The sequence below is a fragment of the Myxococcus xanthus genome (assembly GCF_006402735.1).
In the GTDB taxonomy this organism is placed as follows: Bacteria; Myxococcota; Myxococcia; order Myxococcales; family Myxococcaceae; genus Myxococcus; species Myxococcus xanthus_A.
The window spans coordinates 5406772-5464442 of record NZ_CP017174.1; the positions used below are offsets into that span (position 1 = coordinate 5406772).

Here is a 57671-nt window from a genome sequence, read left to right on the forward strand (position 1 = left end):
TCCACGCTCTTCATGCTGCTGCTCTCCGTCTACACCACGTTCCTCCACCGCCTGACGGGCCAGGATGACGTGCTGGTGGGCATCCCCACCGCGGGCCGGGGAATGGAGGGCAGCGAGGGAATGGTGGGCTACTGCGCGCACCTGCTGCCCATCGCCAGCCACGTCCAGGGCGAGCAGACGTTCTCCGAATACGTCCAGGGCCTCAAGCAGGTGCTTTGGGAGGCGTATGAGCACCAGGACTATCCCTTCGCCCTGCTCATCAAGCGCCTGGGACTGCCGCGCAGCACGAGCCACACGCCGCTCGTCAGCGTCACGTTCAACCTGGAGCGCCCGCTGGGGAACCTCCAGATGGACGGCCTGCGGACGCACTTCGTCCCGCAGTCCGTTCGCTACGCGGCCTTCGACCTGAGCCTGAACGTCATCGACGCCGAGGACGGGCTCGTCCTGGACTTCGACTACAACACCGACCTGTTCGAAGCCGCGACGCTGGCCCGCTGGGCCCAGGGCTTCCGCACGCTGCTTTCGGGCGCGCTCAAGCAACCGGAAGCGCGCGTGACCGACCTGCCGATGCTCACCCCGGCCGAGCGCCGCAAGGTCCTGGTGGCTTGGAACCAGAACCAGGTGGGCTACCGGGAGGATCTGCTCACCCACCAGTTCATCGAACAGCAGGCCGCCGCGAGACCGGGCGTGCACGCGGTGGAGCTGGACGGACAGTGCATCACCTACGCCGACTTCAACCGGCGCGCGAACCAGCTCGCACACCACCTGCGAGGACTGGGCGTCGGACCGGGCGTGCTGGTGGGCGCCTTCATCGACCGCTCGCCGGAGATGCTGGTGACGTTGCTGGCCATCCTCAAGGCCGGTGGCGCCTACGTGCCGCTGGACCCCGCGCACCCCGTGGAGCGGCTGCGCTTCCTGCTGGATGACGCGCGCGCGGCCGTGCTGGTGACGAAGCAGGCCCTCGCGGAGCGTCTGCCCGGGCACACCGCGAAGGTCGTCCACCTGGATACGGACGCCGTCACGCTGGCGTCCCGCCCCACGGAGAACCCGCCCAACACCGCGACGGCCACGTCCCCCGCCTACGTCATCTACACGTCCGGCTCCACGGGGGAGCCCAAGGGCGTCGTCATCAGCCACGGACAGATGGCGGTGCACTTCCAAGACATGCAGCTCCACTTCGAGCTGACCGAGCGCGACCGCGTGTTGCAGTTCGCCTCGTTCAACTTCGACGCGTCCCTGGAGCAAATTCTCCCGACCTTCATGACGGGCGCAACGCTGGTCCTGCGCGGCAACCAGGTCTGGACGCCCGAGGAGCTGGCCCGGCGTGTCGTCGAGCAGCGGCTGTCGGTGATGAACTTCCCCACGGCGTACTGGCAGCAGCTCACGCAGAGCTGGGCCGAATCGCCGCCGGCCATCGGCGCCCATGACTTGCGGCTGGTCATCATCGGCGGCGACACCGTGCTGCCCAAGGTCCTGGAGCTGTGGCAGCACGGCCCGCTGGGCAACGTGCGCACGCTCAATGCCTACGGCCCCACCGAGGCGCTCATCACCGCGACCACCTTCGACATCCCCAAGGGCTGGAGCGCCACGCGCGTCCCGATTGGCCGGCCGCTGTCGAACCGCCCCTGCTACGTGCTGGACCGGCACGGCTCCCCCGTGCCCATCGGCGTGGCGGGCGAGCTGCACATCGGCGGACCGCTGGTCGCGGCGGGCTACCTCAACCGCCCGGAGCTCACCGCGCAGCGCTTCGTGCCGGACCCGTTCAGCGACGACCCGGCGGCGCGCCTCTACCGGACTGGAGACCTGGTCCGTTACCGGCCCGACGGCACGCTCGAGTTCCTGGGACGCACCGACCACCAGGTGAAGGTGCGCGGCTTCCGCATCGAGCTGGGAGAAATCGAGTCCGCGCTGAGCGCGCACGAGCACGTCCAGGAGGTCGTCGTCACCGTCCGCGAGGAGCCGGGCGCGCTGGCCGGACATGACAAGCGGCTGGTGGCCTACGTGGTGCCCTCCGCGCAGGGCAGCGTGACGCCCGCGGCGCTCCGCCAGTTCCTGCTGGAGAAGCTGCCGGACTACATGGTCCCCGCCTTCTTCGTCCTCCTGGAGGCCATGCCACTCACGGCCAGTGGGAAGCTGGACCGCAAGGCGCTGCCCGCGCCCGACCCGGAGGCCAGCGCGCCCACGCGTCCCTTCGTCGCGCCGCGCACACCCACCGAGCAGACACTGGCGGATGTGTGGATGAAGGCCCTGCGCCTGCCCCGCGTGGGCATCCACGACGACTTCTTCGAACTGGGCGGTGACTCGCTGCTGGCCACGCAGGTGGCATCGCGACTGCGGGACGCGCTCAAGGTGGAGCTGCCGCTGGAGCGGCTCTTCAAGCAGACGACCATCGCCGGGCTCGCGGAGCACGTGGACACCGTCCTGTGGGCGTCACGCGCTGCCGAGGACACCAGCGTCAACGGCGCGAGCCGTGAAGAGGGGGAGCTGTGAACACGATCGACGGACTGTTGACCCGGCTGCGCCAGCACGACGTGCGGCTGTGGATGGAAGGCGAGCGCCTGCGTTTCAACGCCCCGCCGGGCGTGATGACGCCCGACCTGCTTGGAGAGATGAAGTCCCGTAAGGAGGAGCTGGTCTCCTTCCTCCAGCAGGTGGGCCAATCACTCCAGAGCGCCGCGGACCTCATCACCGCCGGCCCTCGCGACGGGGAGTTGCCGCTGTCCTCCGGCCAGCAGCGCATGTGGTTTCTGGAGCAGTTCCAGGGGCCTGGTGGCGCGTACAACATGCCCGCCGCGCTGCGGCTCGAAGGCGCCCTGGACGTCGCCGCGCTTCAGCGGAGCCTGGACGAAATCGTCCGCCGTCACGAGGTGCTGCGCACGAGCTATGGGCAGCACCAGGGCCAGCCCTTCCAGCGCGTCTCGCCGCCCGCGTCCGTGACGATGCCTGAGGTGGACCTCCAGCACCTCCCCGCCGACGCACGTCAGGCCGAGGTCCGGCGGCGTGCGACAGAGGAGGCCGGCCGGCCCTTCGACCTGTCGCGAGACCTGCCCCTCCGGATGTCCCTGCTGCGGTTGGACCCACGCGAGCACGTGCTGCTGCTCACGCTCCACCACGTCGCCTGCGACGGCTGGTCCCTGGGCGTCCTCATCCGCGAACTGGCGGCGCTCTACCGCGCGTTCAGCACGGGCGAGCCCTCTCCGCTTCCCGAACCGGCCCTGCAATACGGCGACTTCGCGCGCTGGCAGCAGGAGCGAGCCACCCGTGGCGACCTCCAGCCGCATCTCTCCTGGTGGCGCGACCACCTGGCCGGCGCCCCTGCGATGCTGGAGTTGCCCACCGACCGGCCGCGCCCCGCGAACCAGCGCTTCCACGGCGCGACCCATCGCTTCACCGTGCCTTCGGAGCTGACCGTCCGGCTCAAGCAGCGGAGCCGCGAGGCGGAGGCCACGTTGTTCATGACGCTGTTGTCCGCGTTCGGCGTGCTCCTGTCCCGCGGCAGCCGGCAGGAGGACCTCGTCATCGGCACGCCCATCGCCAACCGGGTGCCCCAGACGGAGCCCCTCATCGGCCTCTTCGTCAACTCACTGCCGCTGCGGCTCCAGGTGGACGGCGCGCGTCCGTTCTCCGAGCTGCTGGCCCGCGTGCGCCAGGACACGCTGAGCGCCTACGCGCATCAGACGCTGCCCTTCGAGCAACTGGTCGAAGCGCTCCAGCCGCCGCGTGACCCGAGCTACTCCCCGCTGTTCCAGGTGCTGTTCACGCTCCAGAACACGCCGTCCGAGGTCCTCTCGCTGTCCGGCCTCACGTTGGAGCAGTTGGAGTTCGAGAGCGGCACCACGCAGTTCGACCTCTCCCTGTCGATGGCGGAGACGGCGCAGGGGCTGGTCAGCGAGCTGAACTACAACACCGACCTGTTCGATGCGGCCACCGTCGCGCGGATGTCCGGGCACCTCCTCACGCTGCTCGCGGCCATCGCGGAGAACCCCACCCGGTCCGTGAGCGACCTGCCCCTGCTGACCGAGCCCGAGCGACTGCGACTGCTGCGGGAGTGGAACGACACCGCGCTCGACCTGCCCCTGCCCGACAGCCTCCACGGCCTCTTCGAACAGCAGGCCGCGCGCCGCCCGGACGCCACCGCCGTGCGCTTCGAGTCGCGCGCCCTGACCTACCGGGAGCTGGATGAACAGGCGAACCGGCTGGCGAACCACCTGCGCCAGCTCGGCGTGGAGCCGGGGCACCGCGTGGGCATCTTCCTGGAGCGCTCGGTGGAGCTGCTCGTGGGTTTGCTCGGCATCCTGAAGGCGGGCGCGGCGTATGTGCCGCTGGACCCGCTGTATCCGCCGGACCGGCTGGCGCACATCTTGGACGACAGCGGCGTCTCACTGCTGCTGACCGAGCCGGAGCTGGCCGCACAGGTCCCCGCCTATCGTGGCAAGCGCCTGGTGCTGGCCGAGGCCTCCGGCGCCCCCACGACGCCGCCCCAGGTGACGCTCGCGGGCACGAACCTGGCCTACGTGCTCTACACGTCCGGTTCCACGGGCCGTCCCAAGGGCGTGGCCGTGCCGCACGCTGCGGTCGTCAACTTCATGGCGTCCATGCAGCGGGGGCCTGGGATGACCGACCAGGACACGCTGTTCGCCGTGACGACGGTCGCCTTCGACATCTCCGTGCTGGAGCTGTTCCTGCCCCTGAGCGTGGGCGGCAGCGTCGTCATCGCCAGCCGCGAGACGGCCGTGGATGGCACCCGGCTGATGCGGGCGCTGGTGGAGAGTGGCGCCACGGTGATGCAGGCAACGCCTTCCACGTGGCGGATGCTGCTGACGCTGGGGTGGAAAGGCAGCCCCGCGCTGAAGCTCCTCTGCGGTGGAGAGGCGCTCCCTTCCGAACTGGTCGAGCCGCTGTGCTCGAGCGGTGCGTCCCTGTGGAACATGTACGGCCCCACGGAGACGACCATCTGGTCCACCACCACGCGCCTGGAGCCGGGACGCCGCATCACCCTGGGCCGCCCGATTGGCAACACGCAGGTGTATGTGCTGGACGCGGCCATGCATCCGGTGCCCATGGGCGTGATGGGCGCGCTGTACATCGGCGGGCACGGCGTGGCGCAGGGCTACCTCCACCGTCCGGACCTGACGGCGGAGCGCTTCGTGCCAGACCCCTTCGGGCAGGTGCCGGGCGGCCGGCTCTACGCCACGGGCGACCTGGTGCGCGCGCTGCCGGACGGCACGCTGGAGTACCTGGGCCGCGGCGACGGGCAGGTGAAGCTGCGCGGCTTCCGCATCGAACTGGGGGAGATTGAAGCCCGGCTGGCGCAGGTGCCGGGCGTCCTGGAAGCCGCCGTAAAGCTGTGGGACGTGTCGGGCCACGCGGAGCTCGTCGCCTACGTGCGCCCCGGCGCCGAGCCCGCTCCCGAAGCCCTGACGATTCGCCAGCATCTGACGTCTCACCTGCCGGCGTACATGCTGCCGAGCCACTTCGTGACGCTGGAGTCCTTCCCCCGGACAGCCAACGGCAAGCTGGACCGCAAGTCGCTCCCCGCGCCGTCGGCGAACCAGCGCGCCTCGACGGCCTACGAGGCGCCACGCACGCCCACGGAAGTCCAACTCGCGGCCATCTGGCGCGACGTCCTCGCGGTGGAGCAGGTCGGCGCGCGTGACAACTTCTTCGACCTGGGAGGCCAGTCGATGAAGGCCGTCCAGGTGGTGGCGCGCATCCAGGAGTCCTGGAAGGTGGACGTGTCACTCCGCGTCCTCTTCGAGCACCCCACACTCGACGCGCTGGCGAAGCACCTGGAGACACTCCAGCAACCCAGTTCGCCCGCCGTCCCCCCGCCACTGGTGGCCCGGCCCCGGCAAGCCCGCCTCGTCCAGGCCGCGACGCGCGCCGAGCTGAACCTCCCTGACTCGACTTCTTCGAAGAAGGAGTAGCGCCTCGGGTCCACGCCACGACTGGCGTGGCCCGTTCCGCCGCTGCCCCGTTCCTCGCCCTCAAATCTCCGCCAGCCGGTTCTCACCCAGACATGACCGCTGAATCCTTCGTCTTCCCCGTCTCCTTCGCGCAGCAGCGGCTGTGGTTCCTCCACCTGATGCAGCCGGAGAACCCGAGCTACCACATCGCTGGCGCGGTCCGACTCGGAGGCACGCTCGATACGGCCGCGCTCCAGCGCGCCTTCGACGTCCTGGTGGAACGGCACGAATCGCTCCGCACCACCTTCGCGCAGGAAGAGGGCCAGCCCGTCCAGGTCGTCGCGCCCGAAGGCACCGCGTCCTTCACCGTCACCGACCTGTCTTCACGGCCGCAGGCCGAGCGGGAGGCGGAAGCGCGGCGGCTCGCCACCGAGGAGATTCGCCAGCCCTTTGACCTGATGAAGGGCCCGCTGCTGCGCACGCGGCTGCTGCGGCTGGCGGACACCGACCACGTCCTGGTGCTGACGATGCACCACATCATCTCGGACGGTGCGTCGCTGGGCATCCTCATTCACGAAATGACGCAGCTCTACGGCGCGTTCATCGCCCAGCAAGAGCCGGAGCTGCCCGAACTGCCCATCCAGTACGCGGACTTCGCCGAGTGGCAGCGCGAATGGATGGCGACGGAAGGCGCGCTCGACGCGCACGTGGCGTACTGGAAGCAGCAGCTCGCGGGCGCGCCCGTGTTGCAGCTCCCCACGGACCATCCGCGCCCGGCCGTCCAGACGCAGCGCGGAGACGCCCTGCCCCTGCACCTGCCGACGGCGCTGGTGAAGGCCCTCCAGCAGGTGGGCCAGCGTGAGAACGCCACCCTCTTCATGACGGTGCTGGCCGCGTTCCAGGCCTTGCTGTCGCGCTACACGCACCAGACGGACATCCTGGTCGGCGCGCCGCAGAACAGCCGCAACCGGGTCCAGACGGAGAGCCTCATCGGCTTCTTCGTCAACACGCTGGTGCTGCGCGCGGACCTGTCCGGCAACCCGTCCTTCCGCGAGCTGCTCCAGCGCGTGCGGGAGGCGACGCTGGGCGCGTATGCGCACCAGGACATTCCCTTCGAGAAGCTGGTGGAGGCAGTGCAACCCGCCCGCAACCTGGCCTACACGCCGCTGTTCCAGGCCGCGTTCAACTTCCAGGGAATGGCGGGCCAGGCGCTGGCCCTGCCCGGCGTCACCATCCAGCAACTGGACCTGCAACCGGGCACGTCGAAGTTCGACGTGACGCTGGACCTCCAGGAGACCGCGGACGGCCTGCGCGGCTTCGTCGAGTACAACAGTGACCTCTTCGACCGCGCGACCATGGAGCGCTTCGCGGGGCACTTCCAGACGCTGCTCGCGGGCGTCGCGGCCAACACGGAGCTGCGCCTGGACGCGCTGCCGTTGCTCACGTCGCCCGAGCGGCACCAACTCCTCGCTGTCTGGCCCGCGCTGAAGTCCTTCCCGGGCACGGACACCCTGCACGGCCGCTTCGAGGCCCAGGTGCGCCAGCGCCCTGACGCCATCGCCGTGGTCGCAGATGGAGAGCGCCTCACCTACGCGGAGCTGGACCGGCGGGCAAACCAGCTGGCCCATGCGCTGTTCGCGCGAGGCGTCCAGCCTGAGGCGTTGGTGGGCCTCTGCGTGGAGCGCTCCCTGGCCACGGTGGTGGGCATCCTCGGCATCCTGAAGGCGGGAGCCGCCTACGTGCCGCTCGACCCGACCTATCCCGCGGACCGTCTGGCCTTCATGGTGGCGGACAGCCGGATGTCGCTGGTGGTGACGCAGCGGCCCCTCATCGACCGCCTACCCGCCGAGGGCGCGGAGCTGCTCATCCTGGATGAAGCCGCCGAGGAACTGGCGCGGCAGCCCACCCACGCGCCCGGACTCGCGACGACGCGGGAGCAGCTTGCGTACGTCATCTACACCTCCGGCTCCACTGGGCTGCCGAAGGGCTCCCTGCTTCCGCACGGCAACGTGATGCGCCTGTTCGAGGCGACGGAGCACTGGTTCCACTTCAACGAGAACGACGCGTGGACGCTGTTCCACTCGTACGCGTTCGACTTCTCCGTCTGGGAGCTCTGGGGCGCCCTGCTCTACGGCGGCCGGGTGGTGGTGGTGCCCTACCTCGTCTCGCGCTCGCCGGATGCCTTCTTCCGCTTGCTGAGCGATGAGCGCGTCACGGTGCTGAACCAGACGCCCGCGGCCTTCCGTCAGCTCATCCAAGCCGAGGAGCGCCTGGGCGCGGAGGCGCCGCCCCTGTCACTGCGCTACGTCGTCTTCGGCGGCGAGGCCCTGGAGCCGGCCACCCTCGTTCCCTGGTTCCGCAAGCACGGGGACGCCCAGCCTCGGCTCATCAACATGTACGGCATCACCGAGACGACGGTGCACGTCACCTACCGTCCCATGGATGCCGCCGAGGCGGAGCGCACGCAGCAGAGCCCCATTGGCGTCGCGATTCCCGACCTCCAGCTCTACGTGCTGGACGCGCGGCTGGAGCCGGCGCCCATTGGCGTGGCGGGTGAAATCTTCGTCGGTGGCGCGGGCCTGGCGCGTGGCTACCTGGGCCGGCCACAGCTCACGGCGGAGCGCTTCGTCCCCCACCCGTTCAGCCGCGAGCCCGGTGCCCGACTCTACCGCACGGGCGACCTGGCACGCTTCACCGCGGACGGGCAGCTCGAGTACCTGGGCCGCATCGACCACCAGGTGAAGATTCGCGGCTTCCGCATCGAGCTGGGCGAAATCCAGACGGTGCTCAGTCTGCACCCGGCGGTGCGCGAGGCGCTGGTGCTCGTGCGTGAGAGTTCGCCCGGGAACAAGTCCCTGGTGGCCTACGTCGCGTCGTCCGAGCAGCCTCCGCCCAGCGTCAACGAGCTGCGCCAGCACCTGCTCGGCAAGCTGCCGGACTACATGGTCCCCAGTGCCTTCGTGATGATGGAGCGCTTCCCGCTCACGGCGAACGGCAAGGTGGACCGCAAGGCCCTGCCGGAGCCCGAGGGCGCGCGCGCGGACCTGGCCGACCAGTACGTCGCGCCTCGGACGAAGGTGGAGGAGGCCCTGTGCGCCATCTGGGCCCAGGTGTTGGAAGTCCCGCGCGTGGGCATCCACGACAACTTCTTCGCGCTGGGAGGCGACTCCATCCTAAGCATCCAGGTGCTCACGCTGGCGCAGAAGCAGGACATCCGCTTCTCGTTGCAGCAGCTCTTCCAGCACCAGACGGTGGCGGAGCTCGCGGAGGCCGCCGGGAAGGCCGAGCCGGCGCGTGAGGTCTTCCCGCGCACCGAGCCCTTCAGCCTCATCTCCGCCGAGGACCGGGCGAAGCTGCCCGAAAGCGTGGAGGACGCCTACCCGCTGGCCCGCATCCAGGCCGGCATGCTCTTCCACATGGAGCTGGCGCCCACCTCGAACATCTACCACAACACCGACAGCTTCCATCTGCGCCTGAAGGCACCGTTCGATGCCGCGCGCTTCGTGGAAGCCGTGCAGGTGGTGACGGCACGCCAGCCCGTGCTGCGCACGGCGTTCGACATGACGTCGTACAGCGAGCCGTTGCAGTTGGTGCACCGCGAGGCCCAGCTCTCCGTCGAGGTCACCGACGTCCGCCACCTGTCCACCGAGGCGCAGGACGCCGAGGTCCGCAAGCTGCTGGAGGACGAAAAGCAGCAACACTTCGACCTCGCGTGCCCGCCGCTGCTGCGCTTCTTCATCCACATCCGTGGTGAACGGGACTTCCAGTTCACGCTCACGGAGTGCCACGCCATCATCGACGGCTGGAGCCTCCACTCCACGCTGGTGGAGATGTTCAACCACTACTACGCGCTGGTGAACCACCAGGAGCCGCCGCGCTTCGAGCCGCTGAGCATCACCTACCGCGACTTCGTGGCCATGGAGCGGCAGGCCCTCGCGTCCGAGGACCACCAGCGCTACTGGCGCGAGCTGCTCCAGGACGGACAGGTCATGCGCGTGCCGCGCTGGCGCCGTCCGCTGGCGGAGGGCGAGCCGCGCATCGCCACCGTGAAGGTACCCATCTCTCCTGAAGTGGGAGAGGGCCTGAATGCCCTGACGCGCACCGCAGGCGTCCCCTTCAAGAGCATCCTGCTCGCGTCGCACCTCAAGGTGATGAGCGTGCTGAGCGGCCAGGAGGACGTCATCACCGGCACGGGCGTCAACAGCCGCCCCGAGGAAGGCGATGGCTCGAAGCTGCGCGGCATCTTCCTCAACACCGTGCCCTTCCGCCTGAAGCTGGCCCCGGGCAGCTGGTTGTCGCTGGTCCGCGCCGCCTTCGACGCGGAGCGCGCGCTCTACCCGTACCGCCGCTACCCCATGGCGGAGATCCAACGGCAGTGGGGCCGCGAGACGCTCTACGAAGTCATGTTCAACTACATGCACTTCCACGTGCTCCACGACATCGCGGGCACGCTCGCGGAGCTGGAGGCGCTGAGCACCATCCGCTCCGAGGGCACCAACGTCACCCTCGCCGTCCACTTCCAGACCGAGCCGCACACGCAAGAGCTCACGCTGGAGCTTGACTACAACGCCGTCGAGCTGGACCACGCCCAGGTGGAGCAGATTGGCGCGTGCTTCGCGCGCGTCCTCCACGCGCTGGCCTTCGAGGCCGATGCCCCGCACCACACCTCCAGCCCGCTGCCCGCCGACGTGCAGCGCCGGATGCTGGTGGAGTGGAACGACACCGCCGCCGCGCTGCCCGTGGAGCCCACGTTCCTGGCCCGATTCGAGGCGCGCGCCGCTGCCACGCCGAACGCGCTCGCCGTGGTCGATGGCGAACGGACGCTGACGTACCGGGAGCTGGACACGCGCGCCAACCAACTGGCGCATCATCTGCTGTCGCTGGGCGCGGGCCCGGAGCGCGTGGTGGCGCTGGGCCTGGACCGCTCCGTCGAGCTGGTCACCAGCCTTCTGGCCACGCTCAAGGCCGGCGCGGCCTACCTGCCGATGGACCCGAGCTACCCCGCTGAGCGACTGGCCTACATGCTGTCCGATTCGCGCGCCGTGGTGCTGCTCACCACACAGGTGCATGAGGCCACGTTCGCGGGCGCCAGCGTTCCTCGGCTCCTTGTGGATCAGGAAGCGGTCCGGCTGGCGACGTTGCCGCCGGAGGCACCGGCTTCGACCGCATCTGGGGACTCACTGGCGTACGTCATCTACACCTCTGGCTCCACCGGCCTGCCCAAGGGCACGCTGCTCACGCAGCGCGGCCTGCTCAACTACCTGACGTGGGCTCAGGACGCCTACGCGGTGAAGCCGGGCCAGGGCGCGCTGGTCCACACGTCCATCGCGTTCGACGCCACCATCACCAGCCTCCTCACCCCGCTGCTCGCCGGGGCGACGGTCCACCTGGTGCCGTCGGGGCGAGAAGTGGAAGCGCTTGCGCTCGCGCTTCAGCAGCCGCAGGGGCATGACCTGGTCAAGCTCACGCCGGCCCACCTGCAGGTGCTGTCCGGGCTGATGGCGCCGGATGCACTGTCGAGGCTGGCCGGCACCTTCGTCGTGGGTGGTGAGGCCCTGCCGCCCTCCACCGTGGCCTTCTGGCGGAAGCACGCGCCCCAGGTCCGACTCATCAACGAGTACGGCCCCACGGAGACGGTGGTCGGCTGCTCCATCCACGACGTCAGCGCGGGTGAACTGCCCGACGGCATCGTCCCCATCGGCAGGCCTATCGCCAACACGGCGCTCTACGTGCTGGACGCGCGCATGCAACTGGTGCCCGTGGGTGTCACGGGAGAGCTCTACATCGGCGGAACAGGCGTGGCGCGCGGCTACCTGGGCCGCCCTGCCCTCACCGCCGAGCGCTTTGTGCCGGATCCATTCGGCCAGAAGCCGGGACAGCGGCTCTACCGCACTGGCGACCAGGCCCGCTTCCTGCCGGACGGCACGTTGGAGTTCCTCGGCCGTCGCGACGGGCAGGTGAAGCTGCGCGGCTATCGCATCGAGCTGGGCGAAATCGAAGCCACCATCCGTCAGCACACATCCGTGCGGGACACGGTCGTCATCGTGCGCGAGGACGTCCCTGGGGACCAGCGACTGGCCGCCTACGTCGTCCCGCACGTGAACACGGCGGCGGATACGGCCGGCCTGCGCGCCTTCCTCCAGCAGCGGCTGCCCGAGCACATGGTGCCCGCCGCCCTGGTCGCGCTGGAGGCCCTGCCACTCACGGCCAATGGCAAGGTGGACCGCAAGGCCCTGCCCGTCCCCGACGGCCAGCTGTCCTCCGCGTCCCGCGCGGCGCCGCGAAACGGCACCGAGGAGTTGATGGCCAGCATCTGGGCGGACGTGCTGCGCACGAACCGGGCTGGCATCCACGACCACTTCTTCGACCTGGGAGGCCACTCGCTGCTGGCCACGCGCGTGGTGTCGCGGATTCGCGAGGCCTTCGGCGTGGAGCTGCCCATCGCCGCGCTCTTCGAGGCGCCCACCATCGCAACGCTATCGGAGCGCGTCCAGGTGCTCCAGGCCCAGCAGGCCGGTGAAGCACCGCCCCCGCCGCTCCAGCCCTACTCCCGCGATGGCGAGCTGCCACTGTCCTTCGCGCAGCAGCGGCTCTGGTTCCTGTACCAGATGGAGCCGGACAGCCCCTTCTACAACATGCCCGCCGTCATCCGGCTGACGGGCGCGTTGGACCCGGACACCGTGCAGCGCTGCCTGGAGGCGCTCATCCGCCGGCACGAGTCGCTGCGCACGACGTTCCGGATGAACGGCCAGACACCCGTCCAGGTCATCCACCCGCCCGCGACACCGAAGGTGGAGATTGCCGACCTGCGCGGCCTTCCGCCCGAGCGCCGTGAAGTCGAAGCGCGGCGCCTGTCCGACGAAGAGGCCCGCCGTCCCTTCGACCTGACGCGAGGCCCGCTCTGCCGGATGGGCCTCATCCAGTTGGACGACCAGGAACACCTTCTGCTGTTGACCCTGCACCACATCATCGCCGACGGCTGGTCGCTGTCCGTGCTGGTCCGCGAGGTCGCCGAGCTCTACGGCGCCCTCTCCGCGGGCCAGCCTCCGCCGCTGGCCGCGCTCCCCGTCCAATACGCGGACTACGCGCGATGGCAGCGGGAGTGGCTGTCTGGCCCGGTGTTGGAACGGCAGCTCGACTACTGGAAGCAGCGGCTCGCCGGGGCCCCGCCCCATCTGGACCTCCCCACGGACCGTCCACGGCCTCCGGTGCAGAGCTTCCGCGGCGCCACGCACCGGGGCGTGCTGCTGCCCGTGGATGCGGCCAAGGCGTTGCAGGCGCTCTGCCGGAAGGAGAGCGTCACCCCGTTCATGGCGGTGATGGCGGCCTTCCAGACGCTGATGCACCGCTACACCGGCGAGACGGACATCGTCGTCGGTACGGACATCGCCAACCGCAACCGCTCCGGCACCGAAGGGCTCATCGGCTTCTTCATCAACCAGCTCGTCATGCGTGGCGACCTGAGCGGGGACCCCAGCTTCCGGTCCCTGCTGGCGCAGACGCGGCGGGTGGCGCTCGATGCCTACGCTCACCAGGACCTCCCGTTCGAGGAGCTGGTGAAGGCGCTCAACCCGGAGCGCGACCTCAGCTACTCGCCGCTGTTCCAGGTGAAGCTCATCCTCCAGAACGCGCCATCCTCCGACCTCCACCTGGACGGGCTGACGCTGAGAGAGGAGACCAGCACCACCGGCGCCGCCAAGTTCGACATGACGTGGGTGGCCACGGAGACCGAGCAGGGCCTGGAGTGCCTGTGCGAGTACAGCACCGACCTGTTCGACGCGGCCACCATCGACCGGATGATGGGCAACCTGCGTGAGCTGCTCCTGGGCGCCATGGCCGTGCCAGACGAGCGCGTCTCCCGCCTCCCGCTGCTGTCCCAGCCGGAGCGTCAGCAGTCGCTGCTGGCGTGGAACGACACCGCCACGCCCCGAAGTCCGGGCCTCTGCGCGCATCGCCTCTTCGAGCAGCAGGCGGCGCGGACGCCAGACGCGGTGGCCGTGTCCTTCGAGGGACAGCAACTCACCTACCGCGAGCTGGACGCGCGGGCGAATCAGCTCGCCTGGCACCTGAAGACGTCCGGCGTGGGGCCCGAGGTCCGCGTGGGCCTGTGCGTGGACCGCTCGCTGGAGCTGGTGGTGGGAATCCTCGGCATCCTCAAGGCCGGGGGCGCGTGGCTGCCGCTGGACCCGTCCTATCCGGTGGACCGGCTGACGCTGATGATGCGTGACGCGGCCATCCCGGTGCTCGTCACGCAGGAGCACCTGGCGGATGAGCTCCCCGCGCTAGGGCTGCTGGTCTGCCTGGACACGGACTGGCCGCTCATCGCCAGTCAGCCGCAGACGCCGCCCACGGTGGAGATGTCCGAGGACAACCTCGCGTACATCATCTTCACGTCGGGCTCGACGGGCCGGCCCAAGGGCACGCTGCTGCCCCACCGGGGCCTGTGCAACACGGCGCTGGCCGCCATCCAGGCCCACCGCGTCCACGAGAAGAGCCGCGTGCTTCAGTTCGCCGCCTTCGGCTTCGATGCCTCGGTGTGCGAGGTGTTCTCCACGCTGCTCGCGGGCGCGCAGCTCTGCCTCGCCCCCCGGGACGCCATCATGCCTGGCGCGCCGCTCCAGGGCCTGCTCGCCGCGCAGGAAATCACGGGCGTCACGCTGACGCCGTCGGTGCTGGCGCAGCTGGAGCCGGAGACGTTGCCGAAGCTGGAGTCCGTCGTCTCCGCGGGCGAGGCCTGCTCGCCGGAGCTGGCGCGCCGGTGGCTGAAGTCCTGCCGCTTCATCAACGCGTACGGCCCCACCGAGGCGACCATCTGCGCGTCTGTGGACGAGGCGGTGGACCCCGACCGGCTGGGCATCGGCCGTGCGTGGGCCAACGTCCGGCTCTACGTGCTGGATGGCCAGATGCAGCCGGTGCCGGTGGGCGTGCCGGGTGAGCTGTTCATCGGTGGCGTGGGCGTCGCTCGCGGCTACCTGGGCCGGCCGGACCTGAGCGCCGAGCGCTTCGTGCCGGACCCGTTCGCTTTGGAGCCCGGAGGACGGCTGTACCGGACGGGAGACCGGGTGCGCTGGCTGCCCGAAGGGCGACTGGAGTTCCTGGGCCGCCTGGACCACCAGGTGAAGCTGCGCGGCTTCCGCATCGAGCTGGGCGAAATTGAAGCGGCGTTGGCCGAGCACCCAGAGGTGCAGGACGCCGCGGTGCTGGTGCGGGAGGAGGCACCGGGCCGCAAGCAACTGGTGGCCTACATCGTCGCCGACGATGTGGAGCAGCCGCCCGAACAGGACGCCCTGCGCCGGGCCCTGGAATCACGCCTGCCCGAGTACATGGTGCCGTCCGCCTTCATCATGCTGAAGGCCATGCCGCTGACGTCCAGCGGCAAGGTGGACCGCAAGGCCCTGCCCTCGCTCGCGCAGGAGCAGGTGAAGCGCGAGCACGTCCACGTCGCGCCCCGCAACCCGGTGGAGCAAGCGCTCGCGGACATCTGGGCGAAGGTGCTGTCCCGCGAACGCGTCAGCATCCACGACAACTTCTTCGAGCTGGGCGGCGACTCCATCATCAGCATCCAGGTCATCGCACGGGCACTGGAGGCCGGGCTGCACATCAGCCCTCGTCAGTTCTTCCAGTACCAGACCATCGCCGCCCTGGCCCCGCACGTGGGTCAGGCCCAGGTCGTGGAGAGCGAGCAGGGCCCGGTGACGGGCGCCGTCCCGCTCACGCCCATCCAGCACTGGTTCTTCGAGTGGCAGCTCCCGCACCTCCATCACTACAACCAATCGCTGCTGCTGGGACTGCGTCAGCCCGTCGCCGCGTCCGTGCTCCAGGACGCGCTGCGGGCCCTGGTCGCGCACCACGACGCGCTCCGCCTGCGCTTCGAGCGGACCACCGACGGTTGGCGTCAGGAGAGCCTGGGCCTCGACAGCACCGTGACGCTGCGCGAGGTGGACCTGTCCGGATTGGACGAGGCCGCGCAGCGCGCCGCATTGGAGGAAGAAGGCCAGCAGGCACAGGCGGGCTTCCGGCTGGAGGAGGCTCCGCTGGTGGCGGCAGTGCGCTTCCACCTGGGTCCGCAGCGTGGCGACCGGTTGCTGCTCGGCATCCACCACCTCGCGGTGGATGCCGTGTCCTGGCGCGTGCTGCTCATGGACCTGGAGACGGCGTGCCAGCAGCTCAGCCAGGGCCAGCCGGTGGCGCTGCCTCCGAAGACGACGTCCTTCCAGGCCTGGGCTCGCCGCCTGGAGTCCTTCGCGGCCAGCGTGGAGCTGGAACACGAAGCCGACTATTGGCTGAGCCAGGGTGAAGACACGGCGCCGCTCCCCGTGGACACAGCGGACGGTGACAACACCCTGGCGTCCGCGCGCACGCTGACGGTGGCGCTGGAGGCCGAGGAGACCCGGCTGCTGCTTCAGGAGGTGCCGACAGCCTGGCGCGCCCGCATCGACGAGGTGCTGCTGACGGCGCTCGCGCAGGCGCTCTCCACCTGGACGGGACAGCGTCGACTGCGCGTCCAGTTGGAAGGCCATGGCCGCGAGGACCTGTTCGACGGCGTGGACCTGAGCCGCACCGTGGGCTGGTTCACCAGCGCCTACCCGGTGACGCTGGAGCTGCCTCGGGATGGCAGCGCGGGTGACGAACTCCGCGCTGTGCGTGATTCGCTGCGGCACGTGCCGCGCAAGGGCCTGGGCTACGGCCTCGTGCGCTACCTGCGCCAGGACGAGCGAGGCACCCGGCTCCGTGCGCAGCCGGAAGCGCCGGTGGCCTTCAACTACCTGGGCCAGCTCGACTCGGCGCTGCCTACCTCGTCGCTGCTGGCGCCCGCGGACGAGCCCTTCGGCGCGCAGCAGGGGGCGCTCGGCCAGCGACGGCAGGTGCTGGAGGTGAATGCGCACGTCCTTGGCGGCAAGCTGGAGGTGTCCTTCACCTACAGCGAGGCGCTGCACCAGCGCACCACGGTGGGCGCACTGGCCCAGGGCTACCTCCACGCGCTCCGGGCGCTGGTGGACCAGCGGCGCGGCGCGGACGCGGCGCGGTTCTCCCCCGTGGACTTCCCGCTGGCGAAGGTGACGCAGGCCACGCTGAACGGCCTGATGCAGTCACACCCGGAGATGGAGGACCTCTACCCGCTGTCGCCCATGCAGCAGGGCATGCTCTTCCACGCCATGCTCGACCCGGACTCGGGGATGTACTTCGAGCGTGCGGCGTGGACGCTGGACGCGGACCTCAACCGCGAGGCCCTGCGCGAAGCCTGGCAGCAGGTGATGGCGCGCTACCCCATCCTCCGCACCTGCTTCGTGGGCGAGGAACTGGAAGCGCCGCTCCAACTCGTGAAGCGCAAGGCCGTGCTGCCTTGGGAAGAGCAGGACTGGAGCCACCTGCCTGATCCGGAGCAGCAGACCCGGCTGTCGGCCTGGATGGACGCGGACCGTGCGCGGGGTTTCAACCTGAAGCAGGCGCCGCTGATGCGCATGGGGGTCCTGCGCCTGGGTGTTCGGACATGGCGCGTGGTGTGGAGCTTCCACCACCTGTTGCTCGACGGGTGGAGCGTGGGCCGCGTCCTCAATGAGATGCTGGCCATCTACGACGCGCAGCTCCGTCAGCAGCCGGTGCGTCTGGAACAGCCGCCTGTGTTCCGCGACTACATCGCCTGGCTCCAGGGCCGGGAGATTTCGCAGGCGGAGTCCTGGTGGAAGCAGGCACTGCGGGGCTTCGGCGAACCCACGCCCCTTCCCGGTGAGACGGGAGGCCAGGCGCGCACCGCGGCGCAGGTCATGGGCGAGCGCAAGGTCCACCTTGCCGCCGAGGTGACGGAGCAGCTCCGCGCCTTCTCACGGCGTCACCAGGTGACACCCAGCACGCTGGTCCAGGCGGCCTGGGCCCTGGTGCTCGGACGTCACGCGGGGCAGGACGACGTCGTCTTCGGCGTCACCGTCGCGGGCCGTCCGCCGGAGCTCCCGGGCGTGGAGCAGATGGTGGGTCTGTTCATCAACACGCTGCCGGCCCGCGTGTCGCTGCCGGCCCAGAGCAAGGTGGTGGACTGGCTGAAGGCGCTCCAGGAGTGGCAGGTGGAGCGGGCTCCGTTCGAGTACGCGCCGCTGGTGAAGGTCCAGGGCTGGAGCCCCGTGCCGCGTGGCACCCCGCTCTTCGAGAGCCTCGTCGTCTTCGAGAACTACCCCGTGGAGGACTCGGTGCGGCAAGGCGCGGGCGCGCTGGAGGTGCGCGACGTCACCGCCCAGGAGCGCACCAACTACCCGCTGACGCTCTCCGCCCATGCGGACAAGGAGCTGATGCTGAACCTGGACTTCGAGTCCCCGCGACTCAGCGTGGAGGCCATGGAGCGGCTGCTGGAGCAGCTCCAGACGGTCCTGGTGGGCATCCTCGACGCGGAGGACAAGCACCTGTGGGAGCTGTCACTGCTCACGCAGGAGGCCCGTCGCGAGGTGCTGTTCGACTGGAACGACACGCACGTCCCTGGATTGGACGCGTGCCTCCACGAGCTCTTCGAGGCGCAGGCGCTGCGGTCGCCGGACGCTGTCGCCGTGGTCGCGCCGGAGGCGGGCTCGCTCACGTACGGGCAGCTCGACGCGAAGGCGAACCAGCTCGCGCACCACCTGCGCGCCCGGGGCATTGGCCCCGAGGTGCTGGTGGGCGTGTGCCTGGAGCGGACGCCGGAGCTGCTGGTGGCGCTGCTGGGCATCCTCAAGGCGGGCGGCGCCTACGTCCCGCTCGACCCCACCTACCCGGCCGAACGGCTGGCCCACATGGCCTCCGAGGCCCGGCTCTCCCTGCTGCTCACCCAGCAGTCCCTGGTGGAGACCTTCGTCAACCCCTCTGTGTCCCTCTACCTGCTGGACACGGAGGCACCGGCACGCGCCGCGCTGCCCACTCAAGCTCCGACGCGGCTCACCACGCTGGACAGCCTGGCGTACGTCGTCTTCACCTCCGGCTCCACAGGCACGCCCAAGGGCGTGATGATCTCCCACCGGAGCTGGACCAACGCGTACCTCGGCTGGGAGCGGAGCTACGGACTGCGGGAGCACTGCCGCAGCCACCTGCAGATGGCCAGCTTCTCCTTCGACGTGTTCGCGGGCGACCTGTCTCGAGCGCTGTGCTCGAGCGGCAAGCTGGTGCTCTGCCCGCGTGAGTGGCTGCTCGAACCGCCCCGCCTGCTCGCGCTGATGAAGGAACATGCCGTGGACTGCGCCGAGTTCGTCCCGGCCGTGCTGCGCGGACTGCTCCAGCACCTGGAGGAGACGGGCCAGTCGCTGGACTTCATGCGCGTGCTCGTGGCCGGTTCCGACGCCTGGTACGTGAACGAGTACCACCGGCTCCAGGCCGTCATTGGCGACGACACGCGACTCATCAACTCGTATGGCGTCAGCGAAGCGACCATCGACAGCACGTGGTTCGAAAGCGGCGACCTGGGCCCCGGCGACACGCAACTGGTCCCCATCGGCCGTCCTTTCGCCAACAACCGGCTCTACGTGCTGGACACGCACCAACAGCCGGTGCCGGCCGGCATCGCGGGTGAGCTCTTCATCGGCGGCGAGGGCGTGGCGCGCGGCTACTGCCACCGTCCCGACCTGACCGCGGAGCGCTTCGTCCCCGACCCGTTCGCGACCGAGCCCGGCGCGCGGCTCTACCGCACGGGAGACCGGGCGCGGTACCTGCCGGGAGGCGACCTGGAGTTCCTCGGCCGGGCGGACACGCAGGTGAAGCTGCGCGGCTTCCGCGTCGAGCTGGGCGAAATCGAGTCCGCGCTCGGCAAGCACCCGGCCGTCCAGAGCGCGGTGGTGCTGCTGCGCGAGGACCCGGGGACGCCCCGCCGGCTCGTCGCCTACGTGGTGGGCGCGGACATCCGCGACACGGCGGTGCTCCGCGACCACCTCAGAGAGAGACTGCCCGACTACATGGTGCCGGCCGTCTTCGTGCGCCTGGAAGCCATCCCCCTCAGCCCGAACGGCAAGGTGGACCGCAAGGCCCTGCCCGCGCCGGACGCGGCTCAGCGCACGGGCGAGCAGCGGCTGGTCGAGCCCCGCTCGGAGACGGAGGCGAGCCTGCTCACGCTCTGGAAGGACGTGCTGGGCCAGACGTCGCTGGGCGTCACGGACGACTTCTTCGACGTGGGCGGGCACTCGCTGCTGGCCACGCAGATCATCTCGCGCACCAACGCGATGTTCCAGGTGACGCTGCCGCTGCGCGCCCTCTTCGAGCACCCCACCATCGCAGGGATGGCCGAGCAGGTGGTGCTCGCGCAGTTGGAAGGCGTGGACGAAGCCGCGCTTGCCTCCGCCATGGAGGAAGTCGGCGACCTGTCGGACGCGGACCTGGAAAAGCTCCTGGAGGGGACGAATGAGTGACCTGCTCAAGAAGCTCGCGGGCCTCTCCCCGGAGAAGCGCGAGGCGGTGCTCAAGAAGCTGCGACAGCAGAACGTGGTCGCCGCGCCGAAGGAAGAGGCACGCACGCCCGGCATCCCGCGCGTCTCACGGGAGCAGCCGCTGCCGCTCTCCTTCCCGCAGCGCCGACTCTGGTTCCTGGACCAGTTCGAGCCCGGGACGCCCGCCTACAACATCCCGGAGTTCGTACGCCTCACCGGACCGCTCCACGTCCCATCCCTGGAGCGTGCGCTGAACGAGGTCATCCGGCGCCATGAGGTGCTGCGCACGACCTTCGTCGCGAAGGACGGCGAACCCCAGCAGCGCATCCTCCCGGAGCTGATGCTGTCGCTGGGCGTGCTGGACCTAAGCTACCTGCCAGGCCCCAAGCGCGAGCCCCTGTGCGAGGAACTGGCGCTCCAACTCGCGGGGACGTCCTTCGACCTCGCGGTGGGGCCGCTGCTCCACGCGAAGCTGGTGCGCATGGGCGACGAGGACCATGTCCTCCTGCTCGTCGTGCACCACATCGTGTCGGATGGCTGGTCCACCGGCATCTTCGTCCAGGAGCTGACGGCGCTTTATGCCGCCTTCTCTCAGGACAAGCCGTCACCGCTGCCGGAGCTCCCGCTCCAGTACGCGGACTTCGCGGCATGGCAGCAGCAATGGATGCAGGGCGACGTGCTGGCGTCGCAGCTCGACTACTGGCGCCAGCAGCTCGAAGGGAGCGAGAGCGCGCTCAAGCTGCCCACCGACAGGCCGCGCCCGCGCGTGCGCACCTACGCGGGCGGCAAGCGGAGCTTCCAGGTGGACCCGGCGGTGGCCCAGCAACTGAAGACGCTGGGGACACAGGAGAAGGCGTCGCTCTACATGGTGCTGCTGGCGGCGCTCCAGACGCTGCTCCACCGCTACACGCGCGAGCCGCGCATCAGCGTCGGCACGTACATCGCGAACCGGAACCGGACGGAGGTGGAGCCCCTCATCGGCTTCTTCCTCAACACGCTCGTCATGCGCACGGAGCTCGAAGGCAATCCCACCTTCCGGGAGCTGCTGCGGCGCGTGGTGGACGTGACGCTGGGCGCCTACGGGCACCAGGACATCCCCTTCGAGAAGCTGCTGGAGGAGCTGGCGCCGTCGCGCGACACCAGCCACTCCCCCTTCTTCCAGGTGATGCTGGTGCTCCAGAACACGCCCACGCCGCCAGCCGAGCTGGGCGCGCTCCGGATGGAGTCCTTCAGCGTCTCGGGTGAAGCCTTCGCGCAGTTCGACCTGACGCTGTGGTTCTCCGAGGAGGCCGGTGGCCTGCAAGGCATCTGGGAATACAACCGGGACCTCTTCTACGCCTCCACCGTCGAGCGGATGGTCGCCCACTTCCAGACGCTGCTCGCGGGCATCGCCGCGAACCCGGCCCAGCGGCTCATCGAACTGCCGGTGCTCCCGGCGATTGAGCGTCAGCGCATCTTGCGGGATTGGAACCAGGCCAGGCTCGACGTGCCGCCGGGCACCTGCCTCCATCACCTCATCGAGGCGCACGCCGCGCGCACGCCCGACGCCATCGCCGTCACCGACCCCGAGCGCCGGCTCACCTACGCGCAGCTGAACGCGAAGGCCAACCAACTGGCGCACCACCTGCGCTCCGTGGGTGTGGGCCCCGAGCGAATCACCGGCATCTTCCTGGACCGCTCCGTGGACATGGTGGTCGCGGTGCTCGCCGTGCTCAAGGCGGGCGGCGCCTACGTGCCGCTGGACCCGTCGTATCCGCCGGAGCGCACGGCGTTGATGCTCGCGGACAGCCGGCCCGCGGTGCTCATCACCCGACAGGGGCTGGCGTCCCTCCTGTCCGCGCCGCTGCCACCCGTGGTGGCCATCGACACGGACGCGGACGCCATCGCCGCGATGCCCACGACGACGCCTGAAGGCGGCGCGAGCCCCGAGCACCTCGCCTACGTCGTCTACACGTCAGGATCCACGGGCCGCCCCAAGGGCGTGATGATTTCGCACCGGAGCTTCGCCAACGCCTACCTCGCCTGGGAGCGCGATTACCGGCTGCCGGAGCTGCGCGCCCACCTGCAGATGGCGAGCTTCTCCTTCGACGTGTTCTCCGGCGACCTCGCCCGGGCGCTCGGTTCGGGGAAGACGTTGGTCCTCTGCCCGCGCGACTGGCTGCTCGAGCCCGAAAAGCTCTACGGCTTGATGCAGCGCGAGCAGGTAGACAGCGGCGAGTTCGTCCCCGCCGTGGTCCGGCTGCTGATGGGGTACCTCCAGGAGCACCAGCTCCGGCTGGACTTCATGCGCCTGCTCATCGTCGGCTCGGACACCTGGGACATGCGCGAGTACCACCAGCTCCGCGGCCTGTGCGGCCCGGACACGCGGCTGGTGAGTTCCTACGGCCTGAGCGAAGCCACCATCGACAGCACGTACTTCGAACAGCCGGAGCCCACGCCCAGCGAGCAGATCGTCCCCATTGGCCGGCCCTTTGCCAACTCGCAGATGTACCTGCTGGACAGCGCGATGCAGCCAGTGCCCATCGGCATTCCAGGGGAACTCTTCGTGGGCGGCGACGGGCTCGCTCGTGGCTACTGGGGCCAGGCGAACCTGACCGCCGAGCGCTTCGTGCCCAATCTGTTCAGCGCCACACCGGGCGCGCGCCTGTACCGCACAGGCGACCTGGCCCGCTACACGGAGGACGGCACCCTCGCCTTCATCGGCCGCAACGACACGCAGGTGAAGATTCGCGGCCACCGCATCGAGCTGGATGAAATCAAGGCGAAGCTGCTGGAGCACTCCGCGGTCCAGGGCGTGGAGCTGCTCGTCTACGAGGACGCGGGCAACAAGCAGCTCGTCGCCTACCTCACGCTCACGGCACCCGACGTGGCCACGGCCGATGACTTGCGGCAGCACCTCAAGAAGCACCTGCCGCCGTACATGGTGCCCGCCGCCTTCGTCATCCTGGCCGCCTTCCCGCTGACCCCCAACGGCAAGGTGGACCGCAAGGCCCTGCCCGCGCCGGAGAGCGTCCGCCGCGACGCGCAGGACGGCTTCGTCGCCCCGCGCGACGAGGTGGAGACCCGGCTCGCCGCCATCTGGGAGGAGTTGCTGGCAGTGCGCCCCATTGGCGTGCACGACAACTTCTTCGACCAGGGAGGCCATTCACTCCTGGCCGTCCGGCTGATGGTGCGCATCCGCGAGCAGTTCGGCCGCGCCCTTCCGCTGTCGGTCCTCTTCCAGAACCCCGCGTTGGAGCAGCTCGCGAAGGCGCTTCACGAAGAGGCCTCGCCCGCGCCGTGGTCGCCGCTGGTGACGCTCCAGCCGGGAGCCGAACGCCCCGCCCTGTTCTGCGTCCCGGGCGCCGGTGGCAACGCCGTCTACCTCCGCGAGCTGGCCCAGGCGCTGGGCCCCACCCTGCCGGTGCATGCCTTCCAGGCACGCGGGCTCAATGGACGCGCGGAGCCGCACCGCTCCGTCGAGGAGATGGCCGCGTGCTACGTCGAAGCACTCAAGCAGGTACAGCCCCAGGGGCCGTACCACCTGCTGGGCCACTCCTTCGGCAGCTGGGTCGCCTTCGAGATGGCGCAGCAGCTCCGGAAGCAGGGCGAATCGATTGCATTCCTGGGCATCCTCAACACCACCGTCCCCGTGCACGAAGCACCGCCGAGCGAGGCGCCCCCGTTCGACGACGCGGACTGGATGGCCTCCGTCGCGAGCACGGCGGGCCGTCTCTATGGCGTGGACCTGGGCATCTCCGCCGAGACACTCCGGCCGCTGTCCCCCGAAGCGCGCCATGAGCACCTGACGCGCAGGCTGGTCCAAGCGGGCCTCCTCCCCGACGGCGCGGACAGCCAGCAGGTCCAGGGCTTCATCGAGGTCTACAAGGCCGCGTACGAGATTGACTACGTCCCCCGGGACACGCTCCCCATTCCTGTCGCCCTCTTCCGGGCCCAGGAGCGGCACGAGGAAGACGGCATCGTCCCCGAGTCCTTCGCGGACGACCCGAGCTGGGGCTGGGGCCGCCACGCCTCCACGGCCGTCACGCCCGTGACGGTGCCGGGAGACCACATGACGATGCTGGCCGCGCCGCACGTCCAGGTGCTGGCGGAGCACGTGCGCCAGGGCCTCTTCCGAGCCGGAGCCATTCGATGACGGCGCCGCCGTCCATCCCCATGAAGTCCGCCGTCGTCATCTGGCTGGGACAGGTCCTGTCACTGCTGGGCTCGGGGCTGACGAGCTTCGCGCTCGGCGTCTGGACGTACAAGACGACGGGCGACGTGACGCAGTACGCGTTGGTCATGCTCTCCGCGACGCTGCCCGCCATCCTGCTCGGGCCAGTGGCCGGAGCGCTCGTGGACCGCTGGAACCGCCGCTGGGTGCTGGTGCTCAGCGACGCGGCCGCCGGCCTGTCGAGCCTCGTGCTGGCGCTGTTGCTGTTCAATGGCTTGCTCCAGCCCTGGCACGCATACGTCACGACCGCCGTGGTGTCGTCGGCCAGCGCGTTCCAGCAGCCGGCCTTCGCCGTGCTCGTCTCCACGGTGGTGCCACAGCAGCACCTGGGACGGGCCAACGGACTGGTGCAGGTCGGGCTCGCGTTCTCCCAGTTGGTGGCCCCCATGTTGAGCGCCACCCTGATGGAGCTGATTGAACTCAAGGGCATCCTGCTCATCGACGCGACGACGCTCGTGCTCGGCGCGCTGCCCATGCTCCTGGCGCGAATCCCCCGGGAGCACCTCGTGTCGTCTTCCGGCGAGGAGCGGGTGCCGCTGTTCGAGGCGATTCGGGCTGGCGGTGCCTACCTGCGCGCCACCCCAGGACTCCTCGCGCTCATTGGCTTCCTCGCGGCCAGCAACTTCCTGACCGGCACGGTCGAGGTCCTCGTCACGCCGCTGGTCTTGTCCTTCGCGGACGTGCGCACCCTGGGCGCGCTCACCACCGCGGGTGGCGTGGGCATGTTGGCGGGCAGCCTGGTCATCAGCGCCTGGGGCGGACCCAAGCGACTGGTGAATGGCTTGCTCGGGTTCCAGCTCACCTGTGGACTCGCGCTCATCTGCGTCGGGCTGGCCACCTCCGTTCCCGTGCTGGCCGGTGTCGCCTTCGCGTTCTTCTTCGGCCTCCCCATCATCAACGGCTCCAGCCAGACGCTCCTCCAGCGCATCGTGCCCCTGGCGCTGCGCGGCCGTGTCTTCGCTTTCACCAGTACCATCACCGGGGCCATGTTGCCGCTGGCGTACACCATCGCCGGCCCCCTGGCGGACCACGCCTTCGAACCCGCCATGGCCTCGGGAGGAAAGCTCGTCCCCCTGCTGGGTGCGTTCGTCGGCGAGGGCCCGGGCCGAGGCATCGCCTTGATGTTCCTCATCGCGGGCGCGCTGGCGGTCCTCATGACGCTGCTGTCCACGCTCTACCGCCCGCTGCGCGAGTTGGAGGCGCCCCCACTGGATGCGCCTGCCGCCAAACCCGCGGTGAGCCCCTGAATGCTTCCCTCTTCCCACGACTTCTCAAGGAGACCCGCCGTGCCGAGTCCCAGCCGTTCCGTGCAGACCCTCACCGACCTGCTGCGCTGGCGCGCCTCGAATCAGACCGAGGCCCGCGCATATACGTTCCTCCAGGATGGTGAAGGACGGGAGACCACCTGGACCTATGGCGAGTTGGATCGCCAGGCCCGCGCCATTGCCGCGGCGCTGCAGGAGCACAAGGGCGCTGGCGAGCGAGCGCTGCTGCTGTATCCACCGGGGCTCGACTACATCGCGGCGTTCTTCGGCAGCCTGTACGCGGGCGTGGCCGCGGTGCCAGCCTATCCTCCCGCGCAGCTTCAGGCCGTCACGCGCATCCTCTCCATCCTCCAGGATGCGAAGCCGCGCTTCGCGCTCACCACGCGCGAAATCCTGGAGAGCGTGAACGCGCTGGCCGACGCCTACCCCGTCCTGAAGGACATCCGCTGGATTGCCACGGACGCACTGGAGGAAGGGCTGGAGGACGGCTGGAAGCGTCCCGCCATCACCGGCGACACGCTGGCCTTCCTCCAGTACACGTCAGGCTCCACGTCGACGCCCAAGGGCGTGATGGTGCTGCACCGGAACCTGATGTCCAACGAGGACATGATTCGTCAGGGCTTCAGCCACGACGACCATTCATCGGTGTGCGGTTGGCTGCCGCTGTACCACGACATGGGGCTCATCGGCACGGTGCTCCAGCCGATGTACATGGGCGCGCACTCCGTCGTGATGTCTCCGTGGTCTTTCCTGCAGCGCCCCATCCGCTGGCTGAACACCATCACGAAGTACCGTGCGACGACGAGCGGCGGGCCCAACTTCGCCTACGCGCTCTGCACGCGAAAGGTGAAGCCGGAGCAGCTCGCTTCGCTGGACCTGAGTTCGTGGCGCGTCGCCTTCAATGGCGCGGAGCCCGTGCGGGCGGAGACGCTGGCGGAGTTCGCGGACACCTTCGCGCCCGCCGGCTTCCGCCGGGAGGCCTTCTACCCCTGCTACGGCCTCGCGGAGGCGACGCTCTTCGTGTCGGGAGGCATCACCTCCGAGCTGCCACGCCACCTCACCGTGGATTCGGCGGCGCTCGAGCAGAACCGCGCCGTGGCCGCCCCGCCGGGCCCGTCCGCGCGGACGCTCGTCAGCTCCGGGCGGAGCTGGGGTGACAGCCTCATCCGCATCGTGAATCCAGAGACGCTGGTGGCGTGCGCTCCGGGCGAGGTGGGCGAAATCTGGACGGCCGGGCCCCACGTCACCCACGGCTACTGGGGACGCGAGGAGACGAACGCGGAGACCTTCCAGGCGCGCATCCAGGGCAGCGAGGAAGGTCCCTTCCTGCGTACCGGTGACCTGGGCTTCATGATTGACGGCGAGCTGTATGTCACCGGCCGCATCAAGGACCTCATCATCGTCGACGGCCGGAACCACTACCCGCAGGACCTCGAGCTGACGGCCGAGAGCCAGCACCCGGCGCTCCGTCCTGGCTGCTCGGTGGCGTTCTCCGTCGACCATCCGGAGGGCGAGCGGCTGGTGGTGCTGGTGGAGGTCAGCGCCCGCTTCGCGCCGTCCGAACGGGGCGATGGCGCCCAGACCCTGGATGGGAGCGCGCTCCAGAAGACCATCCGTCAGGCAGTGGCCGCCGCGCACTCCGTGGACGTCCACGAGGTCGTCCTGCTCCAGCAGGGCGAGGTCCTCAAGACGTCCAGTGGCAAGGTCCAGCGGCGCGCCTGCCGGGCGAAGTACGTGGAGGGCAGCCTCCAGCGCTGGGCGGCGTAGTCCGTCCCGCGCGGCTTGATGAAGCAGGCCCTCGCTACCTGCGAGGTCCGAGCACGATGATGGCCATCCCCAGGATGGCGACGAGCGCGCCCACGAGGTCCCACGTCGTGGGCCGCTCCCCTTCCACGAGCCACAGCCAGACGAGCGCCACGGCGATGTACACCCCGCCGTAGGCAGCATAGGTGCGGGCCGCGCCCGTCGGGTGCAGCGTCAGCAGCCACGCGAAAACGGCGAGGCTGCCCGCCGCGGGCACGAGGAGCAGTGGCGACTTCCCCTGTCGGAGCCATAGGTAGGGCAGATAGCAGCCCACCACCTCGGCCACCGCGGTGACGACGAAGAGCCCGAAGGCGTACAGCAGATGCACGGCGTGACACCTTTCGTGAAGCGCGGTCGAGGTGCTGCCGCGTCGCCAAGCCCATGCTCCGAGCCTTCCATCAATCCCCTGCCCTTCCCAGTCCAGAAGATGGACCTCTGGCATCGGCTCACCCGCGGACACTCCGGCAGCGAATCGGACTCGATGGCATGCTGGCGCCTTGTATGCGCGCGGCGGCTGAGGCATCCGGAGGGAGGCGGGAGACAGCACCCGCGCCTTCCGGGAACGGTCCGCGCCGCTTCCCCTGGACATCCCACCGGGTACCCGCGACATGACGCTCATCCCGCCGCCAGAGGTCCAGGACGCAGCCCCTCGCAGGAAACGGTGGCCGCGCGCCGTCGCTTGGACCCTGGGCGCGCTCATGGTGTTGGAGGTCTCCATCAACGTGGCGCTCAACATGGGCGCCGTCCAGGCCATCATGCGCCGGTCCACCAGCCGGACCGAGCTTGCCTGGAAGCGCGCCTGGTGGCTCTGGCCCTTTGGACAACTCCACCTCCGCGACTTCACCCTGACCCAGCAGAATCAGAACCAATGGTGGCAGGTGAACATGGACACGTTGGAAGCCAACGTGTCGCTGACCGCCCTGCTGCGCCAACGCGTGGACGTGCAGCGCATCGACGGACATGGCGCGCGCTTCCGGCTTGAACCGTCGTTCGGCATCGAGAAGGAACCCCCACCGGGCCAAGACTACCGCCCGTGGGGCATCCAACTGGCCGACGTGACGGTCCACGAGGTTCGCGAGCTGGACTTCGGCCGGGTCCGCTTCGTGGGGAACCTGGACGTGCAAGGCTCGCTGGACATCAAGGGCCGGGAGCGCATCCACGTCGAGACGTCTTCGATTCGCGTGGTCTCCGGTGCCATGGAGTTCGACCGGACCCCTGTCACCCGGCTGGAGCGCCTGGAGGCAAAGGCACAGCTCGAGGTGCCCTTCACGGACGAAGAGGGCTGGGACCTCTCACGGGCGCTCAGCGCGCAGGTGACGAGCCAGATGGAGCTGCTCCCACTGGACTGGCTGAACGAGCACCTGGGGTCGAACAACGCCGTCTCCCTGAAAGGGGGCGAAGGCAAGGTGGACCTGGACCTCCACCTCAAAGACGGCGCGCTGGCCGATGACAGCCGCATTGACGTCCAGGGCCAGGAGTTGAACGTACGGGCGGGTCCCATCCGAGCGCGTGCGCCCTGGGCCCTCAAGGCCTCGCTGACATCGGAGCGCCCGGACACGCGGAAAGGGACAGCAACGCTCACCTTCGCACCTGTGCGGGTGTCCGGTCCCGAAGGCACGGGTGCAGAGGTCCCTGAAATCACCCTCACTGTCCTCGCGCGTCGCAGCGCGGAGCAATCGGATTGGGAGTTGGAGCCGGACCTCCGCGTGGCCAGGAGCCGGCCGTTGGACTTGAGGATGCTCAATCCCTGGCTGGCGCGGACGATTGAAATCGACTCCGGCTCCATGACGTTGCAGAGCCGGGAGCGTGCGCAGTCCGCGAAGGCGCGAGACTCCCTGCGGCTGAGCGTGGACTCCGACCTCGTCTCCGGGCGCATGGGAAGCGTCAAGGTGCTGCTGCGTGCCGAGGCGGACGTGGACGCCCGGAACCTGTCGTGGGACACGAAGTCCCTGACACTGACGGGGACCACGCTTCGACTGACGAACGTGTCCACGAATGGCCCCGTGCCCATCCGCGCTTGGAGCGGCGTCTTCACCCTCCCCCAGGCCCGACTGTCCCTGTCGCCGACAGTGCTTTCGGCACGCTTCGCCAGCAAGCTCACAGACACACAGCCTGTCGCCGCGCTGCTCACGTCCGCCAAGAATCTGCCGCGCTTCCTGACATCCCTGCTCAACATCCGGGACGTCTCGGTGACGGGCCGGGTGCAGATTGACGAGGGCGGGCTCCAACTGCGCGAGCTGAAGGCGGACGGCGAGGGCTTCTCGCTGCGAGGACACCTGGACCTCGCAGGGGGAGAGCTGCAGGGCGCGCTCCTGGCGACCCTGGGCGCCCTCACCGGCGGAATCGAATTCAAACCCGGCGGACAGAACCTGCACCTGCTGAACGCGAAGCAGTGGTTCGCGAAACATCCCGAGCCGCCGCTCCGGTAGGCGCTGCCTTCGCGCCACGAATCAGGCGGAAACGCCGGGCTGCTGCCGCAGGTACGTGCGGATGGCGTCGATGGCATGGCGCACCTTGGCCGGCTGTCCTGAGCGCCGTGGCGTGACGGCCCAGAGCTGCACGGGGGAGAGGCGCCACTCGGGCAGGAGCACTTCGAGCCGTCCCTGTCGCAGCTCGTCTTCCACGTCCGCCAGGATGCAGCGCGTGATGCCCAGTCCCGCCGCACACATCTGGTGGAGGGTGAGCTGGTTGTTGCTGGAGACCCGCGGCGTCACCCGGACAGTACGGCTCGTTCCGGAAGGGCCCTGGAGGTCGAATACCAGGGACCGGCCGTCCGCCACGACCGCGAGCCACGCGTGCTCAGGCAGGTCCTCGAGCGTGCGTGGCCTCCCCGCCTTCTTCAGGTAGCCCGGGGCTGCACAGAGTCCCAGGTGAACGTGGCAGAGCGGCTGCGCTACCCAGGAGGAGTCCTCCATTCGGCCAGCCCGGAGCGCCAGGTCGATGCGCTCATCAATGAGGTCGACCAGGCCATCATCCGCTTCGAGGCGAAGTTTCAGAGACGCGTGTCTGGCGAGCAGCGGCTCCAGCGCGGGCGCCACGTAGCGAGCCAATCCGAGCGGCAGGGAGATGCGCAGCTCGCCTGCGGGCGTGTCCCTGGCAAGCGAGAGTTGCTCGCGGGCTCGCTCCGCCACCTCCACCATTTCACGGCAGTGGGTGGCGAACCGAGCACCGGCATCCGTGAGCGACAATTTGCGGTTTGAGCGCCGCACCAGGATGACGCCGAAGGACTCCTCCAGGATTCGGAGCTGCTGACTCACCGCTGAGGTGCTGATGCGGAGGTGCCGTGCCGCCGCGCTCAGCGAACCCGCGCGTGCGATCTCCGCGAAGAGCGCCATGCGTTTCAGGTCGTCCATGTTGAAGCGCAGCTTAAAGTTGATTCACTGAGACAGCCACTGCCGGGGTGAGCATCACCGCCGTACCGTGACTGCCATGACACCACAACGAATCGCAGTCTTCGGAGCAACCGGTACCGTGGGTTCGCTCCTGGTTGATGTCCTCGTGAAGCAGGGGCACCAGGTCCGGGCACTGTCCCGCAAAGCCACCGCCCGTCCCGACGCTGAGGCCGTGCGCTTCGACTTCTCCCAGCCCAGCAAGCTTGGCGCCATTCTGGAGGGAGTGGACGCAGCCTATCTCCTCATGCCTGCGGACAGCCTGAACGTCATCGAATACATGGGCCCCGTCATCCGCGCGGCGGCCGAGCGTGGCGTGAAGGTGGTGTTCCAGTCCGTCATGGGCGTGGAGGCGAACGAGGCGGACCCGTATCGACAGGTCGAACTGCAACTGGAGCGTTCGGGCGTTCCCTACGTCATCCTTCGGCCCAACTGGTTCTCCGACAACTTCCACCTCATGTGGAGCCATGACATCCGCGCGGGACAGCTCCCGCTCCCGGCGGGTACTGGTGAGACGAGCTTCATCGACGCGCGCGACATCGCGGAAGCCGCCGCGGCGGCACTCACGACCCGGCAGTTCGACGGACAGGCCTTCACGCTCACCGGTCCCCAGGCGCTCAGCTTCGCCAACGCGGCCGCCGTCATCTCCCGCGTGACGGGCCGGCCGCTCGAATACGTCGCGCTCTCGGAAGGCGCCTTCATCCTGCGCATGCGCGATGCCGGCTTCGACACTCCGTATGCAGAGATGCTCGCCGAGCTCTTCGCCGCTGTGCGCGAGCAGTGGACCGCGACGACCACGGACGGGGTTCAGTTGCTGACCGGCCACGCGCCACGTTCATTCGAGCAATACGCCGAGGAGCGAATGAAGCCGTAGTACGCACACCGGCCCGGTGCGCGCCTCCCGCCATGCATGCGCCCCCAGGCTCTTCATCGCGGAGGAGCAGGCGCGGCGAACACCGTCTTCCAGTCGTCGCGCATACTGACGACGGTCCACCCACCCTCCCTCGCCGCCCGCAACGAGGCGCCGTCCTTCTCCTGATAGGCGAACTCACGCCGCGCGTCGTCGTGATTGATGAGCAACTGGAAGGAGGGCCCGTGCCGCAGCCGCGAGGCCTTCAGCATGGCGATGTCACCGCCGCTGCGGACGTTGCCCGCGACGAGCACCGGAGACCTGCCCACGTGGAGGTCATTGCCCACCGGCTTGCCGGCCTTGTCGTTGATGTGGTCCACGCGGGGTTCGCGCCACAACACGGCCTGGCCGTCGCGCGTCTCGAACTTCTCCTCCAGGCTGCTGCCGATGACCTGCTGGGGAGGAATGCCATACAGGGACTCGGAGAAGACACGCATGAAGTCGATGCCGCCACCCGAGCTGATCCACGTCTGGAAGCCGTGGTCGCGCAGGTACCGGAGCAATTCGAGCATGGGCTGGTAGGCGAGCTGCGTGTACGGCACGCCGAGCTTCGGATGGCGGGCGGTCTTCAGGAACTGGCGCACCTCTGCCTGGAACTCCTCCTGCGTCATGTCCGCGTGGGTGGCGGCGACCAGCTCCATCAGCGTCTTCTCGCCGCCGTCCATCAAGGTGTCGACGTCCCCTTCAAGCACGGCCTTGAAGGGCTGCCGCCGCCGGAGAGACGGGTCCTTCGCGGCCATCTCGCGGACACGCTTCACGAGGAAGGCGCCCTCCACCGCCGGCTTCTCTTGCCAGAGCGTGCCGTCGTTATCGAAGACGGCGATGCGCTCCCGCTCTGGAACGAAGTCCGGGCTCCCCTCCGTCGTGACCCGGGTGACGAAGCCGACGAGCGCCTGCTTCACCGGCCCTTCATTCCAGGAGGGAAGCGGGTCGGCCGTCGAGGCTTGTGCCAACGCCGCTAGCGGGAGGACCCACCCAAGCAGCAGCACGGCCACGACAGGAAGGGAGAGACGCGTTGGACCGCCGGGCCGCAAGGACATGGAATACCTCTCCCGCGACACGCTGGGAACGCTGGGGCCGCTTCGCAATGCGCGTGGCGAGAACTCGCCCAATGCCCCAGACGTGGGCTGGCGGGCCCTCCGCCGGACCACACACCTGAGTCCGGGGCGAAACGGAACCCCGGCATTCCAGGGTGACTGTTGGACCACGGGAGGATGTACACCTTGGGCCGCTGTCCCATGTGCCCCGCTCTCCCCTGGCGCCCGCTCGCGGCATTGCTAGGCCTGCTCTTCGCGGCGTGCGCCACCGCGCCGCCCCGCTCCCCCTTGCTCGAACACATCGGCCGGTCGGACCTGAGCGTCGCGGCGCTGCGAGTCCGGATGAGGGACCTGACCCGCCGGCTGCCCGGAATGCTGGAGGCGGCGGCAGACGACCTCGCCGCGCGATCGGACTCGCGGGAGGTGCACCGAGCCATGCTGGAGTTCAAGAGCAACGGAGTCCCCATGCTCCAGACCGCGCTGCTCCAGCCGGACCCGGTGGCGGGGCTGGTGGATGCCTGGGCCCTGCTGGCCCAGCTCCAGGACACCCTTCCCCGGCGGGCCGCGAGCGTGCCTGCCCTGGTGCCTCGGGCCCGGCGCGAGTTGGGGGAGATGGAAGCAGAGGTCGCGGCGGTTTGGGTGGACCTCTCCGGCCATGAGGATGTCTCGCGAGCGCGCGCGCTCATCCACCAATGGGCCGCCGAGCATCCCCTCACCGGCCCCCTCACCGCGCGCGAGTCCACCGCACCGCTCCTGGCATCCATCTCCACCCTCTCCCGCGTCAGCCCGATGGGCGCGGCGGCGGTGCTGCTGGAGGACACCCGAGACCTCACCACGCGGCTGGACCTCTATGCCTCCAGCCTCCCTCGACAAGTACGATGGCAGGCGGAGCTCGCCGCCAGCGACGTGGCGGACCTCCCTGTCCTCGGTACCGCCCTGGGGGAATTGGAGCGCACGGTGGACGTCCTCAACCAGTTCGAAGGACTGGCCGCCAGCGCTCCAGCCGTGTTGTCGCGTGAGCGAGTCGCTGTGCTTTCCGCGCTGACACAGGAACGCATGGCCCTCCAGGCGTTCGTCTCCGCTGAGCGCCAGGCCCTCATGGGGGATGTGGACCGGGAACGCACGGTGCTGATGGAAGCGTTGCGCGCGGAGCGAATCGCAGCGCTTCAACAGGTGGACGGACTGGCGCGAGGCTGGGTGGACCACACCTTCGATCGGGCGGCGGACCTGGTGGGCCGCGTCTGGCTGGGCCTGCTCGGGCTGGGCGTGTTGCTCGCGGGGGTGCTCCTGGCGCGCGGGCGGCGCGGGCGCACCGCAACCTGACGTCTATCCAGGGAGCGTCTCCCAGGCACGGGGATGGGGGGCGAACACCCCGGGGCAGTGGCAAGGCATGGGGTGCCCAGGTGACGACCCCGGTCCCTCTCCGCATCGACCCCATTGCCCGCCGCGAGCCATGTGGTATAGAGCCGCCCCGAAACGCGAAGTACCCGCCCCGTTGCCAAAGCTGTTGCACGGACACCGGGCGAGCAGGTAGGAAGGCAGTGGAAGTTCCGCAGTAAAAGCCGTAGGTTGCATCCCACTTACGGCCAGGTAGCTCACCTGGTTAGAGCGGCGGTCTCATAATCCGCAGGTAGTCAGTTCAAGTCTGACCCTGGCCACTACCCCGGCGTCACCTTCACGGTGACACCGGGGTTTTTCTTTTCAGCCCGCCTTCTCCAGCATCCACACGTGGCCGTCGGGGTCCTTGAACGTCCCGGAGTAGCCCCAGGGCTTCTTGCCCGGCTCGGCGGCAACTTCAGCGCCAGCCTCCCGCGCCTTGGCGATGAGCCCCTCGATCTGCGCCTCCGTCTCCAGGGACAGACTCAGGATGCACTCCGAAACGCCCTGCTCCGCGACCTTGTTGCCCCCCGCCACCCAGCCGAACCCTCCGGTGGGGATGAGCATCAGGCTGACGCCCGCGTTGAGCGTGAAGTGGACGGGCTCGGGCATCGCGTCGTCCGCCGTCTCGACGACGAGGCGAAAGCCGAGCCCCTCTCGGTAGAAGCGAAAGGCCCGCTCCAGGTCCCGCGTCGGCAGACTCACGACGACATGGGGACTGCGCGGTGCCAGGTCCTGCGGGGAAGATTGTGCTGCCACGATGACCTCCAGGGAATGGGCTCCTGCGAGTGAGACGCCCCTCCGCGCCCGGAATCATCGCCTCCCCTACGAAAAAGGCCGGGGCTCGACGGCTCCCCGGCCCGGGTACGGCCTACTGGCAGTCGCTCAGCGGGAAGACGTAGTCACGGCGCGGCGTCTGGCCGGGGTCCTGGTTGATGGCCGCGACGCTCAGCTCGCTGTAGCTCACCGTCGTGCTGCTGCCGATGACCATCTGCGTCTTCTGCACGCGCGTGGTGGACAGCACCACCTTGCCCACCGAGCCGCTCGGCTCGACGCGGAAGCAGTTCATGATGCGCGGATCCACCGTGGACCGGCGGCACTGGTTGTACTGCCCCAGAATCTCGCGCTTCGTGTACGTGCAGCGACAATCCCAGGGGTCGTACTCCTCGGAGACGTACGCGGCCTCGAAGCCGGTCGCCGTCTGGACGACCTCCAGGTGCGTGCCGCCCTGGAACTCGTCACAGCGCAGCACCACGTCGCCCACGGCGCCCTGCTTCACTTCCGCCGTCTCGGCAATCACCTCGGCCTCGGCCGCCGGGTCCTGCGGCTGGGCACCGTTGCAACCCGCGCCCATGAGGGCGCTCATCAAAATCATCGCGGAGAAACGAATGGGGGAACGCATTCCAGCTCCTGAAGAAAGGTCCGGGTCATCCCGGACCTCTCACATGGGAGCTTTTCCCGTGATGAAGCGCAATACACTTCTCCGTCACATCGACACATCCGTACTGCGCGTCCCAGCCGTCAGGACATCCGGAGCGCCGTCCACAGCGACAGGGCGCCGAAGATGAAGAAGAGGCTGGCGGCGGCCCACCGCACCCAACTCATCTGCACCCGCCCAGCGAGCCGGTCCCCCAGGAACACGGCCAGGCCGTCCGACAACATCATCCCGGCCGTGGTGCCCAAGGTCACCGTCAACGGCGCCTGATAGCGCGCCGCCACCGCCATGGTGGCCAGTTGCGTCTTGTCTCCCATCTCCGCGAGGAAGAAGAGCACCACCGTGGTGAGGAAGGCCCCGAAGCGCGGCGGCTTGCCTCCGTCTTCATCCAGCGTGTCCGGCTTGAGCGTCCACAAACCGAAGCCGATGAAGAGCACCGCCAGGAGCAGCGCCATCCACTTCGCCGGCACGTGCGTGGACACCCAACTGCCCACGCTGGACGCCAGCGCATGATTGGCCACGGTGGCGACGAAGATGCCCGCCAGCACATGCCACGGCTTGCGAAACCGCGTGGCCAGGGAGAACGCGAGCAACTGCGTCTTGTCCCCCATCTCACTGGCGGCCACCAACACGAACGAACCCACGAGCGCTTCCAACATGACGACTCCCTCGCAACCACAGGGCCGGGGTTCAGACTCGTGGGAGACGCCAGGGCAGCACGCGCGCACGACGGACCTCGGCCAGGAAGAAACGACAATCCCTGTCCGAAGGTCTCGTTCGTCTCGCGAACATCACGAGGTGGGGGCCCGGGCTGTTTCCAGCCAGTGTGTCGAGCTTCCCGCCGCCAGCACCGCTGGCGTGAACTACTCCCCTAAGGCAACCGGCGAAGTAGCAGCGCGATAGGACCCTGTCAACGCGAGGTGCGGCACAGCTCGGGCCCCTGGCCCCCGGCGCATTTTTTGACGGCGTGCCTGTCCGCCCGCCTAATGCCGCGGACAGGCAGGTAGCGGCCTGTAGCAGCCACGCCCGGAGGAAGTCCGATGCAGGATGGAAGCGCCAGTCCCCTGAGCCCCGAGGCTCCGTCGTCCCCGGCGGCCACGGAAGTGTCTGTCGACGTCCGAGGCCCGGACGCCGACATCGTCTCCACCCACGTCCTGGTCCCCGAGGAGCAGGTCCAGAAGCTGCGCGAGCTGGCGCGGCGGACCCGCATCCACCAGAGCGAGTACCTGCGCGAGGCCGTGGATGACCTGCTGGGCAAGTACGGCCGTGGCGCGCCCAAGGAGGAAGGCCAGTCATGAGGTCTGCCGCCGTCGCGTCCCGCGCGTCTCTTCCTCGCACGCGTGAGCTGATGCCCGCTTCGATGCTGCGCGACGCCGACGCGGCCCGGATGCTTCGTACCCGCCTGGACGCCGAGCGGCCGGCCTCGATTCGCGAGGCCATTGTCCGCTGGTTGGATCAGGAACTCTGACACACTGCGTCCGGCCCCCCCATTGGAGGCCGGACGTGACGTCGGCGTAGGCTCCGCGATTCCTTTTCGGAAGGAGCCCCACACCCCATGCGTCTCCCGATTGTCAGCGCCGCACTCGCGCTCGCCGCCGCCGGCTGTGCCACCTCCGGCTTCGACAAGCTCTACCCGGGCATGTCGTCCCATCAGGTCGTCGATGCCATGGGCTCAGGGCCCACGCGCGCACAGGAGTTCCCGGACAACTCCACCGCCTGGTACTACGGCGATGACCGCTGCGTGCTGATGCGCGACGACAAGCTCGTCGCCAAGGCCACGTCCGAGGACTCCACCACCATCAACACCCCCGTCGTCTCCGTGCGCGACACCTCGAAGGCCCTGTGCGCGCCAGAGGGCTACGCCTCCTCGGAGAAGCGGGAGCAGGTCATCGACACTCCGTTCGGCACCCTCAAGGGCAACATCGACCCGAAGGCCGCCATGGAGAAGGTGAAGGGCGTGGTGACGGGCAAGAGCGGCGACACCGCCCCCGCGAAGACGGAAGCCGCTCCCGCCGAGACGGAGCAGGCTGCGTCGCCCACCCCGTAGGAAGCCGCGTTCGACATCTGGGGCCGGAATGCGGCCCCGGCGTCAGGCGGAGGGTGCCGCCGCCTCGCCGTCCTTGTCGTCCAGCTTGCCGGCGATGTCCTTGAACGACAGGTGCCCCATGGACAGCAGGATGAGGCCCAGGCCCACCTGCTGCACCGTCTGGCACAGCCACATGACGTTGGCGTAGGCCAGCCCGCTGGCGTTCACCGCGGCGGCTGGAAGGAAGAGGCTCAGGCCCACCTTCGTGGCCGCCTGGAAGGTGCCCATCATCCCCGGCGCCGCGGGAATCATCAGGCCCACCACCAGCACGCCCAGCACGACGTAGGCCTGGAAGAGCGTCAGGTCCATGGGCTCGCAGACGGTGCCGGGCGCCGCGCCCGAGCAGTCGAAGGCGTTGGCCAGCATGGACATCCCCGCGCCATTCACGCCCCAGTACAGCGCCGTGTAGAGGAAGAAGAGCGCGACCTGCCGCCCCTTCGGCAGCTGCCGCATGGCGCCCACGAAGGTGTCGACGATGTCCGCCACCTTGTCCGCCACCTGCGGCGCCAGCCGGCCCACCGTGGCGCGCACGAGCTTCACCGTGCGCTGCTGCTGCCAGAGGCCGAAGAGGAGGAACGCCAGACCGCCGCCGAACACCGCGAACATCAGCCACGAGCCCAGCTTGACGTAGCGAATCTCCGGCGTCTCCGTGGGCACGAAGAAGAGCAGCGCTCGCAGCATCGCCGCCACGAAGAGGCCGTCCACGATGCGCTCCAGCACCACGGACGTCATGGCCGCGCTGCGGCGGATGCCACTGCGCTGCGCGATGAGGAAGGGCCGCGCGAACTCGCCCAGGCGGAAGGGCAGCACCAGCAGCATCATGAAGCCGATGCCGGACGCCTCGTTCAGCTTTCGGAACGGGACCTGCTCCAGGCCCGACAGAAGGCAGCCCCAGCGCAGGGTGCGGAAGACGTGGATGGCCAACAGGCAGCCGAAGTACGGCACCAGCCACGCGTAGTTGGCCGACTTCAGGCTGGCCAGCTGCGTGGCCCAGTCCGTGTCCCGGAAGGCCCACCACATGAAGAGGAAGGTGACCAGGAGGCTGGCCAGGAGTTTGACGGCACGTTTCACAGCGGCCGGGTATACCGTCAGTCCGAGTCGGACTCCAGTGACTCCCCGGCCAACAAAATCGCGGGATTGTCCCTCATGAGACGGGCGAAGGTCGCGTCCCCTGCCCTGCTCCTCAGCTCCGCCAGCGAGCGTCCCACCCAGTCCCGGGCCCCCACGGGCCCGTGCAGGTCCGAGGCGCCCACCGCGTAGAGCCCGTCATCCAGGAAGGCGCGGGACAGCTTCTTCGCCGTGCCGCCATAGCGGCCGATGAGCGCACCGACATCCAGTTGCAACAGTGCCCCAGCTCGAACGGCCTCCGCGGCGCGGCCCTTTCGCTCGAACTCCAGGCAGCGCTCGGGATGCGCCAGCAGCGGCACCACGCCCTTGGTGCGGATGCGGAAGAGGATGTCCGGCAGCGCGGGGACGGGCGCGGTGTAGGGCAGCTCCACGAGCACGTAGCGGCCCGGGCCCAACTTTCGAGCCTGGGGCGTGCTGAGTCCTCGAAGGAAGGCATCGTCGAGCACGTTCTCCGCGTTGCGCCCCAACGTCAGGGGGATGCGCTCGCGCTCCAGGGCCTCCGCCAGCTCCGCGCGGCGCGCGTCCACCACCTCCACGGGGGCGTATTCGGGGCGCGCATGCGGACTGGGGGCGACGGTGGAGAAGCCGAGGTCGACCAGCGCACGCGCCATCTCCAGCGCGTCTTCCAGCGTGCGTGCCCCGTCATCCACGCCGGGCAGCAGATGGCAGTGCAGGTCGACGAAGCCGCTCATGCGTCGCCGCGCTGGCGTTCCGGGTGGCTGTCGGCGGGCAGTTCGTCTTCCTGCTCATCCGACTGCCGGTCGGGCACGCGGTACTCCTCGCCCAGCCACCGGCCAAGGTCCACGGCGCGGCAACGCTTGGAGCAGAAGGGAAAAGCAGCGTTCTCCGTGCGCGGGGGAACGGGCTTCTGGCAGATGGGACACGTCAGGGTGCTCATGATGGACGGTGTTCTAGATAAGCGTTGACGCTCTCGCGAGCCAGGATGTTTCGTGCCCGCCATTCCATTGGAGGCGCCTGCCATGAAGGTCCTTCGCATCACCCGCCCTGGGGGCCCCGAGGTCCTCGCCGAGGAAGAACGTCCCGAGCCCGTCCCAGGCCCGGGGGAGGTTCTGGTCCGCGTGCGGGCCTCCGCGCTCAACCGGGCGGACCTTCTGCAGCTTCGTGGTCACTACCCTGCCCCACCAGACGTGCCGCCGGACATTCCCGGCCTGGAGTACGCGGGCGAGGTGGTGGCCGTGGGCCCGCGCGCACGGCGCTTCCAGCCCGGCGACCGCGTCATGGGGTTGGTGGGCGGGGGCGCGTGGTCGGAGCTGCTCGTCACCCACGAGCGCGAGGCGATACCCATCCCCGACGGCATGGACTTCGCTGACGCGGCGGCCATCCCGGAGGCGTACCTCACCGCGTTCGACGCGGTGGTGCTCCAGGGAGAGCTCAAACCCGGTGAGACGGTGCTCGTCCACGCGGTGGCCAGTGGCGTGGGTTCGGCGGCGGCGCTCATCTGCCAGGCCATGGGCGCGCGCGTGGTGGGTACGGGCCGCAACGCGGCGAAGCTGGCGCGCGTGGCCGACTGGGGCGTGGCGCGCACGGTGATCTGTGACACCCAGCCGCCGCGCTTCGCGGACGCGGTGCGCGAGGAGACGGGCGGCCGGGGCGCGGACCTGTGCTTGGACCTGGTGGGCGGCAGCTACGTGCCGGAGACGCTGAACGCCCTGGCGCCCCGAGGGCGGCTGATGCTGGTGGGGCTGGTGGCGGGCGCGGCCACCGAGGTGAACCTGGGCACGGTGCTGACGAAGCGGCTGCGTGTCACCGGCACCGTGCTGCGCAGCCGTCCGCTCGAAGAGAAGATTGCGCTGGCGCAGAGCGCGGAGCGGCATCTGTTGCCGCTGTTCCGCTCGGGGGCGCTGCGGCCCGTGGTAGACGCGGTGGTGCCGCGCGCGGACATCCGGCAGGCGCTGGAGCGCATGGCGGGCAATGACTCGGTGGGCAAGCTGGTGGTGCGGTGGGCGTGATCCACATCGCGCGCTGAAGGAACGGATTCGATGACGGAGCAGCAGCAGGAACTCGAAAAGCGCATCCGGCAGATCGACGACCTCCACTACATCCAGACCTACCACCGGGTCGAAATGCCGGAGGCCGAGTACCGGCAGAGCCTGGCCAAGGCGGAGCGCAAGAACGCCGAGGTGGTCGCTCAAATCCGGGCGCTGCTCGCCAGCGGCGTCAGCCTGGACTTCAAGACCATCAACGGGCACTCGCCGATGATGATCGCCGTCACCCAGAACAACGTCGACGTCATCCAGTTGCTCATGGAGTACGGCGCCGACATCCGGGCGGGCTCGAGCTACGAGTTCCCGATACACCGCGCCGCGGAGTTTGGCTCCGACCGCGTCGTGCGGTTCTTCATCGAACAGGGCATCGACGCTCGGCTGAAGACGGAGGGTGGCAGGTCGGTGCTCTCCGTCGCCCGCGCCTCGCGGCACAGCAAGAACGTGGGCCCCCTGCTCGTGGAGCTCCTGAAGAAGACCAAGGACCAGCGGGGCTCTCCGCCCAAGAAGATGAAGGAGCTCTCCGAGGAGCGCGTCACCCAATACCTGTCAGGGGATGCGCCCGCGGGGGTCAGCCCTCGAACGTGGGTGCAGCTCCGCGCGTTCATGGAGAGCGTCTTCGTCGAGGAGTACTCGGTCACCATCGACCAGCTCTACGCCGGCATCTCGGAGCACGGCAACACGAACGCCCCGCTCGTCTTCGCCACCATCGACCTCATCCGGCGGGTGTCCACGCGGGCCCCCGCGAGCAAGACGCTCAAGAAGGTGTCCAAGAACCCCTTCGTCCACCACGGCGACCTGGTGGTGGAGGGCCCCCTGAAGGTGCTGTCGCTCCTGGTGACGGGGAACCTGACGGTGAAGGGCAAGGCGTCCAACGTCCAGGGGTGCCAGCTCTTCGTGGGCGGCGACTTCGAATGCGACACCTTCCAGACCGAGGGCCCCGTCATCATCGGAGGGAACCTCAAGGCCTCTGTCGTGGACGCCTACTACAACGACTACAGCCTGGACGTCCGGGGCGTGCTGACGGCGGACCGGCTGGTGATTGAGAAACATCAGGTGCTGGCCGGGCGTTTCGACGTCAAGGAACGCATCGAGAAGTAACAGACCATTGCGCCCCGACACCGGGCCCTTATCCTGCGCCGCCATGGCTACCCACTTCGACCCCAGCGCCGCCGCCCAGCCGGACTCCGGCGTGTTCGGCCTCCCCCACTCCCCGGAAGAGGCGCACGTCGTCCTCATCCCCGTTCCCTTCGAGGCCACCACCAGTTACGGCGGTGGCACGTCCGAGGGGCCGACCGCCGTCCTGGAAGCCAGCCGGCAGGTCGACCTCTTCGACGTGGAGACGGGTCGCCCCTACGAGCGTGGCATCGCCATGCTCCCCGAGCCCCAGGAGCTGCGCGACTGGAACACCCGCGCCAAGGAGCGCGCCCAGGTCGTCATCGAGGCCGGTGGCATCCACTCCGGCGAGGCCGCGCTGATTCAGGCCGCGCAGGACGTGAATGTCCTCTGCGACCAGATGAACGAGCACGTCTACCGCACCACCAAGCACTGGTTGGACCAGGGCAAGCGCGTGGCCGCGGTGGGCGGTGACCACTCCATCTCCTACGGCATCATCCGCGCGCACGCGGAGAAGTACCCTGGCATGGGCGTGCTGCACCTGGACGCGCACGCCGACCTGCGCGTGGCCTACGAGGGCTTCACCTGGTCCCACGCGTCCATCATGTACAACGTCGCGGAGCGCATCCCCGGCGTGAAGACGCTGGTCCAGGTGGGCCTGCGCGACATGAGCGCGGAGGAGCACCAGTACATCGCGGACTCCAACGGCCGCGTGCACGGCTTCTTCGACGCCGCCCTCCAGAACAAGCGCTTCGACGGCGTGCCCTGGAACCGGCAGGTGGATGAGATGGTCGCCCTGCTCCCGAAGCAGGTCTACCTGTCCTTCGACATCGACGGGCTGGACCCCGTGCTCTGCCCCCACACGGGCACCCCGGTGCCCGGTGGACTGTCCTTCTCCGAGGCAGTGGCCCTCATCGCCGGTGTGGTCCGCTCCGGGCGTACCATCGTGGGCTTCGACCTCACCGAGGTGGCCCCCGACCCCGAGGGCGGCGAGTGGGACGGCAACGTCGGCGCCCGGCTCCTGTACAAGATGATTGGCTGGATGCTGAAGTCGCAGCAGGCCTGACGTCTCGTCACGCGAAGCACCCCTGGAGGGGTGCCATCGCGCATCAGGTGCTCCGCGGCAGCATCAAGCTGAACGTGGAGCCCTGGCCGGGCCGTGACTGGACGGACAGCGCGCCCCCCTGCAGGCGCACCAGCTCCGAGGCCACGTACAGCTCCGGTCCGCAGACGCCCTTCGCATCCGTCCGGAAGGGCGTGAAGAGGTGGGCCAGCGCCTCCGCGGCCAGCCCCGGCCCCACGTCCTTCACGCGCACCGTGACCTGCGTCTGAGAGACCTCGAGCGCCACCTCCGCGGCCCCCTGCCGGACCGCGTTCGCCAGCAGCACGTCGAACACCTGCCGGATGCGCGGCGGGTCCACCTGCGCGTGGACCGGCGCGTCGGGGGCATCCAACGTGACGTGTGCGCCATGTGCCGCCACCGCGTCGCGCAGGTGCTGGCCCACGTCCGTCTCGATTCGCTTCAACGTCGCCTCGCCCGAGGACAGCCACGACAGCTCGCGCAGGTGACGGCCCACGGCTTCGATGGACTGGAGCTGCGCGGCCAGCGTGTCCAGCGCCGCGCGGTCCACGGAGGGCGTGCATTCCAGCCGGCGAAGCTGCTCGCGGGCCGTGTCGAGCGGGCCCTGGAGCGCCTGCGCCACCCACTGCCCCAGCGCGCCCACGGGGGACGCCGCGTGCTCCATCCGAGGCTCCGGCGAGGCGGCCAGGGACCTGTGGATGACCGATTCGAAGTCGGTGATTTCAAAGGGCTTGTGGAGGAAGGCGAACGCCTCGGGCGCGCCCTGGGGCAGCACCGCGCTGAGGAGGATGACGGGCACGTCCTTGAGCTGTGCCTCCTGCTTCATCCGGCGACAGAGCTCCACGCCGCTCAGCCGCGGCATCATGTGGTCCGTCACCACCAGTTGAGGATGCCGGGCACGCGCCAGGCCGAGCGCCTCCTCACCATCCCGCGCTCTCAAGACGTCGTGCCCCAGGTCCTCCACGACTTGACTGAGAACCTCCAACACCGCCGGCTCATCGTCCGCGACCAGGACGAGACTCATGCTTCCACTCCCTCGACTCGGCACGCTGCGACTGCTTGCGCGCCGCCAGGATAACAATCCACTCCCACGGTGTACTGACACCCCGAGAGGACGTGCATCCCAGAGATGCATTCGTTCATGGATGACCGGAGTGGTTTATGAAGAGCGAGACACCGCATCCAGGGGGCCCCGGGTAGGCTGCGGCCTTCCCGACAGTCAGAATGTCCTTCGCCCGACAATCCCTGGCGGTGCACGGAGGGTTGGAATGAAGCACGCAGTCATGAGGTGGAGCCTGCTGGTGGTGGCCCTGCTGACCTCGGGCACGGCGAGCGCGGACATGGCGCGGCGACGTGACGCCATCGTCGAGGTCGTGCAGAAGGTCTCCCCCGCCGTCGTCTACATCGGCACCGAGCAGGAGGTGGAGTCACGCTTCCGTGGACGCCGTTCTCCCCTGGAGGAGTTCTTCGGTGGCATGGGCGCGGAGCCGGAGCGCCAGAGAATCTCCGGCCTGGGCAGCGGCGCCATCATCGACCCCAGCGGCATCATCGTCACCAATGACCACGTCATCCGGGGTGCGTCCGCCATCCACGTCATCCTGGCGGATGGCCGCTCGTTCGACGCGGAGGTCATCGGCAGCGACGCGGCGAACGACCTGGCGGTGCTCAAGGTCAACGCCAAGGAGGCCCTGCCCATCGCGAAGCTGGGCACCAGCTCCGACCTGATGATTGGCGAGACGGTGGTCGCCATCGGCAGCCCATTTGGCCTCAGTAAAACCGTCACCGCGGGCGTCGTCTCCGCGGTGGGCCGCACCTTCCGCGCCGACAACCGCGTCTACAACGACTTCGTGCAGACGGACGCCGCCATCAACCCGGGCAACTCGGGCGGCCCGCTGCTCAACGTGGATGGGGAAATCATCGGCATCAACACCGCCATCTTCGGCGGCGGCGCGCAGGGTATCGGCTTCGCGATTCCGGCCGACAAGGTGCGCCGCATCGTCGATGAGCTGACCCGCTTCGGGAAGGTGCGCCCGGCGTGGGTGGGCATCGATACGGCCGACCTGCCTCCCCGCGTCGCCCGGCAGCTCGGGTGGGACCGGGCCTATGGCGCGCTGGTGACGGCGGTGGAGGCCGGTAGCCCGGCAGCCGAAGCCGGCGTGAAGCGAGGGGACGTGGTGGCGGAGCTGGGCGGCTCGCGCATCCAGGACGCCGAGGACTTCGACACCCGCGTGCGCGGCTACCCCGCCCGCTCCGCCTTCCCGGTGGTGCTCTTCCGCGAAGGCGGCCTGCGCACCGTCCAGGTGACGCCGGTGGAGTTCCCCGCTCGCATGGTCGAGGGGCTGGCATGGGAGCGGCTGGGACTCCGTGTGAAGGAGATTCGCGGCGGGCTGGCCGTGTCCGGCGTGCGCCAGGGCTCGGCGGCTGCGGACATCGGGCTGGAGCCCGGAGACATCATCCTCCGAGTGAACAACCAGCCCGTGACGACGAACGACGCCTTCCGGGAGGCCCTGCTCACCGCGCGACGGGGACGTAGCGTGCTGTTGCTCGTGCGGCGCGGGCGCTACGGCTACCACGTGACGCTGCCCTTCGAGCAGGAAGCAGGCTACCGGCTGTAGCTGTCGGGAAAAGGCGACGGGCTCCCCGTATTTCAGGACCCGCGTGACTCGCACTAACATGCGGTGTCATGAGTTCCGTCCGTTACCAATCCCTTGGTCCCCTGCTGGCCGGGGAAGGCTCACGTGCCTTCCTCGGACTCGCCCTGGAGGACGGCGCGTCTCCCCGTCCCGTGGTGCTCATCTGGGCACCGCAAGATGTCGTGCAGAACCCCGAGCTGAAGGCGACCCTGCGTCGCGAGACAGCTCGCGCGCTCGTCTTCGAGCATCCGCACATCCTCCGTGTCCACGCCCTGGCCGAGCAGGACGGCGGCCTGGCCCGCGTCACCGAGTTCGCCGACGGCGAGCCCCTGCGTCGCCTGCTGGAGGCCCACCCCCGCCTGCCGCCGCACTTCGCGGCGCTCGTCGTGGCGGATGCCGCCGTGGGTCTGCACTACGCGCACGTCGCCGGCAATGACGACGGCACGCCCTTCGTGCACGGTGACGTCCGGCCCGAGACGCTGATGATTTCCTTCGGTGGTCTGACGAAGGTGACGGGCTACGGCGCGCTCGGCGTGGCTCCGCGTGAGCGCGGTGGCAAGCGCGTGAAGAACCGGCGTTTGTACAGCGCGCCCGAGCAACTCCTCGGTGGACGCGATGCGGTCAACGTCCAGTCGGACGTGTTCCTCCTGGGACTCGTGCTGCACGAGTGCCTCTCCGGGAAGATTCCCTTCAAGGATGCTGCGGACCCGGACAAGGCCGTGCTCACGCGCTCGCTGCCGCCCATGGCGCAGGATGTGCCGCTGAAGCTGGACGCGGTGCTGCGCCGGGCGACGGCGAAGCGGGCCAAGGAGCGGTATCCGACGGCGCTCGCCTTCCGCGAGGCCGTGGTCGAGGCCGTCGGCTCGCTGCCCACGCATGCGGAGTTCTCGGAGTTCCTGTCGAAGTACTTCCCGCCCGAGAGCGAGGCTCGCGCGGCGCGGCGGCGGGTGATTGAAGCGGGCATCGCCGAGGTGATGCAGAAGGCCGGCATCGCTCCGCCCGCCGTGGCGGAGTTCCTCGCGCGCGGCGCCCTGCCCCCGGGATTGATGCCCGCGAAGTGGCCGGAGTTGCCGGGACAGTTGCATGCCTCGGGCGCGTCCGATGGTTCGGGTGCGCAGGCTGGAAGTGGCTCGGCGGCCGGTGGCAACACGCAGGCGGCATCGGCTGCGGGTAGCACGGGGCAGTCGGGCTCCGGTTCGGCGGGGGCCCAGACGCAGTCCGGTGCGGGTAGCCACGCGCAGAATGGCGCGGGTGCACAGACTCAGTCCGGTGCAGGTGGCCAGGCGCAGTCCGGCGCGGGCGCTCAGTCGCATTCAAGCGCACAGACTCAGTCCAATACTGGTGGCCCGTCTCAGGCTGGCGCAGGCGCACAGGCCCACTCCGGCGCGGGCACACAACATCAGTCCGGTGCAGGCACTCAGGCCCCTTCAGGCTCAGGCACACAGGCTCAGTCCGGCGCGGGCGCCCCTGCGCAGGCTGGTGCAGGCGCACAGGCCCACTCCGGCGCGGGCGCACAACCTCAGTCCGGCGAGGGTACTCAGACGCATCCCGGCGCCACGGGCACGGGGGCCTCAGCAGGAGCCGCTGTGCCCACCGGCACGATGGGCACGGGAGCACACGCGCCCTCCACGACGCCTCCCGCCGCGCAGAAGCAGTCGCGCACCTGGATGGCCTTCGTGGGCGTTGGTCTGGCGCTCACGGTAGGCGCGGGGGCCGTCGTGCTCAGCCGGCTGCCCTCCAACATCGAGTCCGAGCTCGAGGACGCGGGAAGCACCGACGCGCTGCCCGTCGACGCCGGCGTGACGCTGGATGCGGGCCCCGTGGACGCCGGCATTCCCATGGGCACGCTCGACGTCACCGTGGACCCGCGCGTGGAGGTCTCGATTCCTGGCCAGTACCTGGGCCGCACACCGGTCTCCGCGGCCGTGCCCGCGGGCCGTCACGTGCTGACGCTCAGCAACCCGGTGCTCGGCATCCAGACGACACGGGTCATCACCGTGCCAGCGGGTGGCCGTTCCTCGCAGCAGATCTTCCTCAACAAGGGCTTCGCGAACGTACGCGCCCCGGAGGGCGCCATCGTCACGGTGGATGGCCGGCTCATCGGTGCCGCGCCCATCGAGGAACTGGACCTGTACGAAGGCACGCACCAGCTCCTGGTCATCGTGAACAGCTCCCGGTGGCAGAAGACGTTCAAGGTGGAGCCGGGCCAGCGCGTCACCTTCGACGTCAACTTCGAGAAGCCCGAAGAGGAGTAACCGGGGTGGCAATCTCCGCGGCGTGAACACTCGTTTCACGCCGCGGTTGCGGTGCCTTCGGGGCGCGACCACACTCCCGCGCCCATGAACACCCCCGCCACGGAGTTCGACATCATCGTCTGGGGCGCCACCGGCTTCACCGGGCGCCTGGTCGCCGAATATCTCGCCAGGACCCAGGACAGCCACCGCGCGCGGTGGGCCCTGGCGGGGCGCGACCTCGGCAAGCTGGAGAAGGTCCGGCAGGGGCTGGCGGCGATTGCGCCCTCCTTCGCGGAGCTGCCGCTGCTCGTCGCGGACGCGCGCGACGCCGCGTCACTGGATGCCCTGGTCCCTCGCACCCGCGTGGTCTGCACCACGGTGGGCCCTTACGCACGTTACGGCAGCGAGCTCGTCGCCGCGTGTGTCCGGGCTGGCGTCAGCTACTGCGACCTGACGGGTGAAGTGCAGTGGATGCGGCGGATGATTGACGCCCACCACGAGCAGGCGCGTCAGAGCGGCGCACGCATCGTCCACACCTGTGGCTTCGACTCGATTCCGTCGGACCTGGGAGTGTTGATGATGCAGGAACACATGCGGGAGCGCCACGGCGGCCACCTGGACGCCCTTCGCCTCTACATGGGCCCCATGCGTGGTGGCGCCAGTGGCGGCACGGCGGCCAGCATGGTGCAGGCCCTGGAGGAAGCTTCGACGGACCGCTCGGTGCGGCGAATCATGGCCCACCCGCATGCGCTGGACCCCGTCCCAGGACGCTGGCCGCCCGAGTCCAAGGACGAGTTGGGCGTCCACTACAGCCAGGAGCTGGGCCAGTGGACCGGCCCGTTCTTCATGGCGACCGTGAACACGCGCGTCGTCCGGCGCAGCAACGCGCTGCTCGGCCACCCCTGGGGAGAGCGCTTCCGTTACACGGAGGTCGCCAGCTATGGCGCCGGGCCCAAGGGCCTGCTGCGCGCCACGGGCGTCACCGTGGGCCTGGGGGGTGTTGTCGCCGCGATGCAGGTGAAGCCCCTGCGCACGCTGCTGGAGAAGAAGGTCCTGCCCGCGCCGGGTGAAGGCCCGTCTCCGGAGGCCCGGGAGAAAGGCTTCTTCGTCGCGCAGCTTCGCGGCGAAGGCAACTCTCCCCACACCGGCAAGCAGGTGCGGCTGAAAGGCAAGGTCGCGGCGCAGGGAGACCCGGGCTACGCGGCCACGTCGCGGATGCTCGCCGAGTCCGCGCTGTGCCTCGCCTTCGACGACAATCCGACCACGGGCGGCGTGCTCACCCCGGCCTCCGCCATGGGCATGCGGCTGGTGGAGCGGCTGCGCCGCGCGGGCATGACGTTCCAGGTGGAGGAGCTGTCCACCTGAAGCCATTCCGCAACGAGCGCGCGACGTCCTACGCGCTCTTGCGGCGCCGCATCATCGCCTCGTACGAGCGGCCCACGCTCTGCGAGAGGATGAGCAACTCGCCCACGTCGGGCGGAGTGAGCTGGTCCGGGCCGTTGTCCACGTAGAGCAGGTGCACGACCTTGCCGCGCACCAGCAGCGGAAGGATGACGGCCGTCTTCGGGAACCCATCACCCAGCAGCTTGTAGAACACGCCCATGGCCGCATCGCGGCGGACGGGCCCGATGTAGTGCGAGCGCGTGTCCCGCACGAGCCGGAAGGTGCTCTGCTCCCGCAGCGGCACGCCGATGCGGCGCACCACCGCGTCGCGAACGCCCGTCCCCATGCCATGCCAGCCCGTCACGAGGCTGCCCTGCACCGACAGCAGCAGGTTCCGCTTCCACTTGCCCAGCGCGAAGCGCAGCACCGTGCGCGCCACGTCCTCGCGGTCCGAGCTGCGCGCCAGCTCCGCCTGCGCTTCCGCGAAGGTCAGCGGCGTCGGCGGCGGCTCCGGTGCGCGCGGCACCTGCACAGGGAGCGGCGTGCCGCCCAGCTCGGGCGCCGGAGGCGGCACAGGCGGCTGAACCATCTGCGGCGGCACGACGATGGCCTGAGGCGTCGGCGGAGCCACGGGCGCCTGCGGCCGGACCGTCGCGGGCGGAGGCACGGGCGCCACCGGCTCGGGCGCGGCCTCCAGCACCTCCACGCCGGTGATGATCTCCTCCTCGCCCATGTCCCCGTCGTAGTCGGCGCCACCGCGCAGGGCGGAGGCGTAGACGGACTGGAACTCCTCCTCGCTCATCAAATCTGGCGGCGTCTCCGCGGCCTTGGCCAGCTCGGCCTGCGAGCCCGCTGAGGGACGAGGCCGCACCGCGTTCATGTCAATGGCGCGCAGCGGCCGGAACGCCTTGCAATAGCGGCGCAGCAGCTGGTTCATCCGGAACTCGGGGATGACCACCGCCACCACGCGCTTGCCCGTCTTGAAGGCAATCCCGTCCAGCGTCGCGAAGTCGTGCGGGTTCACGACGGCGATGCTCAGCCGCGTCGCGTCCACCCGCATGGGCAGGTACTCCTTGTCGTCCGCGTGGTTCGAGGAGACCAGCTCCATCGCCTTGGGGTCCGGAACCATCTCCCCGGACGCGAACGCGCTGTTGTGGACCTTCCCCAGCGTCTTCGCCAGGTCCACCTCCGACAGCAGGCCCAGCTCCACCAGGTTCGTTCCCAGCCGCCCGCCATGCACCACCTGGGCCTCGAGCGCTTCTTCGAGTCCCTCGACGGTGACGAGACCATCCTTCAGGAGCTGTTCACCCAGGCGCATGGGGCCGCTTGTAGCCGTGCCCCGTCCCGCTCCGCAAGCACACCCGCACCCGTGGGACGGTGCGCCTAGTCCTCCGGGTGATGACTGAGCGCCACGCGGTTGCCTTCGGGGTCCCGGACGTACACCGACCACCGCGTCTCGTGTTCCAGCGGCACACCCGCGCGGGTGAAGGTGTCGACCACCTCCGCTCGAGCAGCCTTCGAGATCCGGAACGCCAGCAGCAGGAGGCCCGGCGCCTCATGGCGGAAGGGAGTGGAGACGAGCTCGCCGTCCGCCGCCTCGATGGCCAGGAAGCCGCCCCCAGGCACGCCCACCCAGATGCTCCGCAGGGAGCCGTCCGGGCGGAGATGACGGGTCAACTCCGGAAAGCCCAGCAGGTCTCTGTAGAAGCCGGTGACACACTCGATGTCCCGCGCCTGGATGGCCACGTGGTGGAAGCCCTGAACGTCCATGACGTGGATGCTATGGTCTGCGCGCCCATGGCGCGACTGCTCATCGTCGAAGACAACCACGAGTTGGCCTCCCTCATCGTCGCCCTGGCGCAAAGCCGGGGACACGACGCGAAGGCCGCGGCCACTGGCGAGGCCGCGCTGGAGTCCCTTGGCCCCGGACAACACTGGGACGCGGCCCTGGTGGACCTGCTGCTCCCGGACATCCGGGGCAGCGAGGTGCTGGCCGCGCTGCGTGCCCATGGCATCCCCGCCATCGCCGTCAGCGGTGTGTACAAAGGGGACCGTTTCGCCCAGGAGGCCGTGCAGGTCCACGGCGCCCGGACCTTCTTCGAGAAGCCGTTCGAGCTCATCACCGTCATGGAGGCCCTGGAGCAGGCCGGTGGCGTTGCACCTCAACCCCGCGCTCCCCCGCCCATCGCGGAGAGCGTGCTGCTGGACGAGCTGCTCGATGCCGAGGACCTCATCGTGCTGGAAGAGTTCCCCCCTGAGTCCGGCGACGCCGCCGAGCCCCTGCAGGTCGTCCCCAGTACGGACCCGTTGCCAGAGCCCGCGGACGCGGAGCACGCCCTCCCCCTGCCCTTCGGCAGGCGCGAGCAGGTCTGGAGCGAAAGCACCGCGCCTTCGACTCCGCCGCCGCCCAAGCGCGCGCTGCCCGAGTGGTCCCTGGGCGGCGTCCTGGGGGACGCCACCGTCGCGCGGCTGCTCAACGCCTATTACGAGGCCCGCCACCACGGCGAGCTGAAGCTTCAGCAGGGCCAGGTGCTCAAGGTCGTCTACTTCGAGTCTGGCCGCGTCGTGTACGCCGCGTCCAACCTCGCCGCCGAGCGCTTCGGCCGCTTCTGCATCCGCCAGGGAGTGCTGCCCGAGGCCCGGCTCGCCGAGGTCACCGCCTTCGCGAAGGAGCACGGCCTGCGCACCGGCGAGGCCCTGCTGCGCATGGGCCTGATGGATGCGGCCCAGCGAAAGCAGCTGCTGGTGGAGCAGGTGAAGGAAATCATCTGGTCCACCTTCACGTGGAAGGACGGCGGCTTCGGCTTCAGTGCCATGCGCCCCCGCCGCACGGACCTGGTGAAGCTGTCCGTCTTCCCCGGTGACCTGGTGCTGGAGGGCGTGGCGAAGACGGAGACGCTGGTGACGCTGCGTCAGCACATGTCGCGCTCGCGCCGGCTGTTCCCCACCGCCGATGCGCCCTACGGCCTGCACGAGCTGAAGCTCGAAGGGGCCCAGGCCCTGGTGCTGGCGTATGCGGACGGCAGCAAGACGGTGGAGGACCTGCTCGCCCTCACCGACCTGCCGGAGCGGCAGACGCTGGCCACGCTGCGGGGACTGGAGCTCCTCGGTGTACTGGAGGAGCGGCCCGACACGCCGAGCCGCCGTCACCGCATCAGCTTCGGGCTGTAACCGCCGCCCTACTTCCGGCGGCGCAGCACCCGCGCCAGCGCCGCCAGCCCGAAGACAGCAGCGCCCGAACCACCTCCCGAGCAGCCGCATCCCGACGTCGGAGGCGGCACCGAGGCATCCCCCGAAACGGGCACGCCGTTGAGGGTCATCTCCCCGCCCAGCCGCGGCGTGGACAGCAGCGGCGAGCGGCCCACGTACGTCAGCGTCCGCGTGCCCTGCGCGGGCAGCCGGATGTCCTCCACCCGGAAGCCACCGTCCATCGCCTGCGCCTCCACCGCGACGCCGTCCAGCTTCACGCTGCCGGGCACCCACTCCAACCCGTCCACGTTCTCCAGGTAGCGGAGGCCACCGACCTCGCATTCGGAGGTGTTGCGCAGTTCCACCACCACGCCCACCAGCCCCTTCTCCGACGCCGTGGGCGACTCCATCGCGTGACGCACGTCCACGAAGCGCTCGGAGGTGATTGGCAGCACGTAATCCGTGGTCGCGGTGTTGCTGCCGCCCGCGTCGGCGAGGACGCGCAGGGTGATGGCCTGGCCCACCAGCGCCTCCAGCCCTGTCTCTTGCGTGCTCACCGTGACGCTCGGGCCCGCCAGGGAGACCTCTGACAGCGCGGGCCCCGCCACCTGCGACCAGGAGATGGCCACATCGCCGCAGGCATTGGCCGGAATCGTCTGCGTCAGCGTGGCGCTCGCGCCTTCGCCACAGCGTGCCACCAGTGCCCCGGCTTCGAGTTCTCCCAGCCGCGCCGGCAGGGGCTGGTTGGGAATCTCCGCCTGGGCACGGCCACCCTCTCGCACCGGCCCCTCACTGTCATCGAAGAGCTCGCCGCGCACGCGGTAGGACTCGACGGTGCAGGACTGCGGGAGCGCGGGGCGCCACGTCCCGGGTACCGGCACCACCGCCGAGTCCAGTGCCTCGCCGCCCAGTGTCTCCAGGAACATCCGCGCCTTCAGCGTGCGCGCGTCCACGCAGTTCAGCGACGTGTCCAGGGCGATGTCCACGTGCCCTTCGCCCGACGGCACCACGCCCAGCTCCAGGCTGCCCGTGGCCACGTCCTCCAGGGAAGGTTCCACCCGAACGCGGAGCTCGGCGTCAGCGCTGTCCTGCGTGCCACCGCCGGTGACGGGAATCCGATTCCTGGCGGTGAGGGCCAGCGTCCCGTGCGCGCACTCCGCAGCCTCGACGCGCAGGCGCTCGCTCGACACCGGCGAGTCCAACGTGACGGCCGCTCCGCCTGCGGTCCTCAAGGTGACACCGTCGGGAATGCCCGAACCGGAAGCGCTCAGCCGCCACTCCGTGTCCACGGTCGGCAATCCGGGCGTCCCCTCGCAGGTGTGCAGCGCATCGGGGACCACATCCACGTTGGCCCCTGGACCCGACGTGAGCGTCCGCTCCCAGCCCGAGGCGAAGGGCACCAGCGGCCGGCCCCAGGGCGCGACGTCCACGGTGAAGATGGCGACGGCGCTGGACGTCAGGCCACCTTCGTCCACGCCACGGACCTCGTACGCGTAGCTGGCACCCGACGCCTGGCACAGCACCTCCGGCGGCGTGAAGGTCGCCTGGGCGCCGCCATCGGTGGAGAGCGGCGGTGCGCCCGACTGTCCCGAGACGGGAGACCAGACGTAGCGCACCGCCGGACAGGCTTCCATCGCCGGCTGCGCGGTGAACACCCGCGACGCGCCCGACGCGGTGGTCGACTCCCGTGAGGGCACCACCGTGGGGCGCGCGGGCCCTTGGGTGTTCACCACCCGGTAGGCCACCGTGGACTGCACATCGTGGGACGCGAGCCCGTCCGAGGCGTAGACCCGCAGGAGCCCCTCTTCGTCCCTGCAGACGGGCCGCTGCGGAACGAGCGTCACGTCGAGCTGGTCGGGGTGCTCGACGATGTTGACGCCAACCAGGTCGGAGCCCGGCGCTGACGATGCATCCACCGACACGCGCACCGCATCGAAGTCGGCGTCGGTGGCGGTGAACCGGGCCGTCGCCGTCCCCGTTTCGTTCACCACGATGGGCGAGGGCCCCACGTCCAGCACGGGGGCGTGGGCGTTGAAGTACGTCACGACGTTGAAGCCCGGCTGGTCCAGGATGAACAGGCAGAACGAGGAGCCGATGCACGACACCTCGAGCGGCGTCGCCTGCGAAGCGCCCGGAAGCGCCGAGCCCTCGAAGGCCGGGTGGAACCGCCACTGAGTCCCCGCGTTGTCCGCGCTGCTCGCGGGCACGGCCCCCAGCACCACTGGCTCCCCGTTGGTCCCCACGCCCACCGCGAGGCCGAAGCCCTCGCCATGGACGCTGCCGTTGCCCGTGTTCACGTCCACCGAGGTGATGCTGACGGGCATGCTGTCGGGCAACATCACGGTGGAGAAGGTCGTCCCGGCCGGGTCCAGCTGTCCACGGAACAGGCCGTCCGAATTGCCGAACAACGCGATGGGATACGGCCCGCTTCCGGCGAAGAGGTCCACCGTACGCGGGGACTGGCTGGTCAGCAGCGGCGGCACGACCATCTGCGCCTGACGCCTGTCCCGCGTGTACCAGAGGAACTCCGTCCGGGAGACGCCGGTGACACTGAAGAGCGCATGGGGCGCGCCATCCGATGTCTCCACCACGCCCAGCACGTCCGTGGAGGACAGGAGGCCCGCGTCGACGCTCAGCTGCGCCCAGGGGGTGGGGCCTGCGAGCCCCGCTGACGCCGTCAGCAGTGAGAGCCCACCGTCGGAGAGGCCCACCGAGGCATAGCCCGTACCGGACGGGGTGTGCTTCACCCGCCGGATGCCCACCACGGTGTTCACCGGGTCCGGGGGGATGATGTTGCCAGCCGCACGGCAGTTCTGGTGACTGATGATGTCACCAGGGCGCACGACGACGGCGAAGCAGCCCATCGGAGACAGGAACGTGCCGAAGACGTCGCTGTGCAGGAAGACAACGGACTGGATGCCGTTCTCGTACAGCTCCGTCTGCGTCGAGGTGCTCACCGAGTAGTCGCCCGGAGCGAAGACGTCCACCGTGCGGGCGATGCCCGGCACCTCCGTCACGTCCCATTCGGCGCGTGCCGCGGTGGCCACACCCAGGCAGAGGCTGATGATGACGAGGGGACGCACGGCTTGCTCCTAGTAGGCCACTTCGGCTCGCAGATAGAGCCGGTCCTGATTGTCCGACGAGTCGGGGGACAAACCCAAGCCGCTGAAGCCCAGGAGTGTGTACCCGGTGGCCAAGCGCAGCCGTTCATCGACCCGATAGGCGACTTCCGCACGGAGCGCGGTCAGCCGCTCGCCTTCGGGAGACGCCGTTCGCCGTGCCAGCTCGGCCCCCAGCTCCAGACCGCCCACGATTCGTACCGCGGGACGGATGGTGCCCGTCCACACCCAACGCCCCGAGTCCTCCGCCCGGGTGTGCCCCGCATGCAGACCCGCCGCCACGGAGAGCCGGTCGCCCAGGCGCACCGCCGGCAAGAGGGAGAGGGTCTGCAAGGCCCGGTCTCCAAAGGCGGACCGGACGCCGGGCAACAGCTCGCGGGTGATGCCGTAACGAGCAACCACCAGCCAGGGCCCCGGCCGCCACGCCACCGCGGCGTAGCCTTCCACCAGCCGCGTCTCCAGCACGTCCGCGTTGACGGTGCGCGCGAAGTCCACCCGCCCGGAGGCCGTCACGTCCTCCAGCAACTGCGCCTGCGCGGCCAGTGCCACCACCGCCTGCAGGCGGTCCACCGCGGTGGCCGCGCCTCGCTCCGACGTGCCCTCCTCCCGGCGAAGCTCCACACGCCCGTCCAGCCGCAAGCGCGCCAGGACGAGCTGCCCGAAGACACCGCCCGCCTCGCGCCGCAGCGGGCTGTCCACGTCCAACAGGCTGCGCACGCCGCGCTCGTAGCGCGCGCCCACGCTGAAACCGCCCGTCACCAGTTGCTGGAAGCCCACGGCGCGAGCCAGCCGCACGGCCGTCGCGTCGTGCGAGCCCACATCCTCCACGAAGAGCGCGGTGCCACTCTCGGGCAGCTCCGTGCGGGCGCCCGTCAGCGTCCGTCCCGCGCCGAAGTCAGGGCCGTCCACGTCGACGGAGTATCCGCCGTAGAACACGTCCTGGCCCCGCCGCGACTCGACGTTGGCCCACGCCCGGGGGCCCAGCTCCGGCCCCCAGCCTCCGAACACCCCTGCGCGCGTGGTCCGGTCCACCTCGACATCCACGCCCGCGGACGTGAAGGTGTCATCGAAGCGTCCGGGCCCTTCGCCATGCAGGGCCAGGGCCTGACGGTGCGCGGCGCGGAGCTGAAGCCGCTCGAACACCCGCAGCGAGCCCGCCACACCCGCGGAGGTGCGACCACCGAAGAGCGTGGGCCCCACGCCCGCCACCCGCGCCGCGTTCAACCGCGAGTCGCGAACCTCCGCGCGCACGCCCCAGCGCGACTCCTCCCAACCAACACCCGCGGCCAGGACGCGAGCGGAGAACGGGCTGTCCACGAAGGGTTCACGCGGGTCAGCCGAGCGCCGCTCGTCCGCCAGCAACGTCAACCGGAGCCGGCCCAACGGCTGACTCACACGGAGTGACGACTGCCGGAAGCGCGCCGCGTCGGTATGCGCGCCATCGGAGAAGCCCCGCCCGCGCAGGCGGAACGCCGCGTCCACGGAGCCCTCGCCGTGAAGCCCGGGGCCTGAGAGCTGGAGACTCACGGCCTCCGCGCCGCTGCCCATGTCCGGTCGGGGACGGATGAAGCTGAGGCCACCGTCATCCGAGACGCCGAAGAACGAAGCATCCACGGCGGTGCCACGGCTGGACGCGACTTCCGCCGCCATGCGGTAACCACCGAGCGCCGTGCTCGCGCGTCCCGTGTAGAGCGTGTACGGCCGTCCCTCCCGGCCCTCGCGTACCGCGCCCAGTCCCAGCCGCGAGCCGCGCCACTCGCCCCACACCTCACCGCCCGCCGTGTCGCCCGCGTCCGCGTTCCGCAGCGCGGCGTAGTCCACCACCAGCACCGGCTCGGGTGACTCCGTGGGCGCGCTGGTCCGCAGCCAGGCTTCGCCCGCGAGGAAGGAGAGCGGACGCGCCAGGAGGATGCGGCCGGCGAAGTAGTCGATGTCGTAGTCGATGCCGCGAATGAGGTGCCGCTCGCCCAGCGGCAGACCGGTGACGCCATC

General features: G+C 69.5%; 33 protein-coding genes and 1 tRNA gene (2 of these 34 only partly in view). 20 read left to right on the forward strand and 14 right to left on the reverse strand.

Annotation, left to right across the window (positions count from 1 at the left end):
* From BHS09_RS22170 to BHS09_RS22195, 6 genes are all read left to right on the forward strand, one after another.
* Window positions 1-2490: the 3' end of a non-ribosomal peptide synthetase/type I polyketide synthase gene (locus BHS09_RS22170; protein ID WP_140798866.1), read on the forward strand. The gene continues 5739 nt to the left of window position 1, outside the view; only the last 2490 of its 8229 coding nucleotides appear in the window; the start codon falls outside the window, past its left edge; it ends in the stop codon at window positions 2488-2490.
* Window positions 2487-5927: a non-ribosomal peptide synthetase gene (locus BHS09_RS22175; RefSeq protein WP_140798867.1), complete on the forward strand. Its 3441-nt coding sequence runs from the start codon at window positions 2487-2489 to the stop codon at window positions 5925-5927. Before BHS09_RS22170 ends, BHS09_RS22175 begins: the two co-directional genes overlap by 4 nt.
* A gap of 92 nt (window positions 5928-6019) precedes the next feature.
* Window positions 6020-20260, forward strand: a complete 14241-nt coding sequence (locus tag BHS09_RS22180) for a non-ribosomal peptide synthetase (protein ID WP_140798868.1) — start codon at window positions 6020-6022, stop codon at window positions 20258-20260.
* Window positions 20253-24413: a non-ribosomal peptide synthetase gene (locus BHS09_RS22185; RefSeq protein WP_140798869.1), complete on the forward strand. Its 4161-nt coding sequence runs from the start codon at window positions 20253-20255 to the stop codon at window positions 24411-24413. Before BHS09_RS22180 ends, BHS09_RS22185 begins: the two co-directional genes overlap by 8 nt.
* Entirely contained in the window at window positions 24410-25738 is a 1329-nt protein-coding gene (locus BHS09_RS22190; protein WP_140798871.1) for an MFS transporter, read from the forward strand. Before BHS09_RS22185 ends, BHS09_RS22190 begins: the two co-directional genes overlap by 4 nt.
* A gap of 39 nt (window positions 25739-25777) precedes the next feature.
* Window positions 25778-27523 carry a fatty acyl-AMP ligase gene (locus BHS09_RS22195; protein WP_140798872.1) on the forward strand — a complete coding sequence of 582 codons (1746 nt, stop codon included), beginning with the start codon at window positions 25778-25780 and terminating at the stop codon, window positions 27521-27523.
* A 34-nt stretch (window positions 27524-27557) separates the two neighbouring features.
* Here the strand turns inward: BHS09_RS22195 and BHS09_RS22200 are convergent, their stop codons facing one another.
* Window positions 27558-27887, reverse strand: coding sequence for a YnfA family protein (locus BHS09_RS22200; protein WP_140798873.1), 330 nt, complete (start codon window positions 27885-27887; stop codon window positions 27558-27560).
* 280 nt (window positions 27888-28167) lie between these two features.
* Between BHS09_RS22200 and BHS09_RS22205 the strand changes: the two genes are divergently transcribed.
* The gene (locus tag BHS09_RS22205) at window positions 28168-29988 is read left to right on the forward strand and encodes an AsmA family protein (RefSeq protein ID WP_237079760.1); all 1821 of its coding nucleotides are present in this window, start codon (window positions 28168-28170) and stop codon (window positions 29986-29988) included.
* A gap of 21 nt (window positions 29989-30009) precedes the next feature.
* On the opposite strand, the gene BHS09_RS22210 is transcribed toward BHS09_RS22205, so the two are convergent.
* Window positions 30010-30912 carry a LysR family transcriptional regulator gene (locus tag BHS09_RS22210; RefSeq protein WP_140798874.1) on the reverse strand — a complete coding sequence of 301 codons (903 nt, stop codon included), beginning with the start codon at window positions 30910-30912 and terminating at the stop codon, window positions 30010-30012.
* A 76-nt stretch (window positions 30913-30988) separates the two neighbouring features.
* Between BHS09_RS22210 and BHS09_RS22215 the strand changes: the two genes are divergently transcribed.
* On the forward strand, window positions 30989-31822 hold the full coding sequence (locus tag BHS09_RS22215; protein WP_140798876.1) for an SDR family oxidoreductase: 834 nt from the start codon (window positions 30989-30991) through the stop codon (window positions 31820-31822).
* A 53-nt stretch (window positions 31823-31875) separates the two neighbouring features.
* Here the strand turns inward: BHS09_RS22215 and BHS09_RS22220 are convergent, their stop codons facing one another.
* Window positions 31876-32898 (reverse strand): HAD family hydrolase, encoded by a 1023-nt coding sequence (locus BHS09_RS22220; protein ID WP_140798877.1) that lies wholly within the window; start codon window positions 32896-32898, stop codon window positions 31876-31878.
* 198 nt (window positions 32899-33096) lie between these two features.
* On the opposite strand from BHS09_RS22220, the gene BHS09_RS22225 reads away from it, so the two are divergent.
* A complete protein-coding gene (locus BHS09_RS22225; protein ID WP_140798878.1) occupies window positions 33097-34218 on the forward strand; it encodes a chemotaxis protein in 1122 nt (373 codons plus the stop codon).
* 261 nt (window positions 34219-34479) lie between these two features.
* Window positions 34480-34553 (forward strand) — tRNA-Ile (locus BHS09_RS22230).
* Between the two features lie 43 nt (window positions 34554-34596).
* On the opposite strand, the gene BHS09_RS22235 is transcribed toward BHS09_RS22230, so the two are convergent.
* From BHS09_RS22235 to BHS09_RS22245, 3 genes are all read right to left on the reverse strand, one after another.
* On the reverse strand, window positions 34597-35031 hold the full coding sequence (locus tag BHS09_RS22235) for a VOC family protein (protein WP_237079762.1): 435 nt from the start codon (window positions 35029-35031) through the stop codon (window positions 34597-34599).
* Between the two features lie 112 nt (window positions 35032-35143).
* Window positions 35144-35674, reverse strand: a complete 531-nt coding sequence (locus BHS09_RS22240) for a hypothetical protein (protein ID WP_140798880.1) — start codon at window positions 35672-35674, stop codon at window positions 35144-35146.
* Window positions 35675-35793: 119 nt separating this feature from the next.
* The gene (locus tag BHS09_RS22245) at window positions 35794-36366 is read right to left on the reverse strand and encodes a TMEM165/GDT1 family protein (protein ID WP_140793004.1); all 573 of its coding nucleotides are present in this window, start codon (window positions 36364-36366) and stop codon (window positions 35794-35796) included.
* 381 nt (window positions 36367-36747) lie between these two features.
* Between BHS09_RS22245 and BHS09_RS22250 the strand changes: the two genes are divergently transcribed.
* The 3 genes from BHS09_RS22250 (at window position 36748) to BHS09_RS22255 (ending at window position 37754) form a co-directional block, all read left to right on the forward strand.
* Window positions 36748-37005 carry a ribbon-helix-helix domain-containing protein gene (locus tag BHS09_RS22250; protein WP_140793006.1) on the forward strand — a complete coding sequence of 86 codons (258 nt, stop codon included), beginning with the start codon at window positions 36748-36750 and terminating at the stop codon, window positions 37003-37005.
* Window positions 37002-37175, forward strand: coding sequence for a hypothetical protein (locus BHS09_RS38900; protein WP_174258863.1), 174 nt, complete (start codon window positions 37002-37004; stop codon window positions 37173-37175). Before BHS09_RS22250 ends, BHS09_RS38900 begins: the two co-directional genes overlap by 4 nt.
* An 87-nt stretch (window positions 37176-37262) precedes the next feature.
* Window positions 37263-37754, forward strand: a complete 492-nt coding sequence (locus BHS09_RS22255; RefSeq protein ID WP_140798882.1) for a hypothetical protein — start codon at window positions 37263-37265, stop codon at window positions 37752-37754.
* A gap of 42 nt (window positions 37755-37796) precedes the next feature.
* Here BHS09_RS22255 and BHS09_RS22260 read toward each other — a convergent pair whose 3' ends face one another.
* From BHS09_RS22260 to BHS09_RS22270, 3 genes are read right to left on the reverse strand one after another with little or no spacing between them, the layout of a single operon-like run.
* A complete protein-coding gene (locus BHS09_RS22260) occupies window positions 37797-38864 on the reverse strand; it encodes a lysylphosphatidylglycerol synthase transmembrane domain-containing protein (RefSeq protein WP_140793010.1) in 1068 nt (355 codons plus the stop codon).
* Window positions 38865-38881: 17 nt separating this feature from the next.
* The gene (locus tag BHS09_RS22265; RefSeq protein ID WP_140793012.1) at window positions 38882-39613 is read right to left on the reverse strand and encodes a tyrosine-protein phosphatase; all 732 of its coding nucleotides are present in this window, start codon (window positions 39611-39613) and stop codon (window positions 38882-38884) included.
* Window positions 39610-39819 (reverse strand): DNA gyrase inhibitor YacG, encoded by a 210-nt coding sequence (locus BHS09_RS22270; protein ID WP_140793014.1) that lies wholly within the window; start codon window positions 39817-39819, stop codon window positions 39610-39612. The genes BHS09_RS22265 and BHS09_RS22270 overlap by 4 nt, the downstream gene beginning before the upstream one ends.
* A gap of 82 nt (window positions 39820-39901) precedes the next feature.
* Here BHS09_RS22270 and BHS09_RS22275 point away from each other — a divergent pair, with 82 nt between their 5' ends.
* Genes BHS09_RS22275 through speB form a run of 3 tightly spaced genes read left to right on the forward strand, consistent with a single transcriptional unit; the run spans window position 39902 to window position 43106 of the window.
* A complete protein-coding gene (locus tag BHS09_RS22275) occupies window positions 39902-40891 on the forward strand; it encodes an NAD(P)H-quinone oxidoreductase (RefSeq protein ID WP_140798884.1) in 990 nt (329 codons plus the stop codon).
* Between the two features lie 30 nt (window positions 40892-40921).
* Complete coding sequence (locus tag BHS09_RS22280) at window positions 40922-42025, forward strand: ankyrin repeat domain-containing protein (protein ID WP_140798886.1); 1104 nt, start codon at window positions 40922-40924, stop codon at window positions 42023-42025.
* Window positions 42026-42068: 43 nt separating this feature from the next.
* Window positions 42069-43106: an agmatinase gene (gene speB, locus BHS09_RS22285; protein WP_140798887.1), complete on the forward strand. Its 1038-nt coding sequence runs from the start codon at window positions 42069-42071 to the stop codon at window positions 43104-43106.
* Window positions 43107-43149: 43 nt separating this feature from the next.
* On the opposite strand, the gene BHS09_RS22290 is transcribed toward speB, so the two are convergent.
* Window positions 43150-44145, reverse strand: a complete 996-nt coding sequence (locus BHS09_RS22290) for an ATP-binding response regulator (protein WP_140798889.1) — start codon at window positions 44143-44145, stop codon at window positions 43150-43152.
* A 244-nt stretch (window positions 44146-44389) separates the two neighbouring features.
* Here BHS09_RS22290 and BHS09_RS22295 point away from each other — a divergent pair, with 244 nt between their 5' ends.
* From BHS09_RS22295 to BHS09_RS22305, 3 genes are all read left to right on the forward strand, one after another.
* The gene (locus tag BHS09_RS22295) at window positions 44390-45736 is read left to right on the forward strand and encodes a trypsin-like peptidase domain-containing protein (RefSeq protein ID WP_140793025.1); all 1347 of its coding nucleotides are present in this window, start codon (window positions 44390-44392) and stop codon (window positions 45734-45736) included.
* Window positions 45737-45804: 68 nt separating this feature from the next.
* Complete coding sequence (locus tag BHS09_RS22300; protein WP_140793027.1) at window positions 45805-48009, forward strand: protein kinase domain-containing protein; 2205 nt, start codon at window positions 45805-45807, stop codon at window positions 48007-48009.
* An 84-nt stretch (window positions 48010-48093) separates the two neighbouring features.
* Window positions 48094-49353 carry a saccharopine dehydrogenase family protein gene (locus tag BHS09_RS22305; RefSeq protein ID WP_140798891.1) on the forward strand — a complete coding sequence of 420 codons (1260 nt, stop codon included), beginning with the start codon at window positions 48094-48096 and terminating at the stop codon, window positions 49351-49353.
* A gap of 28 nt (window positions 49354-49381) precedes the next feature.
* Here BHS09_RS22305 and BHS09_RS22310 read toward each other — a convergent pair whose 3' ends face one another.
* Together BHS09_RS22310 and BHS09_RS22315 are read right to left on the reverse strand one after the other, a co-directional pair.
* Window positions 49382-50689 (reverse strand): GspE/PulE/PilB domain-containing protein, encoded by a 1308-nt coding sequence (locus BHS09_RS22310; RefSeq protein ID WP_140798893.1) that lies wholly within the window; start codon window positions 50687-50689, stop codon window positions 49382-49384.
* 65 nt (window positions 50690-50754) lie between these two features.
* Window positions 50755-51141 (reverse strand): VOC family protein, encoded by a 387-nt coding sequence (locus BHS09_RS22315; protein ID WP_140793033.1) that lies wholly within the window; start codon window positions 51139-51141, stop codon window positions 50755-50757.
* A 12-nt stretch (window positions 51142-51153) separates the two neighbouring features.
* On the opposite strand from BHS09_RS22315, the gene BHS09_RS22320 reads away from it, so the two are divergent.
* Window positions 51154-52542 (forward strand): DUF4388 domain-containing protein, encoded by a 1389-nt coding sequence (locus BHS09_RS22320; RefSeq protein ID WP_140800739.1) that lies wholly within the window; start codon window positions 51154-51156, stop codon window positions 52540-52542.
* A gap of 8 nt (window positions 52543-52550) precedes the next feature.
* On the opposite strand, the gene BHS09_RS22325 is transcribed toward BHS09_RS22320, so the two are convergent.
* Complete coding sequence (locus tag BHS09_RS22325; RefSeq protein WP_140798895.1) at window positions 52551-55643, reverse strand: MYXO-CTERM sorting domain-containing protein; 3093 nt, start codon at window positions 55641-55643, stop codon at window positions 52551-52553.
* Between the two features lie 9 nt (window positions 55644-55652).
* Window positions 55653-57671, reverse strand: the 3' portion of a protein-coding gene (locus BHS09_RS22330) for a flagellar motor protein (protein ID WP_140798896.1). It continues 1578 nt past the right edge of the window; 2019 of the gene's 3597 nt are visible here — the last part of the coding sequence; its start codon lies off the right edge, out of view; it ends in the stop codon at window positions 55653-55655.

Bases quoted from the DNA above. Each gene is read 5' to 3' on its own strand.
- BHS09_RS22180 (WP_140798868.1), top strand. From the start codon at position 6,020: ATGACCGCTGAATCCTTCGTCTTCCCCGTCTCCTTCGCGCAGCAGCGG.
- BHS09_RS22185 (WP_140798869.1), top strand. From the start codon at position 20,253: ATGAGTGACCTGCTCAAGAAGCTCGCGGGCCTCTCCCCGGAGAAGCGC.
- BHS09_RS22190 (WP_140798871.1), top strand. From the start codon at position 24,410: ATGACGGCGCCGCCGTCCATCCCCATGAAGTCCGCCGTCGTCATCTGG.
- BHS09_RS22205 (WP_237079760.1), top strand. From the start codon at position 28,168: ATGACGCTCATCCCGCCGCCAGAGGTCCAGGACGCAGCCCCTCGCAGG.
- BHS09_RS22210 (WP_140798874.1), bottom strand. From the start codon at position 30,912: ATGGACGACCTGAAACGCATGGCGCTCTTCGCGGAGATCGCACGCGCG.
- BHS09_RS22215 (WP_140798876.1), top strand. From the start codon at position 30,989: ATGACACCACAACGAATCGCAGTCTTCGGAGCAACCGGTACCGTGGGT.
- BHS09_RS22220 (WP_140798877.1), bottom strand. From the start codon at position 32,898: ATGTCCTTGCGGCCCGGCGGTCCAACGCGTCTCTCCCTTCCTGTCGTG.
- BHS09_RS22225 (WP_140798878.1), top strand. From the start codon at position 33,097: ATGTGCCCCGCTCTCCCCTGGCGCCCGCTCGCGGCATTGCTAGGCCTG.
- BHS09_RS22240 (WP_140798880.1), bottom strand. From the start codon at position 35,674: ATGCGTTCCCCCATTCGTTTCTCCGCGATGATTTTGATGAGCGCCCTC.
- BHS09_RS22245 (WP_140793004.1), bottom strand. From the start codon at position 36,366: ATGTTGGAAGCGCTCGTGGGTTCGTTCGTGTTGGTGGCCGCCAGTGAG.
- BHS09_RS22250 (WP_140793006.1), top strand. From the start codon at position 36,748: ATGCAGGATGGAAGCGCCAGTCCCCTGAGCCCCGAGGCTCCGTCGTCC.
- BHS09_RS38900 (WP_174258863.1), top strand. From the start codon at position 37,002: ATGAGGTCTGCCGCCGTCGCGTCCCGCGCGTCTCTTCCTCGCACGCGT.
- BHS09_RS22255 (WP_140798882.1), top strand. From the start codon at position 37,263: ATGCGTCTCCCGATTGTCAGCGCCGCACTCGCGCTCGCCGCCGCCGGC.
- BHS09_RS22265 (WP_140793012.1), bottom strand. From the start codon at position 39,613: ATGAGCGGCTTCGTCGACCTGCACTGCCATCTGCTGCCCGGCGTGGAT.
- BHS09_RS22270 (WP_140793014.1), bottom strand. From the start codon at position 39,819: ATGAGCACCCTGACGTGTCCCATCTGCCAGAAGCCCGTTCCCCCGCGC.
- BHS09_RS22275 (WP_140798884.1), top strand. From the start codon at position 39,902: ATGAAGGTCCTTCGCATCACCCGCCCTGGGGGCCCCGAGGTCCTCGCC.
- BHS09_RS22280 (WP_140798886.1), top strand. From the start codon at position 40,922: ATGACGGAGCAGCAGCAGGAACTCGAAAAGCGCATCCGGCAGATCGAC.
- speB (WP_140798887.1), top strand. From the start codon at position 42,069: ATGGCTACCCACTTCGACCCCAGCGCCGCCGCCCAGCCGGACTCCGGC.
- BHS09_RS22290 (WP_140798889.1), bottom strand. From the start codon at position 44,145: ATGAGTCTCGTCCTGGTCGCGGACGATGAGCCGGCGGTGTTGGAGGTT.
- BHS09_RS22295 (WP_140793025.1), top strand. From the start codon at position 44,390: ATGAAGCACGCAGTCATGAGGTGGAGCCTGCTGGTGGTGGCCCTGCTG.
- BHS09_RS22300 (WP_140793027.1), top strand. From the start codon at position 45,805: ATGAGTTCCGTCCGTTACCAATCCCTTGGTCCCCTGCTGGCCGGGGAA.
- BHS09_RS22305 (WP_140798891.1), top strand. From the start codon at position 48,094: ATGAACACCCCCGCCACGGAGTTCGACATCATCGTCTGGGGCGCCACC.
- BHS09_RS22310 (WP_140798893.1), bottom strand. From the start codon at position 50,689: ATGCGCCTGGGTGAACAGCTCCTGAAGGATGGTCTCGTCACCGTCGAG.
- BHS09_RS22315 (WP_140793033.1), bottom strand. From the start codon at position 51,141: ATGGACGTTCAGGGCTTCCACCACGTGGCCATCCAGGCGCGGGACATC.
- BHS09_RS22320 (WP_140800739.1), top strand. From the start codon at position 51,154: ATGGTCTGCGCGCCCATGGCGCGACTGCTCATCGTCGAAGACAACCAC.